Origin of the sequence: Winogradskyella sp., assembly GCF_003712105.1 — a bacterium.
Lineage (GTDB): Bacteria > Bacteroidota > Bacteroidia > Flavobacteriales > Flavobacteriaceae > Winogradskyella.
The window spans coordinates 57,672-115,342 of the sequence record NZ_RHLG01000005.1; the positions used below are offsets into that span (position 1 = coordinate 57,672).

Here is a 57,671-nt window from a genome sequence, read left to right on the forward strand (position 1 = left end):
AAGGTCTTTTTCTCAAAAACAATTTCTTCTTTAACTTCTTTTTGAGTTTTAGCATGTATTGAAGTTTCCGTTTCGGTAGTTGCAAAATCCTCAAGTGCATAACGTTTCTCTCCATCTTCATTTACCTCAGTAACAGAGATTAACTCAATTGGGTCTGTAACTTGCATATCTTTTACGTCGTCCTCTAATTGAAATAGCATTTTTTCTTCACCAGTCTCAGGTTCTTCAATCTTTTCTCCATCAAAATTAGAAAGTGGTAAATCGAAAGTTAATGTGATTTGTTCTTCTTTCTCTTCAATTATGTCTTCTACATTATTTTGAACAGAAGTAATAACAAAATCATCTTCGACGGTAGTATTCGTATCTAAAACCTCGTCATAAATAACATTTATGTCTTTTATGTCTTGAGTCGTTTTAATTAATTCATTTTCAATAGTCGGTGCTTCTTCCTCAAAATCTTCTTCAGTTAACGTATGAATAATTGGAGTTTCAACTTCTTTTTCTAATACAATATCTGGCGTAATTATTGCCGGATCATTTTCTTGGACATGTACTTCTTCTTTATAATCATCATCTTCGAGAGCATGAATTACTTTTTTGACTTCTGTATTAGAAATTTCGTTTTGTTGATCAAGATCAAAACCTGTAGCAATTATGGTTACAGAGATAGACTCTTGTAAAGACTCGTCTTCACCAACACCCATAATTATATTAGCACCATAACCTGCTTCTGTTTGAATATGGTCATTAATTTCTCCTATTTCATCAATAGTAATCTCTTGAGAGCCAGAAACAATTAGTAATAATACATTTTTAGCGCCAGTAATTTTATTATCGTTTAATAGTGGTGAATCTAGAGCTTTCATTATAGCGTCCTGCGCTCTAGCTTGACCTGAAGCTGTTGCAGAACCCATTATTGCTGTACCACTATTGCTTAGTACAGTCTTTGCATCACGCAAGTCAATATTTTGAGTGTAATGGTGTGTTATTACCTCAGCTATTCCTCGCGAAGCCGTAGATAATACCTCATCTGCTTTTGAGAAACCTGCTTTAAATCCTAAATTACCGTATACCTCTCTAAGCTTATTATTATTAATTACAATTAACGAATCTACATGCTCTCGCAATCTTTCAATACCTCGTTGTGCTTGATCATTTCGCATCTTACCTTCAAATTGAAACGGCATAGTAACGATACCTACAGTTAAGATATCTAACTCTCTCGCCATTTTTGCAATTATCGGTGCTGCTCCAGTACCCGTACCGCCACCCATTCCTGCGGTAATAAATACCATCTTGGTATTTGTTTCGAGCATGCGCTTTATATCTTCAAGACTTTCTAGTGCTGCTTGCTCACCAACATCCGGATTTGCTCCTGCTCCTAAACCTTCTGTAAGATTTACACCTAGTTGTATTTTGTTTAGTACACCACTATTTTGTAAGGCTTGCGCATCTGTATTACAAATCACGAAGTCAACACCTTTGATACCTTGTTGAAACATGTGATTTATAGCATTACTTCCACCACCGCCTACGCCAATAACTTTAATGACATTAGATTGGTTTTTTGGTAGATCGAAAGCAATATTACCAAATTCGTTGTTATTGTTCATATTAACTGTATTATGGGGTTTTTTATACTGTTTTGATTAATTAATTATTATTCGGCATTATCAAGAAAATCTTTGACGCGTTCCGTTAGTTTATCTAAAAATGAGCGCCGTTCTTTTGGTTGTTCTTCAATAATTTCGTCTATATTTTCTTGAGAAACTTCTGCATCACTATTTTCTGCTTCAGCTTCAATTATTTTTCGTTCTTGACGTTTTAATCCATCCATTACTAAACCAACTGCAGTTGCAAAAAGTGGACTTGCAATTTCCTCATCGCTACCACCTGCAAGGTGCTCGTTAGGATAGCCAATTCTGGTATCCATACCTGTAATGTACTCAACCAATTGCTTTAAATGCTTTAGTTGACTTCCACCTCCTGTTAGTACAATACCTGCAATTAGTTTTTTCTTCTGCTCTTCATGTCCATAGTTCTTAATCTCCACATAAACTTGTTCGATAATTTCAACTACACGAGCATGAATAATTTTTGACAGGTTTTTTAGGGTAATTTCTTTGGGGTCGCGACCTCTTAATCCAGGAATAGATACTATCTCGTTATCCTTATTTTCTCCTGGCCAAGCAGAGCCAAATTTAATTTTAAGTAACTCGGCTTGTTTTTCAATGATTGAACATCCTTCTTTGATATCTTCTGTAATGACATTTCCACCAAAAGGTATTACCGCCGTATGCCTAATTATGCCATCTTTAAAAACTGCTAAGTCTGTTGTTCCACCACCTATATCAATTAAAGCAACACCTGCTTCTTTTTCCTCTTGACTTAAAACTGCGTTAGCAGAGGCTAATGGCTCTAGTGTAATACCTTCAAGTTCCAAATCAGAGCTTTTTACGCAGCGACCAATATTTCTTATTGATGATACTTGACCAACGACCACATGAAAATTAGCTTCCAATCTTCCGCCATACATCCCAATTGGTTCTTTAATTTCGGCCTGTCCGTCTACTTTAAATTCTTGTGGTAATACATGAATTATTTCTTCACCTGGAAGCATTACCAGTTTGTGAACTTGGTTAATAAGTCTATCAATATCAGCTTCGTCAATAACCAATTCAGAATTTGCTCTCGTGATATAATCACTATGTTGCAGGCTTCTAATATGTTGTCCTGCAATTCCAACGGTGACTTCAGATATTTTTTCTGAAGCAGCCGCTTCTGCCTCTTGAACCGCTTGTTGAATAGACTGGATAGTTTGTGTAATGTTATTTACAACACCGCGATGAACACCCAAACTTTTTGATTTACCAACACCTAAAATTTCAACCTTTCCGTATTCATTTTTACGACCAATCATTGCGACAATTTTGGTCGTTCCTATATCTAATCCTACAGAAATATTATGCTGTTCCATAATCTATTTTTTCGTGCATATCACTTGGCTTTCAAACTTCAAGTTTACACGGCTATATGCATTAATCGTTTTATCTTTATTTGCCTTTTTATAAAAAGCTTTAAAATTATTTACCTTCTTTTCTAAGTTGTCTAATTGTCCTAGCTCAACAATAAATTGGTATTTGCGTAGCCGAAGGCTTATATTTTTATTCTCATCTTGACGAATTTCTATAACATGTTGTTTCAAAAAATCATCTTCGTCAATATACTTTGCAATTTTATATACTTGGTCTAGCTTCGATTTATAAACTGTACCTGTTACAAAAGGTACTCTAGCCGAATAATTCGATGACAATGGCATGTAGGAGCCTTCATCATCAACATAATATGACGCATTTGTATATACCCTTGCAATTGGTCTTTTCTGCTCTATTTCTACTGATAGTCTGCCAATTACAGACATATAAACTTCAGCATTTTTGACCATTGGGTTAGAATTTAGGGCAGTTTCTAACTCATTCAAATCTATAATTTCTTTGTCCTTGTTATTAAGACCATTAGGATTTTGTATTAACAATTTACTAACATTCTCATGAGTTAGGAATAAGTTCTCTGAACCTGAAAACTCCACCATTGGTTCATCTATGATCCTTGTCTTGTTTCTAGCATTTGTAAAGGCATACAAAAAACCTACTAACACCAATAAAACCAACACTTTTATGTAACCGTATTTAACTCGCAATGCTTAATTTCTCTTTAATTTTTTTGACTTCTTCTCCAATATCACCGGCACCAATTGTTAAAACAATCTTTGCAGAACTCTGTTCTATCTTACTGATTAACTGAATCTTATTAGTTAATTCCTTATTTGGATTTTCAATTTTATCTAATAGCCATTTAGAATTCACACCTGGTATTGGTAATTCTCGTGCAGGATATATATCTAATAATAATATCTCATCAAACTTTGATAAGGCCATTGCAAACTCATCCACAAAATCTTGTGTTCTTGAAAATAGATGCGGCTGAAAAACGGCCAATACAGCATCACCAGGATACATTTCTCTTACCGCATGATGGACTGCATTAATTTCTTCAGGATGGTGTGCGTAATCATCTATAAAAACTAAGTTTTCTGTTTTAATATGATAGGTGAATCGCCGCTTTACACCTTTGTAAGACGCCAAAGCTTTCGTAAGTTTTAGTTGACTCAGTCCGTATTCTAAAGACATTGCTAGTGCTATTAATGCATTTGACAAATTATGTCTACCTGGTAAATGAAATTTAAAATCTTTGAGAGTTGTTTTTGGAGTTTGCAGATCAAAAACATACGCACCATTTTCTATCCTGATATTCTTTGCGCAATAATCTGAGTTATCTTCAATTCCATAGGTGATTCCATTAATTGGTAGCCCATTCTTTATAAAAAGCTTCCCTTTGGGCTTTATTTTACTCGTAAAATCCTTGAATGACTTCGTTAATTCTGAAGCATCGCCATAGATATCTAAATGGTCCGCATCCATAGATGTTATGCATGCAAAATCTGGCGATAATGTAAGGAACGACCTATCAAATTCATCAGCTTCAACGACGGTAATTTTTGTACCGTTTTGGATTAGGTTTGAATTATAATTTTCACTTATTCCTCCTAAAAAAGCAGTCATTTCAACCTCACACTCATTAAGCAAATGACCCAGAATACTAGTTGTTGTTGTTTTACCATGAGTCCCAGCTACCGCAAAACAAAAAGTGTTTTCAGTAATATCACCTAGCACTTGTGATCGTTTTTTTACTTTAAAATTATGTTCTAAAAAGTAGTTGAGTTCTGAATGCGATTTTGGAATTGCAGGCGTATATACAATCAGTGTCGAATCTTTGTCCTTAAATATATTAGAAATCAAATTGACATCATCTTCAAAATGGATATCAACATTTAAATCTTGTAAAGCCTTGGTATTATCGGATGGTGTTCTATCATAGCCAGCAACTTTATTTCCATTTGCAACAAAATATCTAGCAAGGGCACTCATGCCTATTCCGCCAATGCCAATGAAATATATATTTCTTTTATCGCTACTCATTATTTTCTAAAAGTTTTTCAACTTCATCTACTATATCTTTAGTTGCATTTACCAATGCCAGTTTTTTTATATTCACTCCTAAAGCTGCTCTTTTCTCATCTGATTTAATAAGTTCAGAACATTGGTTTTCGAAATTAGAATCCAGCTGTGATTCTTCAATTAAAACCGCTGCATCTTTATCTGAAATTGCTTTTGCATTTTTTGTTTGATGGTTTTCTGCAACATTTGGAGATGGAATAAAAATCACAGGCTTTCCTATAACACATAACTCTGAGACCGAACTTGCTCCTGCTCGAGATATAATGATATCCGCAGCTGCATAGGCCAAATCCATTTCATTTAAAAATGAATGTACTTGAATATGACTCTCTGCATCATGAACTTTGTATTGCTCATAATACAACTTACCACATTGCCAAATGACTTGTAAATTATGTTCTTTTAAATAATCAAGTTTGCTTTCTATAAGTTGATTAATTCGTCTTGCCCCTAAACTACCTCCTAAAACTAACAACGTAAGCTTATTACTATCAAGGTTAAACTTCGTTAATGCTGCATTTCGCTTATTTGAAATATCTATCACATCTTTTCTGATAGGGTTACCCGTGAGCTTTAGCTTTTCTTTCGGAAAGAAACGTTCAAGACCTTCGTAAGCGACACAAATACTATCAGCTTTTTTGCTCAACAATTTATTGGTGATTCCTGGATAAGAATTTTGCTCTTGAATTAAAGTAGGTATATTTTTAGAATTTGCAACCTGTAATAGTGGGCCACTTGCAAATCCGCCAGTACCAATAGCTACATTTGGTTGAAATTTTTTTATAATTCGTCTTGATTTGAACAAACTTGAAATTAGTTTAAATGGAAACATTAAATTTTTAAAAGTCAGCTTGCGTTGAATACCTGAAATCCAAAGTCCTTCAATCTTATAACCGGCTTGAGGCACTTTTTCCATTTCCATGCGGTCTTTTGCTCCTACGAATAAAACATTAGACTTTGGAAATCTTAATTTTAATTCATTAGCTATTGCAATAGCAGGATAAATATGCCCACCTGTGCCACCACCTGAAAGAATAAAATTATATGTCGCTGATTCTTTTTTCAATGCCTACATCAAATTGTTTCAGATAAAATATCTAAGGGGTTTTCATCTAAACCATCTTGTTCTTTTGCTTTTATCTCTTCGCGTTTAGCACTTACGCTCAATATTATACCAATTGCCATACAGGTCATCCAAATAGATGTTCCACCACTACTTATAAGCGGTAAAGTCTGGCCTGTTACGGGGAATAATTCTACGGCCACTGCCATATTTATTAATGCCTGAAATACAATTGGCAATCCAACTCCAAGAACCAATAGCTTCCCAAAAATTGTATCAGATTTTTGTGAGACGATTACAATTCTGAATAATAACCATGAGTATAATGCTAATAAAAATAGCCCACCAAATAGACCGTACTCTTCGATGATTATTGCAAATATGAAATCTGATGACGATTGCGGTAATAAATTCTTTTGAACGCTTTTTCCAGGACCAACTGGCTTTTGACCCAATGCAATAGCGATCTTAGCATTCTCTATCTGGTAATCTTCTTCGGTTTCTTCTCCACTTGTAAAACTCTCAATCCTGCTCATCCAGGTATCTATTCGATTCGGCATAACATCAGGAAATGATTTTGCTACCAGAATGAAAAACACAAACGCCATGATTCCGGCTCCGATTATCAAAAGCAAATATCTGATGGGATAACCACCAATGAATGTCAATAACAACACCATTAAAAATATTATAGCTGTTGTTGAAAAATTAGCAGGTAGAATAAGAGCAAGAATTATAAATACAGGCATCCATAATGGTAAAATGGTTTCTTTAAACGACACCTTGCGATCCTTAATTTTAGATAGATAACGTGCTACATACACCATCAGCACAACTGATGCCAAGGTAGATGTCTGAAAGGACATATTTACGATTGGTATTTTTATCCAACGACTTGCATTTGCACCTTCTACAGTTGTGCCTTGCAAAACTGTTACTGCTAATAGAACAATAACTACAGGTATCATTACCATCGATAAACCTCGGAAATATCTATATGGAATTTTATGCACACCGTACATGATTGCAAAACCTAAAAAGAGGTGCATAAAGTGTTTTACAAAATATGCAAAGGTATTGCCTGAACCACCAGTATATGCCAAATTACTAGCAGCAGAATATACAGGCAAAAATGAGAAAATAGCCAACAACATTGCTATTGCCCATATTAACCTGTCGCCTTTGATATTTTTAAAAACTGTTTGCAATGATTCTTATAATTTTCTAACTGCTTCTTTAAACTGACGACCTCTATCTTCGTAATTTTCAAATAAATCAAAGCTTGCACAAGCTGGCGATAACAACACATTATCACCTGCACTTGCTACCTTGTATGCAATCTTTACGGCTTCGCTCATAAATTGAGTTTCGATAATAATGTCTACCATATTACCAAAAGTTTGCATCAATTTTACATTATCAACTCCGAGGCAAATAATAGCTTTCACCTTTTCATTTACAAAAGGGAAAAGTTCTTTGTAGTCATTACCTTTATCTTCTCCACCAACAATCCAAATGGTTGGTGCTTCCATACTTTCTAGTGCAAAATATGTAGCATTGACATTTGTTGCTTTAGAGTCATTAATGTATTGTACTTTATTAATACGTAGTACATTTTCCAAACGATGTTCAACGCCTTGAAAATTTTCTAAACTTTCTCTAATAGTTTGCTTCCTTATTTTAAGTAAATGTGCGGCTGTTGATGCAGCCATTGCATTTTTAACGTTGTGCTTTCCGGCTAATGCTAATTTCTTTATTGGCATAGTTATTTGATTGTTATCTATTGTTATTATTATGTTGTTATCTTCTATATATGCTCCATTTTCAACTTCTTTTGTTAATGAAAATGGGAGTTTTTGAGATGGAATGGAGTGTGATTTCATCCAGCTTTCTATGACTGGATCGTCCGCGTCATAAATGAAATAATCATCACTAGTATGATTGTCTACGATTCTGAATTTTGAAGCGATATAATTTTCAAAATTGTAATCGTATCTATCTAAATGGTCTGGTGTAATATTGGTTAGTATGGCGATTTTTGGTTTAAAATCTTTAATATCATCCAATTGAAAACTGCTAACCTCCAAGACATAGTTTTGATGATTTTTTTCTAAAATTTGCTTTGCGAAACTATCTCCAATATTACCTGCTAAACCCACATCTAAATCTTGTTTTAGTAGGTGATGAGTTAGAGTTGCCGTAGTTGTTTTCCCATTACTACCAGTTATAGCAACTAAAGTTGCATCTGTATAATTCGAAGCAAATTCTATTTCTGAAACCACCTTAATCTGTTTCTCTCGTATTTTTTTTACTAAAGCAACTTTATCAGGTATTCCAGGGCTTTTCATTACAACGTCAGCATTAAGAATTTTAGATTTTGTATGCTTGTTATCTTCCCATTCAATCTCATTATGTATAAGAACGTCCTTGTATTTCTTTTTGATTTCGCCTTTATCAGAGACAAAAACCTCAAAGCCTTTTGCTTTGGCTAATAATGCTGTACCAACTCCACTTTCTCCGCCTCCTAATACAACTAACCGTTTCATTTATCTAATTTTCAATGTCACAATCGCCAAAATGGCTAGCAAGATTCCTATAATCCAGAATCGTGTTACTATTTTGCTCTCGTGATATCCTGATTTTTGATAATGATGATGCAATGGCGACATTTTAAAAATGCGTCTGCCTTCACCATATTTTTTTCTTGTGTATTTGAAATAGCTCACCTGCAATACCACAGATAAATTCTCAGCTAAGAATATTCCGCATAAAATTGGAATTAACCACTCTTTACGCACCGCTATAGCTATAACAGCGATAATACCACCAATAGTTAAGCTTCCAGTATCACCCATAAATACTTGAGCCGGATAGGTATTATACCATAAGAAACCTATGAGTGCTCCGACAAAAGCTGCGATATAAATTGTGATTTCCTCTACTCGAGGTATGTACATGATATTTAAGTAATCTGAGAAAATAATATTACCAGATACCCAAGCAAAGATCCCAAGCGTAAGTACGATTATAGCTGATGTACCAGCTGCTAGACCATCGATACCATCAGTAAGATTTGCTCCATTTGATACTGCTGTGATTATAAATATTGCTGCTAATACAAAAATTATCCAAGCATATTTCTTAAGACCTGGACTTATCCAAGTGATTAAATCTGCGTAATCAAACTCATTATTTTTTACAAAAGGAATTGTAGTCTTAGTGGATTTTTCTTCTACATCAAATAATTTTGAAGGCTCTAAATTTGGATTTTCTGCTAGGAGCTCTTTTTGAACTTCCATAGGCAACTTTTCTTTCATTGTAACATCTTTATGAAAGTAAAGCGTCGTTGCTACAATAATACCTAGACCTACTTGACCGAGAACTTTAAATCTTCCTTTTAAACCTTGCTTATCATTTTTGAATTTTTTGATGTAATCATCAATAAAACCAATGGTTCCCATCCATAGTGTAGTTACAATCAATAAGATGATATACACATTAGCTATTTTAGCTAAAAGCAAAACAGGAATTAGTGTAGCTAGTATAATTATAATACCACCCATAGTTGGTGTACCTGCTTTTTCTGCTTGACCTTCAAGGCCTAAATCTCTTATAGTCTCACCAACTTGTTTACTTTGCAAAAAACGAATGATTCGTTTACCATAAACAATAGAAATTAGTAATGATAAAATCATTGCAACTGCAGCTCTAAAAGTCAAATACCCAAAAAGAGTCGCTCCTGGGAACTGGTATTGCTTTTCTAAATAATCGAATAGGTAGTATAACATAGTTCTACTTTTGCAATTGATTTAATAATTCGGCTACTATTTTATAATCATCAAAATCTGTTCGTTTACCATTAATTTCTTGATATGTTTCGTGACCTTTACCTGCTATTAGAATAATATCATTAGGCTGTGCTAGTTGGCACGCCGTTTTAATAGCTTGTTCTCTATCAATAATGGAAATGACTTTTTTGAAATTTTGCGGCTCTACACCTGCTTCTATGGCGTCGATAATAGATTTTGGGTCTTCACTGCGTGGATTATCGCTTGTGAAAATAACTTTTGTACTGAGCGCCGAAGCAATATGTCCCATTTTAGGGCGTTTAGTAGCATCTCGATCGCCACCACATCCTACTACTGTAATTAATTCTTCATTTTTAGTACGTATAGAGTTGATGGTTTCTAGTACATTTTTTAATGCATCAGGTGTATGTGCATAATCTACTATTGCAGTAATTTTTTCGTCTGAAACAAAATATTCAAACCGACCACTTACACTTTCTAATTCACTGATGTGCCTGAGACTTTCTTCATTATCAAGACCTAACAATTCTGACACAGCATAAATAGCCAAAAGATTATAGGCGTTAAAATTTCCGATAAGTTTTGTCCAAACTTCATTATCGTTAAGCTTTAGTAAAAGACCACCAAACTGATTTTCTAGAATTTGAGCTTTATAATCTGCATATGTTTTTAAAGCATAGGTGTATTTCTTTGCTACAGTATTTTGCAACATTATTAACCCATTTTTATCATCTGTATTTACTAGGGCAAACGCTTTTTTTGATAAGCCATCAAAAAAGGATTTCTTTACATCACGGTATTCGGCAAATGTGTTATGATAATCTAAATGGTCATGTGATAAATTGGTGAAAACGCCGCCGATAAATTGCAAGCCTTCTGTTCTACTTTGATGAATCCCATGCGAACTTACTTCCATAAAGCAAAACTCAACACCTTCATCATTCATTAGTTTTAAGTAATAGTTTATGGTAAGAGAATCTGGAGTAGTATGTGTGGCTTTATGCTCTGTATTATCAACCATAATTTTTACAGTAGACAACAAACCAACCTTGTAACCTGCTTTTTTGAATAATTGATACAACAGAGAACTAACAGTGGTTTTACCATTAGTTCCTGTTGTACCTACCAACTTTAAATTTTCTGAAGGGTTATCGTAGTAATTAGCCGCCATAAAAGCCAATGCCTGATTAGAATTTTCCACCTCAACATAGGTGACATTATCTATCAATTCATCAGGTAAATTTTGACATATAATAGCTTTAGCTCCACTACTAATAGCTTTACTTATGTAGTCATGACCGTCGGACACCTGACCAACTATAGCCACAAAAACATCGTTCGAACTCACTTTCCTAGAGTCAAAAACAATGTTTTCAATATCAATGCTTGTGCTTCCAACCACAGCATTGATATTAACTTTATATAGTATGTCTTTTAAGGGCTTCAAGAGGCTTCTAGTACTACGGTTTGATTTGGTTTTAGCTTTATATTTTTTGAAACGGACTGAGATGTTATCACTCCATTACCATTCAGTTTTATATTGACATCTACCTCCATATTCTCTAAGAATGCCACTGCATCCATAGCAGGCATACCTATTAAATTTGGCATAATGGTTTTGTACTTATTTGAAATAGAATTGAATTTCTCAAAGTCATTTGCGATCAATTCATTGTTGTAATCACCTGTTTGTATTTGATCGATAAGTGGCGTATCGGTATAAATCTTTTGAGCAATACGTTTAAATACTGGACCAGAAACATCAGCACCATAAAAACCAACTTTTGTACTTGGTTTATGAATCACTACTATACAAGAGTATTTAGGATTTTCTGCAGGAAAATAACCAGCAAAAGAAGAGACATATTTAGGATCTTCTTTCCAAGCTTCAATATCGGCATAATCGGTCCTTGCTGTACCTGTTTTACCTGCCATTGAAAAGGTTTCGGAATATAGTTTTTTACCAGTACCACGACTAACAACATTCTTAAGAATATCCTTTATTTGAGAAAGGGTTTCATCTTTGCATAGCTTATTGACTAGCACTTCTTTTTCGAAAACTTCTATATCTCTATCAAACTCTTTTACAGCTTTTAAAAATCTTGGCTTAATCAGTTGTCCATTATTAGCTATAGCATTATAAAAAGCCAAAGTTTGCAAAGGCGTTAACTGCATGTTGTAACCATAAGCCATTGACGGTAATGCATTCTTACTCCAAATCTTATCACCCGGTTTTGGAATAACAGGTTTACCCTCACCAATAATTGAAACACCTAGAGTTTGGTCTAAATGCCAATCGCGTAGCTGCTTCAAAAACTTTTCAGGATTACTCGAATAATTTTCATCGATTATAGTAGCCAAACCAATATTTGATGAGACTTCTAGGGCTTTAGCTGCTGATATTTTTCCGTAACCACCGTGATGCGAATCACTTATCGTACGGCCATAAAAATATTTACGCCCATTCTTTGTGTCGACAATCGTAGAGGTGTCAATAACCTTATCTTCTAAAGCCGCCATCATAGCCATTACCTTAAACGTAGAACCCGGTTCATGACTCTCGCCCACAGCATAGTTTAAGCGCTCGTAGTATTTACCTATCTTATTCCGGCCTAAGTTTGAAATAGCTTTAATCTCACCAGATTTTACATCCATCACTACCACACAACCGTGGTCGGCCTCGTATTTTTCTAATTGTCCTAAAAGCGAATGATGCGCTATATCTTGAATATTAACATCAATTGTTGTATAAATATCATAGCCGTCTTTTGGCTCAACTTCGTTAACATCTCTTATGGGTTTCCACTCGCCTTTACCAATTTTTTGTTTGAGTCGACTTCCTGTTTCTCCTCTTAAATAATCTTTACCAAAAGCACCATCTATACCAACACGAGTTGCATAGCCATTTTCATCGATGCGTTCGTAACCAATAGATCGTTCGGCAATGCCACCCATTGGATGCTCACGTTTTGTTTTTTGGTCGTACACAAATCCTCCGCGGATTGCTCCTAGTTTTAAAAGCGGAAAATTTCTAAAGCGCATATAGTCCGTATAGGACAAATTTCTTGCTAATAAGAGGTATTGGTCTTTGGTTTGACGTGCCTTATTTATTTTTTGCTCAAAGCTTCCAGAAGATTTACCGGTAAATGCTGCTAAAGAATCGCAAAGTGGTTTAATATATTTTTTGAAGTTTTTATCTGAAGATGTTACAGCATCGATAGCCACATCGTATTTAGGAATAGAGGTTGCCAGTAAACTCCCATCAGCTGAATATACATTACCTCTATTTGCCGGTATCTCGAAACGTTTAATAGTACGTTTCTGGGCCATTGCCCTATATTTATCACCTTGAATAAATTGTATAGAACACAACTTAAAAACCACGGCAAGAGCAAAGACAAACATACAGCCTGCTACGAAGTACAATCTGTTTAATATGTTAGTTTCTGTTGTTGCCAAACTTTAATCTCTAGCTTTAACTTTTATTTTTTTTGGAGGAGTTGTTGAAATCTCCAATCCTTTTTCTTCTACCTTTTTCACAATTGTCGATTCCATTTTTAATCGCATAAGTTTTGATCTTCCGTCTACAAAAGCTGACCGTAACTCCTTTACCTCATTGCTTAACTCGGAAATTTCATATACTTTTTCATCAGCACTATGCGCACTCGCAATCATTATCACGGCTAGTCCTGAAATAAAAAGAATGACCCGCCAATTTTTGAACGAATCATCACTGATTAGAAACGTACCTCTTAATATGCTGTAAATGCTCTTTTTCAAATTTTCTCTGCTATTCTAAGCTTTGCACTTCTTGCTCTATTATTAACACTTATTTCGTCTTGTGATGGAACAATTAAACCTCCTACTTTTTTAAGCGGTACTTCAAAATTGCCAAACATATCTCGCTCTGGTTCGCCCTCAAAAAGACCATTTCTAATGAATCGTTTTACCAATCTATCTTCAAGCGAGTGATAAGAGATAAAGCTTAATCGGCCACCCGATTTCAATAATTCTGGTGTTTGCTCTAAGAGTTCTTTTAACACCTCTATTTCCTGATTAACTTCAATACGAATGGCTTGATAAATCTGTGCTAATACCTTATTCTCTTTTCTATGATTTAGAAACTTTTTTAACACTGATTTTAATTGATTACTCGTCTTTATTTTTTCTTGATCTCTGGCCTCCACTATTACTCTTGCCATCGCTGGTGCCTGTCTCAACTCTCCATAATCATAAAATACACGTCTTAACTCTTGCTCTTCATAATCATTGATGACCTCATATGCAGATAGCTCACCATCTTGGTTCATTCGCATATCTAATTCTGAATCAAAACGCGTCGAAAACCCACGTTCAGCGACATCAAACTGATGAGACGACACACCAAAATCTGCAAGAATTCCATCTACTTGTTTTACTCCATAAAACTTCAGAAATCGTTTTATATATCTAAAGTTTTCATTGATTAGAGTAAATCGCTCGTCATCAATTGTATTTGCTAAAGCATCAGCATCTTGATCAAATGCATACAGTTTCCCCTTATCATTAAGTCTGCTTAAAATCTCTTGGCTATGTCCACCACCACCAAAAGTGACATCAACATAAACCCCATCAGGATTTATAGCTAAACCATCTACCGTTTCTTTGAGTAATACTGCATTATGATAACTCATTACTTCCATCGTCTTGACCCATTACCTCTTCAGCCAAATCCGCAAAATCTAAGGCTGCATCATCAATTGCTTTTTCGTATTTATCCTTATCCCATATCTCTACTATATTTACCGCAGAAGCCAAAACAGTTTCTTTAGTAATACCAGAAAATGACAATAAGTTTTTAGGAATTAGTAAACGACCAGTACTATCTACTTCGACTACTTTTACACCTGCAGTAAACCGACGGATAAAAGCATCATTCTTTTTATTAAAGCGGTTAAGTTTATTCACTTTTTGCATTAATTTCTCCCATTCTGGCATTGGGTATAATTCTAAACAAGGTTGAAAAACAGCACGTTTTAGCACGAAACCATTTTGCATAACAGGAGCCAACTGCTTCTTTAAAACAGTTGGCAACATTAGCCTTCCTTTAGCATCAGCTTTTACTTCGTATGTTCCTATTAATGCGTTCAATCTATTGGGTCAAAAAAGGTTGTAATTCTATTACGAAATCAAATATATTGAAAAAATACCCACATTTTACCACATTTTACCACTTTTGTTGATAAGTTTTACATTTATCGACAAAAAACCAATATCGCCAGATGTTTAGAAGCAGAGAAAAAACAAATGAATTAGGGAATTATATTGACCTTGAATTGATAAGTATTTAACTATATTTCTTAGATAAAAACTTAAATGCTGAAAAGAAAAAATGAATTTTAGTTTTACCTATGGAATCATTGCGTTAGTACATCATTTTTTTTATTTAGATTTATGAATTTTCAAATAAAAAAATTGATGTACTTTTGTTTAACTATACTAAGTAATTAATGACACACCTTTTAAAAGAAGAAAAGGACTTTAGATATATAGAAGTAGGTGAAGGCACTCCAATAATTGTGCTTCATGGACTAATGGGTGGCTTAAGTAATTTTGATGCTGTTACTGATTTTTTTAGTAGTAACGGCTACAAGGTTCTCATTCCTGAGTTACCAATCTACACCATGTCTCTTTTAAAAACTAACGTTAAGAGTTTTGCTAATTATCTTAAAGATTTTATCGATTTTAAAGGATTTGATGACGTCATATTATTGGGCAACTCTCTAGGTGGCCATATAGGGTTATACCACACAAAATTATATCCCGAAAAAGTAAAAGCGCTTATTATTACAGGTAGCTCTGGTCTGTATGAAAGTGCCATGGGTAGTGGTTATACCAAGCGCAGTGATTATGAAGTGATAAAGAAAAAAGCGCAAGAGGTATTTTATAATCCAGAGGTAGCCACTAAAGAAATCGTTGATGAAGTTTACGAAACGGTTAATGATAGAAATAAGCTGGTTAAAACACTTGCTATAGCCAAAAGTGCCATACGTCATAACATGGCAAAAGACTTGCCAAAAATGCACACACCTACTTGTATCATTTGGGGTAAAAATGATACCGTAACACCTCCAGAAGTTGCTGATGAGTTTCATGAATTACTGCCTGATGCCAACTTATTTTGGATTGACAAATGTGGGCATGCAGCTATGATGGAGCACCCTCAAGAATTTAATGTCATTTTAAACGATTGGTTAGTGACTCGAGGTTTCTAAAAATAACTATTTATATTTTAATTTTTAAGACTGATTTATTTCTAATAATACTATGAAAATAAAATCTGCCGAATTTGTAATGAGTAATTCTGACGTTGCCAAATGTCCCAACCAAGCAATACCAGAATATGCATTTATTGGTAGAAGTAATGTAGGCAAATCGTCTTTAATTAACATGCTAACAGGACGTAAAAGCCTTGCTAAAACTTCTGGTAGACCAGGAAAAACTCAGCTTATTAATCACTTTATAATTAATAAAAATTGGTATTTGGTAGACTTACCTGGTTACGGTTATGCTCGTGTATCGAAAAGCTCAAAAAAGACCTTTCAAAAGTTCATTACCAATTATTTTGAGCAACGTAAACAATTAGTCTCCGCATTTGTTTTGGTAGATATTAGACACAAACCTCAACCCATAGATTTAGAGTTTATGCAGTATTTAGGTATGAAGCAAATTCCGTTTTCAATCATCTTTACAAAAGCGGATAAACTTAAACCTAAAGCTATTGAAAATCATGTCAACGCCTATTGTGATGACTTACTTCAATTTTGGGAAGAATTACCACAATATTTTGTAACCTCCTCAAGTAAAAAAATAGGTAAAGATGCAGTTTTAGAGTTTATTGATGCTACTAATACTGAGATAGAGCAATTAAGGCAAGACGTTTAACTCTTCACATCTAGAGCATCACGCAGGGCATTGCCGATTAGCATAAATGCCATGACTAAAACCATTATGCAAATCCCAGGAATAATCGCCAAATAAGGTTTCCCGAGGATAATGTAATTGTAATGATCTTTTATCATTGCACCCCAACTTGCCATTGGTGGTTGTGCTCCAATACCTAAGAAACTCAATCCGCTTTCTATTAAAATAGCCGCAGCAAAATTCGCAGCAGATATCACAATTAAAGGTGCCATTATATTAGGAAGAATGTGCTTAGTTATAATTCTAAAATCGGTAAATCCTAAGGCTCTTGCTGCTGTAACATATTGCAGTTGTTTGGCGCTAATAATTTGACCTCTAACCACTCTAGCCACCTCAACCCACATCGTTAAACCAACGGCAATAAATACTTGCCAAAATCCTTTACCTAATGCTAATGTTATTGCTATAACTAGCAGAAGTGTTGGTATTGACCATGTGATGTTAATAATCCACATAATAAAAGCATCAACTTTTCCACCATAATAACCTGCGATACTTCCCATAAAAAGACCAACAAGAAGAGAAATAAACACAGCAACAAAACCAATAAAAAAGGATATTCTTGCACCCACTAAAATTCTGCTTAAGTAATCCCTGCCATACTTGTCGGTTCCAAAAACAAATGTGCGTTCGGCAATATAAGGCTCATAATTATTATTCGGAAAGACACTTAGTTCTATTGTTTTTTGTTGGCCAATTAATCCTTCGCCAGCATATTCTGTATAATGAAGCAAATTATTTTCTACGCTATAGTTTGTAATAGGGATTTCGGTTTTGGTATTCGTTTTTCCAAAGAAAAGTCTGGATATAAAAGAAGATTCGTCTTTTTCAACTGACGGTAATTCTAAAATTTCAACCTTAAAACCTGGTGCTTTAGAATGAATAGGCAAATGCATTTGATTAGCATTCTTTGAACTATCAGGAACCAATACATATGCAAAAATTGAGATTAAACCAATAACCACAATAACCCAAAAACTAATAACGCCCCAAAGATTCGTTTTGAATTTTTGGAGCGCTAAGCTAGTTAATGAACTATTTGTTTTGGACATATAACTTTTTTTAATCTAAAAGAAAAAGACCTTTCGACTGCACTTCGACTTCGCTCAGCGACCACGCTCAAGGTGACACAAAACTACTTTAGTTCTTAATTTGAGCTACATTATTTTTTATAGCATATGATAGCTTTAAATCTTGAAGTACATTTAACGCTTCTTCAATATAAACATCTTTACTTAAGCTTTTATGCCAACGCTTTCTCTTCTCTTTAAGAACAGAATCTTTAGCTACTAAATCTAGCTCATATGGTAATGAGTTAAATGTTAAGTTAGATGTATACTCAGAGATTTTATCAAATCGTTTAGCTTGCATTTCATTAAACTCAAGCTGCTCTTTATAGTCGTTATAGTTAAGTGAAAATGTTTCGTTATCACGTATTTCATTGATCCACTTTGCATTCTCATCAATAAGTTTTAATTGCTCGTTAGCGGCAATACGTTCTTGGCTGTTCTTAATGGCGCCATCATAATCATAATAGTTTTCCCATAGATTATATGTTGCAGAATCTATTTTATCCCATGATAATGGATTGTCCTGAGTACGCTCACCAATGCCAATATACTTGTAACGGTCTGGAACAACAATATCACTATTTACACCTTTAAGTTGTACAGATCCACCATTAATACGATAGTATTTATCTGTTGTAAACTTAATTGCACCTAAGTCACCATTTGAATTGTTTCTAACCATGCGGTTAAGGTCTACCACGTTTTGGACAGTTCCTTTACCAAAAGTTTGTTCACTACCAATCACTACTCCTCTTTTATAGTCTTGCATCGCTGCCGCCAATATCTCAGAAGCAGAAGCAGACAGTTCATTAACCATTATTACTAATGGTCCATCCCAAACAACAGATTCATCTTCGTCACTAAGTACACGTTTATCTCCTGTTGTACTTTTTACTTGTACTATTGGCCCATCTTTAATAAAAAGACCTGTCAAATCAACCACTGCTCCTAGCGAGCCACCACGGTTGTCTCTTAAGTCTATAATAACGCCTTCGATATTTTCTTTTTTAAGTCGCTCAATTTCTCTTTTTACATCAATAGCACAACTTACACGGTTGTCTCTATCAAAATTATCGTAAAAACTTGGTAAGTTAATTAAGCCATACTTTTTGCCATCTTTGATCACTGTAGAGGATTTAGCATAAGTTTCTTCAAGAACAACTTTATCTCTTACTATTGAAATATCCTCTAATGTGCCATCTACTTTTTTGACTGTTAAGGTTACTGTTGTTCCTTTTGGACCTTTAATGTATTTAACAGCATCTTCAAGTCGCATGCCTACTATGTTAACACCTTCTTCCTCACCTTCTTGAGTTACTTTTAATATTTGGTCTCCAGTTTCTAACTTGTTTTGACGCCAGGCTGGGCCACCGCTAATAAGTTCGCTAATAGAAATGACATCTAATCTACGCTGCAAACGGGCTCCAATACCATCATATTTTCCGGACATATCTAAGTCAAATCTGTCTTTATCTACAGGCGTAAAGTAAAATGTATGTGGGTCAAATTCTCTTACAATTGCATTCATGTATACGCCAAACCAATCATTGCGTTGACGCTCTTCCATGTAAGTGTATAATTCAGTCAAGGATTTTAAAGTAGTTTCTCTAGCTTCAGCCTCTAATTCTTGCTTAGACTTCAACTCTACTGTATCATCTTCCTCAGCCATTAATTGATTATTCTCTATAGCTTCGTCATAATTTGCTATTGTAGAAAACTTTAATTGTTTTCTCCAACGTTCTTTCATCTCACGCTTATTCTTTACATAATCGAGAGATTCATAATTAGAATTGAATGTTTCATCTTTATCAAAATCAAATGGTTTGGAAAGAACCTTAGCATAAACGTCCTTTGATTCATCAATTCTTTGAATTAAACGTTGATGTGTTAAATTAAAGAACGACAAATCATACCCTTTTAACTGATCGTCTATTTTATCTTTATAGGCTTCAAACTCTTTGATGTCTGACTCCAGAAAATAGCGTTTAAAAGGGTCTAGTTGATTTATGTATTCTTCAAACACTCTTGCAGAAAAATCATCATTAATGTCCTGTGGGGCATAATGTCCATTATCTAATAGGTAAGTTATAAGACGTATTAATAATTTATCTTTGTCATTATCACTTCCATCTATTTTATTGGTAAAACTACATGATGCAAAAGCAATTAATAGTGCCAGTAATAAAAATTTGTATTTCCCTTTCATATGTCTTCTTTATTTTACCGTAGTTTCGATGAGACTCAACTTACAGTATTTACAATGAATAATAACTTTATAATTGACTAAAATAGACGAAAAAATCGTGCCATAAAACCAAAGTGCTACTAATTTTTTGTTAAACCAAAGTTATACAACAATTACAGGCTATTTTAGTATTTTAGCAAAAGACTAAATTTTGCCTTACATGCCTAGAAAACCTTTAATTCTTGTTACCAATGATGATGGCATAACTGCACCTGGAATACGTACATTAATTAATGTTATGACAACTATCGGAGATGTGGTGGTGGTTGCTCCAGATAGCCCTCAAAGTGGTATGGGTCATGCTATAACCATTGACTCTACATTATACGTTGAAAAAGTAGTTATAGATGACGGACCACAACAAGAATATAGTTGTTCAGGAACTCCTGCCGATTGTGTAAAATTAGCTATAAGAGAAGTTTTAGACCGTAAACCAGACCTTTGTGTTTCTGGTATTAATCACGGATCTAATTCCTCAATAAATGTGATTTATTCTGGCACGATGAGCGCTGCTCTAGAAGCGGGAATAGAGCAAATCCCAGCGATAGGCTTTTCATTATTAGATTATAGTTGGGGTGCAGATTTTGAGCATTGTAAATCAGTGGTAAAAACGATTACAAAAAATGTTTTAAATCATGGTTTACCTAAAGATGTGATTCTTAACGTCAATATCCCTAAAAATCAAAACGCTATCAATGGTATTAAAATTTGCAGGCAAGCACGAGCAAATTGGGAAGAAAAATTTGACAAACGTACCAATCCAATGGGAAAAGATTATTACTGGCTTACAGGAGAATTCGTAATTATGGACCATGGTGAAGATACCGACGAATGGGCATTAAAAAACAACTATGTCTCTGTTGTTCCTGTTCAGTTTGATCTCACTGCACATCATGCTATTCAACATTTAAATTCTTGGAAATTTGAATCATAGAAAAGACATTATTTTAGGATTTATTATTGGTATTATATCGGTTTTAATTGGGATTTTTATATTCGATTTATGCATTGGTTTATATAAGGGCAGCTCATTTACAAGAATCATAGACCGATCATTCAGTACTATTTTATTAGAAAAACGTGCTAGTATTGGCGCATTGATTAACCTTCCATTGTTTTATTTGTTTTTAAACAAGAAGATGGACAATTATGCAAAAGGTGTTCTTTTAGCTACTATACTTGTCGGCATAATATTTGTAATAAATAAATTATAACTACTATTATGGTAATTTTAAGATGAAATATTATAATAGATATATTTACCTTAAACAAAGTCATTTCAAAATTTAAATAGGTGAAATACTATATTATATCTGGCGAAGCATCTGGAGATTTACATGGCTCTAATCTTATGAAAGCTTTATATAAAGAAGATAAAGCTGCGGACATAAGATTTTGGGGTGGTGATTTAATGAAAGCAGTTGGCGGCACATTAGTCACTCACTATAAAGAGCGTTCTTTTATGGGCTTTGCAGAAGTGGTTATGAACCTTAAAACCGTATTGGGTTTTATAAAATTCTGTAAAACAGATATTCAAAATTTTAAACCTGATGTGATTGTATGTATAGACAATTCTGGTTTTAATTTAAGAATTGCAAAATGGGCTAAGCAACAAGGCTTTAAAACGCATTATTATATTTCACCTCAAGTATGGGCATCAAGAGCCAATCGTGTAAAAAAGATTAAACGCGATGTTGATATTATGTATACCATTTTGCCGTTTGAAAAAGCATTTTACAAAACATATGGTTATGATGTTGAGTTTGTAGGACATCCCTTGATTGATGCTGTTTCCGACAGAAATTTAATTGACGAAACTGATTTTAGAACCACCCATAATCTTAGTAAAAAACCCATAATAGCACTTCTACCTGGAAGCAGAAAACAAGAGATTAAAAAAATGCTTGATGTCATGCTTAGCGTTGCTGATAGTTTTACCGATTACCAGTTTGTGATTGCTGGTGCACCAAGCCAGGATTATGAATTTTACAAATCTATTATTGGTGATAAAGCGATTGCGTTTGTAAATAACAAAACTTATGATTTACTAAGCATCTCTCATGCTGCTTTAGTGACATCTGGTACAGCAACTTTAGAAACCGCTTTATTTAAAGTACCTCAGGTAGTTTGTTACAAAGCCAATGCTATTTCTTACCAAATTGCCAAACGTATTATAACCCTCAAATTCATCTCGCTAGTTAATCTTATCATGGACCGTGAGGTTGTGACAGAGTTAATTCAGAATGAGTTGAACACTCATCGTTTAAAACAGGAATTAACTAAAATACTTAGTCCAGAAAAGCGTGAACAGTTATTTTTAGATTATTACGAATTAGAACAAAAACTTGGCGGTAAAGGCGCTAGCGAAAAAACTGCTAAACTAATTTATGAAGCCATAAAAAACTAAATGAAAAAAGTATACCTACTACTATTAATTATAGCAACCTTGAGCAGTTGCGGGTCTTCAAAAAATGCATCTAAACGCTCAAAGCCCAAGTCTAATAAAACAGCTGTTTCAAAACCACCTGTTTCTAACCAAGCTGCTTCTATAATAGATTATGCTAAAACCTTTAGAGGCGTAAAGTATAAATACGGCGGCATTAGTAAAAAAGGTATGGACTGCTCTGGATTAATATATACCTCTTTTGGTAAATACGATATTTCTATGCCGAGAACAACTTCAGAGTTATCGAAAACAGGCGATTGGATTGATATTAAAAAGGTTATACCAGGAGATTTGGTATTTTTCGCAACTCGGAAAAACAGCCGAAAAGTAAACCATGTTGGTATAGTTACGGATGTTTTAGGTGATGAGATTTATTTTATTCATGCCTCAACAAGTCGCGGCGTCATGATATCTAAAGTCTCAGAACGCTATTGGTATTTGGCCTATGTACAGGCTAGAAGATATCTATAATTACTTATTTCAGTTCTAGTTTTTTAAGTGATATATAATTGAAGTGATTTGATAATGAAGCTGTTTAATTTCACAATTGTAAAACTTACAATATGCTTAATTGCTGGTATAATTGCTAGTTACTTTATTGATATTTCTCGTGAAATTTTATTCTTATTAGTAGGAGTTATAAGCCTATTTCTAATCTTGAGTTATAGCCACTCAAAACGAAGAAAGAAATCGCTATATACGTTCGGGATTTTAACTTATGCTATTTTTATCTTGATAGGAATTTTGTCATCACATATCTATGATGAAACCAATAGAACTTCGCATTACATTAACTCCAACTTTAACACTTTAGATTATCAAAGTTTTAGTTTTACAATAGCAAAAAGGCTAAAACCTGACAAGTACAACAACAAATATATAGTAGAGATACAAGACCTTAACGACCATTCTACTAGTGGAAAATTACTAATGAATCTTAAGCTAGACTCATTGAATTCTATGCTACAAATTGGTGATAGTTACTATGTAATCTCAAAGCTTTCAGAAGTTATAAAACCTAAAAACCCGTTTCAGTTTAACTATAATGCGTATTTAAAACAGCGTAATATTCATCATCAATTCTTTGCCAATCATACTGAGCTTCTTAAACTTTCAAATACCAATACAAACATTTCTAGTTATGCAGACCAAATAAGAACCTTGGTCAATACCAAACTAAAACAAAATGGTTTTAAAACTGAAACCTTGTCTATTATAAATGCGCTTATATTAGGACAACGTCAAGACATTAGTGTTGAAACTTATAATAATTATGTAAATGCTGGCTCAATACATATACTGGCGGTATCTGGTTTACATGTAGGAATAATTTTTATTCTACTTGTATTTATCCTTAAACCGTTACATCGCATTAAACATGGTAAGCATATTTATAAGCCAATACTAATACTTCTCTTTCTGTGGGGTTTTGCTTTTGTAGCTGGGTTATCGCCATCGGTTACACGAGCTGTAACCATGTTCTCTATTATTACTACTGCTCAGTTTCTTAAACGCCCAACTAACATTATAAATACGCTAAGTATTTCTGCATTTATTCTGCTATTATTTAAACCAATTTATCTTTTTGATGTTGGTTTTCAGATGAGCTATTTGGCAGTTTTTGCTATTGTTATCATTCAACCAAGATTAGTTAAACTTTGGGATCCTAAAAACTTAGTTGCTAATAAATTATGGGAAATTGCAACTGTAACTATCGCCGCACAAATAGGTGTTGCTCCGATAAGTTTGTTTTATTTTCATCAATTCCCAGGATTATTTTTTATTTCAAACCTAGTAATCATCCCTTTTTTAGGAGCTATTCTTGGTTTTGGAATATTAATTATTGTTTTAGCTTTATTCAATATTCTTCCTAGTTTTCTTGGGAAAAGCTACGAATTTTTAATTGATAGCCTAAATAATTTTGTGGCTTGGGTAGCACAGTTTGAGAGTTTTTTATTTAGAGATATTTCATTTTCAATATTACAAGTTTTAAGCAGTTATCTAGTAATTATTGCAGGCTTATGGTACTGGAATCATAAATCAGCTAAATCGCTGCAATTAGTTTTAATGAGTGTATTGGTATTTTCATTATCATTAGTTTATGATAAATACACCTCAAGTAGTAATGAATTTGTTGTATTCAATAAGAGTAGAGCTACTATTTTAGGTGAAAAGACAAACAACCATTTTAATGTTTATCATAATTTAGATTCTCTATCTCTAAAAAAAGACAAGGCTATTATAAACTATTCTGTAGGCAACTTTATTGAATCTAAACAATCAAAAAGTCTAAATTCAGTGTATTCGTTTAATGATAAAATCATTTTAGTTATTGATAGTTTGGGTATATATCAATCCAAACTGAAACAGCCCGATTATATTCTATTGAAAGATTCTCCAAAATTAAACATGGACAGGCTTATAGACTCTTTACAACCAAAACAAATTATTGCAGATGCTAGTAATTACAAATCTTATGTAAATCGTTGGAAGCTGACTTGTGAAGAAAAAAATATCCCTTTCCATAGTACTTATGAAAAGGGAGCTTTTATTATTAAAGATTGACCTTATTTGCTTTGTTTGAAGGTCGGCTTAAAATTTTTATAGTAGTCATTAAAGGCTTCTTGCGTTGTCATCTTTTTATAAGCATCGCTAGAAAACAACTTTAAATACAACTCCAATTGATTTGGTGACTGATAGCCAGTAATAGGTGTAATTAATTGTAACTCTTCATCAAAAAAGGCAATAGTTGGATACGCTCTAATTCTTAAAAAGCGCGTAAACTCATGAGGAGAGTTTCTTCTGTTTGCTTTAGATGCGTCATACCCTGGATTTGTAAAGCTTGTTTCTTTATACGTTACCGGTTTATTACCTTCAGCATTGAATTTTACGGCATAAAAATTTTCATTAATATATGCCGCTACATCGGCATTTTGAAATGTATTTCGGTCTAGTAATTTACATGGACCACACCAATTGGTATATACGTCCATGATTATCTTTTTAGGGTTTTTCTTCTGAAGTGCAACAGCCTCTTCAAACGACACCCAATTAATTTCTTGCGCTGTTAGGCTTACTGTAAACAACACTATAAAACCTGCTAAAATTATCTTCTTCATCATATGCTCTTAGTTGCAATTATTGGACCAAACTTACGAAATAAAAACACCTCATAAAGAGGTGTTTAACATATCGTTTTGATTTATTATTTAATACCGTGCATCATTCTAATTAATGTCTTATTCAATAATATCATTATAACTCCTGCGCCAACAGGGATAGCCGTAAATATTAAAAAGAAGGTAGTCATTCCATATTCTTCAACAATTGGGTCTATATAACTTCCTGTCCAACCTGCTGTTAGATTCGCTATGAAGTTCGCCACAAACCAAATTCCAAACATCATACCAACCAATTTTAATGGGGCTAATTTGCTTACATAAGATAAACCAACTGGTGATACACATAATTCTCCTAGGGTATGGAATAAATATGCTAGAATTAGGAAAATCATACTCACTGATGCTGTTTTTGCTCCCAATGGAATACCCATAGAACCATAAGCTAAAATTCCGAAACCTAGCCCTAATAATATCAAGCCTATCGCAAATTTTATAGGACCTGTTGGATTGTATTTGCTCTCCCAAATTTTTGAAAATAGTGGTGCAAAAGCAATAATAAAAAATGAGTTTAGTATTCCGAACCATGATGCTTTAACCTCAGCAACTTCAGCACTAAATTCTCTGTATAGCATCCATATAACTATACCCCAAATAATCACAAAACTTGTCCCCAACAAAGTATTAGACAGTGCATACTTACTAAACGTTTGTTTAAAAAGTAAAAGCAATACCCACGTTATTATTAACATTGGAACAACGGTAAGTAGAGTATTGAATACTTTGAAGGTCAATGCACCGTCTCCTGTTAGAATTCTATCTGTATAATCGGCAGCAAAAATTGTCATTGAACCACCTGCTTGCTCAAATGCCCACCAGAAGAAAATCGTAAAGAATGAAAATACTCCTATAACTTTTAACCTATCAGCAGTAATTTTAGATTTAGAAGCTTGGCTTACTACGTCTTCAATATCATCTTCTACTTTATCTATTGAATCCTCTATAATATCATCTAAATCTCCAGATTTTTTAGGAGATAAGCCAATGTTTCCAAATATTTTCTGAGCAAAGTAAAATTGTAACATTCCAAAGAACATGAAAATTCCGGCCAGACCAAAGCCATAATGCCAACCAACAGATTCACCTATGTATCCGCATAATAGAATTCCTAAGAAAGCTCCAGCGTTGATTCCCATATAAAAAATGGTGTATCCAGCATCTTTCTCTTTACCTTGAGATTTATATAATTGCCCAACAATTGACGAAATATTTGGTTTAAATAATCCATTTCCAATAATCAAAAGACCTAGACCTGCATAAAAGAATGCATCAGCAGTAACTTCTAATGCCATAGACGCGTGACCTAAAGTCATTAATAAAGCACCTACAACAACAGCATTTCTATAGCCCATTACTTTATCAGCTATAAAACCTCCAATTATCGGGGTAATGTATACCAATCCTGTATACCATCCGTAAAGTAGAAGTGCTTCAGAACGTTCCCAGCCCCAGCCGCCTTCTCCTATGATTGCCGCTGTTAAAAATAAAACTAGTAATGCACGCATTCCATAGTATGAAAAGCGCTCCCACATTTCAGTGAAAAATAACACAAATAGTCCTGATGGGTGACCTAAGACTGTCCTTTGATTAGTTTCTGAACCTCCAAATTTAAATTCCATATATTAATTCTATTAGTTAGTATTTAGTTTTGTTATCCTTTTATTTTAGACTTTTCTTCATCTTTTTCTTCTTTGGCATTTTCACGTTTATCACCTAGGGTTTCATGAATAAATTTCGTCATTTTATTGTACAGGTGCAACCTTGTATTCCCACCGTAAATACCGTGATTTTTGTCGGGATACACCATCCATTCAAATTGCTTATTAGCTTGCACCAAAGCTTCAACCATACGCATGGTATTTTGCAAATGTACATTATCATCACCAGAGCCATGAATTAACAGAAAATCGCCTTTTAATTTATCTACATGATTTATAGGCGAATTTTCGTCATAACCACTTGGGTTTTCTTGAGGCGTTGTCATGTAACGCTCCGTATAAATTGTATCGTAAAAGCGCCAGCTAGTAACAGGTGCAACAGCAATGGCCATTTTAAACACATCATTACCTTTAAACAAGGCATTGCTACTCATAAAACCACCATAACTCCAACCCCAAATTCCAATTCGTTCTTCATCTATATATGGTAATTTCCCTAATTCCTTAGCAGCAGCAATTTGGTCTTCTACTTCATATTTTCCTAATTCATTTTGTGTCACTTTTTTAAATGCTGCTCCTTTGTAACCTGTGCCTCTACCATCTACACAAACCACAATGTATCCTTCTTGTGCTAAGTGTTGGTACCAGTAATCATTTGCGCCATTCCAACGATTAGCAACAGACTGCGAACCCGGACCCGAATATTGATACATAAATAACGGATACTCCTTATTGGCATCAAAATCTGCAGGCTTTATCATCCACATATTTAAATCATTACCATTAATATTTATTGTACTGAATTCCTTTTTTGAAGTCTTATATTCGGCAACTTTATTAGCTAGTTTATCATTATCCTTTATACTTTTTACCAAATTACCATTTCGCGCACTATTTAACGTGTACTCGTATGGTGATGTGGCACTAGAATGTGTGTTAATGAAAAAAGAGAAATCCGAACTAAATGAAGCATTATTAGTACCATCACGCTTTGTTAAACGCTTTTTGTTTGTACCATTTAATTTTACAGAATACACATCTCTATTTATTGAGCTATTCTCTACTGATTGGTAAAAAATAGTTCCTGAATCTTCATCGAAACCATAATAGTTGGTGACTTCCCAGTCACCATTTGTAACTTGGTTAATTAACTTACCATCTTTAGAATAGTGATAAATATGGTTGTAGCCATCTTTTTCACTCGTCCAAATAAAGCTGTTATCCTTTAAGAACGTTAAGTTGAAAGTCACATCAATGTAAGCTTTATCAGTTTCTGCTAAAACTAATTTTGATGTATTGCTTTTTGCGTTTATCATCCATAAGTCCAGTTCGTTCTGATGGCGATTCATATACTGAGCGCTTAATACATCTCCATTGTTAGTCCATTCAATTCTTGGGATATAGAAATCTTTATATGCTTTATCTACTTTAATTTCTGATAATTTATCTGTTGTTAAATCAAATAAATGAAGTGTTACATTAGAGTTAGCCTCGCCAGCTTTAGGGTATTTAAAAACCTGTTGTGTTTGGTAAAGTCCTGTACCAAATACATCCATTGAAAACTCTGGCACTTTGGTTTCGTCAAATCTTATGAAGGCTATTTTATTGCTGTCAGCATTCCAATCAAATGCTCTTACAAAACTAAATTCTTCCTCATACACCCAATCCGTAATTCCGTTTATAATGCTATTCTTCTCACCATCAAACGTTAATTGCTTTGTTTTTCCTGAAGCCAAATCCTTCACATAAAGGTTGTTTTCAAAACCATAAGCTACCTTTGTAGCATCTGGTGAAAATGTTGGTTCTTGCACTAAATTTTCAGAAAGCTTTTCGATTGATTTAGTAGCCATATCATACACATAATATTCACCAAGAGTAGAACGTCTAAAAACAGGTTTTGACTTGGTCATAACTAGAATTTTAGACTCGTCGTCACTAAACTCATAACCTATAAAATAATCTAATTCTGCTAAGTCTCTTGAATCTAAAGCGGTACTCACTTTATTTAGTGTTTCGTAATCAAACACATCTATAGTGTGTGCTTTGTTTTTTCTATCGTGATTTAGAACAGAAAACTTATTGCCTTCTTTCATAGAATACAAAGACTGCATGCCTTCAGTTCTAAAGGTGCCGTTCCAAATATCTTTTAAACTAATTTCTTTATTTTGAGCTGTTACTGTGGCTGTGATTAAAAAGCCAATAAGGGTAAGTACGTGTGTGAGTTTCATTAACTATTTCTTATTTAATAAAGCAATGCCAAGTTTACTAAAAATTATGCAAAAAACCCGAATTATTAACAGTAAATCAGCAATATTGAGGATCATATCACACATATTGTACCATTCCTAGTATCTTTGCAATTAATTAAAAAAATAATCATGCAGAACAGTATTTCTGGATTTTCAAAATTATCTAAAACCGAAAAGATTGATTGGTTGATACAATCTTACTTTTATAATGATGAATGTGCTAAATCTATCCTAACTCAATATTGGAATTCAGACAAAAAGCTCCAAAAACTGCATGATGAGTTTATAGAAAACACCATAACAAACTTTTATTTACCTCTTGGTGTTGCACCAAACTTTTTAATTAATGACCATTTGTATACAATACCAATGGCAATAGAAGAAAGTTCGGTGATTGCAGCCGCTAGTAAAGCCGCAAAGTTTTGGTTAAATCGTGGTGGTTTTAAAGCCGAAGTTATTTCTACAGTAAAAATAGGTCAAGTACATTTTACTTATACAGGTGACAAAAATGTGCTACATAGTTTTTTTAACGCTATAAAAAGTAAACTCATCGCTGATGCGTCTGACATTACAAAAAATATGGAACGTCGTGGTGGTGGCATACTTGATATAGAACTTAGAGATAAAACTGGTGATTTAGAAAACTACTATCAACTGCATGCAACTTTTGAGACTTTGGATGCCATGGGTGCCAACTTTATAAACTCATGCTTAGAGCAATTTGCTAACACCTTTAAAATCGAAGCACAAAACCACGATGTTGATGGTATAGATGTAATTATGAGCATCTTATCTAACTATGTTCCTGAATGCTTGGTTAAAGCTGAAGTAAGATGCAAGATCGAAGATTTAAAAGATAAGGATATACCAGAACCATACATTTTTGCTAAAAAATTTAAACAGGCAATAACCATTGCTGAAATTGAACCTCATCGCGCAGTAACTCATAACAAAGGTGTTATGAATGGTATTGATGCCGTGGTTTTAGCAACAGGTAATGATTTTAGAGCAGTCGAGGCTGGTGTGCATGCTTATGCTTCTAAAGAAGGTAACTATTCAAGCTTAACGCATTGCAGTATTGACAATGACGAATTTTGTTTTTGGATAGAAATTCCTTTAGCACTAGGTACAGTTGGTGGACTTACAAGTTTACATCCATTAGTGAAATTTGCTTTACAATTATTACAAAACCCAAAAGCAAGAGATTTAATGAAAATTGTAGCAGTAGCTGGTTTAGCACAAAACTTTGCCGCTGTAAAATCACTAACTACTACTGGAATTCAGCAAGGACATATGAAAATGCATTTAATGAATATTTTGAATCAGTTCGACGCTGATGAAACTGAAAAATCAGAACTCATAGAGTACTTTAAAACAACTACCGTTACTCATAGCGCAGTTGTAGAAGCCATTACTAAATTGAGAAGCAAATAATGCCAAAAGGTTATGTTTATATATTGGAATGTGCTGATGGCAGTTACTACACTGGTAGCACAACAGATATTGAAAAACGATTAACTGAACACCAAGAAGGTAAAGCTGCTAACCATACTAAAAAAAGATTACCTGTTAAGTTGGTATATCTCGAGGAGCACCAGCGAATAGATGATACTTTTTATAGAGAAAAGCAAATACAAGGTTGGAGCCGAGCAAAAAAAGAAGCTTTGATTGAAGCAAATTTTGATGATTTACCTAAACTTTCTGAGTGTAAAAATGAAAGTCATTCAAAATATATGACTTCGACTCCGCTCAGTCACCAAGTTAGTACTAACCAAATAAATAAAAGAGGCTTGGTAGCTGAGCGGAGTCGAAGCTACAGAAGTAACGGCAAGCTTCTTATTACTGGTGAATATTTAGTCCTTGATGGGGCAAAAGCTTTAGCACTACCGACAACATTTGGACAAGAACTTATGGTTAACCCTAATGATTCTGGAAGCATATCATGGCAGAGTTTTGATGAAAACCATGACGTTTGGTTCCAAGATAAATTTGATTTCAAAAAAGTGCTGCACACCGAATATATATCTGATAGTGATGTATCAAATCGTTTGATTCAAATTTTTAAAAGTATTCATAGCTTAAATCCAACGTTTTTTAATTCGCAGAATGGCTTTGATATAATTACACGTCAAGACTTTAATAGGAAATGGGGATTGGGCACATCTTCAACTCTAATTAATAATATGGCCAATTGGTCTAATATTAATGCATATGAACTACTTAAACTTACTTTTGGCGGCAGTGGTTATGATATTGCTTGTGCTCAAAATAACACACCTATAGTCTATAATCTAGCAGATAATAAACCAATGGTTTCAAGTTGTAATTTCGACCCCATTTTTAAAGATTGCATCTACTTTGTATATCTCAATCAAAAACAGAATAGTAGAGATGCTATATCTAACTACAGAACCTTTAAAGGTGACCTCGAAACTTATATTAAAAAAGTAAATACAATAACAAATGCTATTATTGAAAGTAATAGCTTGGAAGTGTTTAACACCTTAATAAAAAAACATGAAGCCTTAATTTCGAGTCTAATTAAACAAGATACTGTAAAGGATAGATTGTTTAATGATTTTGATGGTGAAGTGAAAAGCTTAGGCGCTTGGGGTGGTGATTTTGTTTTAGTAACTTCTAAAGGCAACCCAGAAGATTATTTTAAATCGAAAGGATATAGTACCATTTTAAAATATTCTGAGATTATTAAAGCATAAAAAAGGCTTCACAAATGCGAAGCCTTTTCTTTAATTTTATTTTGAATAGTTACTAATATACTGTTTTAGCTCTATTGTCTTCAATATCTGCAGCATTTTCTAAAGCAGAATATACTCGATTCTGTATAGTGCTTTTTCGCGCACTATTTAAACGTGATAAGATACCAGCATAATTGTCTTGCATTGTAACTTCATTAATTTTTGTTACTTCGATTACATAGACACCTTTTTCACCATCAATAGGTTTAGAAACAGAACCTTCTTCTAAACCAAAAGCTGTACCAACTACTTTAGGCTCAATTCCTGCGCCAGATAACGTTGTGTTTTTAAGTGTTACACTAGTCGCTGTTTTAACTGTTTGACCTTGATTATTTGCAATATCATTTAATGAAGAAGCTGTGATCATCTCACGAATCATTGCTGCCTTCTTCTCTTTACGTACTTCTATCAATACAGGTGTTGTAGCATCTTCAACCGACATTAATCCTTCTTCATTAACGTCTACTAATTTTACAACTACAAAACCTACTCCTGTTACATTGAAACTTTTATAATCACCAACATTTGTTTCTGCATTATATGCCCAACGCACAATTTGTCTTTGACTACCTAAACTCGGAATATTCTCATCCAATTCTTTAAACGTTACTGGTCTGACTGTTAAACCTCTTTCTTCAGCTAGTTCATTAAAATCTCCCGACTCAGCTGCAATTTCGAATTTTTGCTTTGCATTAAATACGTCATCAATCGTTTTTTCTGATGCTTCAATCTTACGAGCAATAGTAGCAAGCTTAACTGTATTACTAAATGATGTTTGATCTAATATTTCAATAATGTGATATCCAAAACTAGTTTCAACAACATCGATATCACCTTTCTTATTATCAAAAGAAAACGCTCTAAACTCTGGAGCAAAGCTCTGGTTGTATGCAAACTCTATAACACCTTCGGCCTCATTACTTACTTTATCAGAAGATAGGTCTAATAAATCTTTAAACTTAGAACGGTTGTTCTTTACAACTGCGTAAATACTATCTGCTGTTGCTTTTGCTTGCTCAGGCGTTCGTGTTTCATCTGGAGCTACTCTGGTAGCGCCTACATAAGGAATTAAGATATGGCGCACCTTCACAGAATCTGCTTTAGAAGCTTTATCTAAAACTCTAGAATATTTGTAATACTCACCATCTTTGTAAGGGCCATAGTAAGATCCGATAGCAGTAACAGACAAACTATCTTTAGCTGAACCCAACTCTGATGGTCTTAGATAAGCGTCAGCATACTTTATGTCCGAATTATTATTTACAAATCCTTCGATGTTTTTTGTATTATCAAAACCATAGATTGTGTCTGTACCTTTTGTGACATCATTAAACTCTAACCGATCACTTTTAAGAGAAAGTAACTCCGCCTTAAGTGCATCTTCATCTTCTTTAGATGCATCTTCACGGAATTCCACAAACAAAATCTCTCTAGTTTCATCAACCTCATATTGAGCTCTATTCTTTTCCATGTAAGCTTTGATATCAGACTTAGTTACTTCAACTAAACTGTCTGCTATAGAGGTATACGGTATCTGAACATATTTTAAATTAACAGAAGCGTTATCGGCTAAGTATTCAGCTTCGGCTTCTGTTATCGTAGAATTCACACCAGCCGTAACTAGGTTGTAATATTGTTGCGTTAAAGCACCGTTAGCCAATGATTGCTCATTGTTTGTCCATTGTGCATAGTTAATTGTAAAATTACTCAACGGTGCACCTTGCGGTTGTATATCTTTAAGATTTGCAATAAATGATCTAAGTTTATTTACATCAAAAATACTGTCTTGATTTTGAAACTCTGGATATGTACCAAAACTTCGCTCTAAAAGCTCAAGCATTTTGTCTTCCTCAACAGTTAAACCAAGCTTTTCGAACTCAGTATTCATAACAATACGATTTAACTCTTGATTGTAAATATTGTTCTTAATTTGAGTTTCGGAAGTGTTAGGACCAACACGTTGTTGCATGTTTTGAACCTGAAACATAAATGGTTCTCTTTTAATATCCTCGCCATTAATCGTTGCTATAATATCTTGAGACCCTCCAGAAAATCCATCCGAATTTCTAAAAACATCACCAATCACAAAGGCAAATAATGCCATTGCAATAACTAAAATTAGGACTAGAGAACGTTGTCTGATTTTATTTAAAACTGCCATTTTATGGTATTTCGTTTGTTAAATTTAAGTGTGCGAAAATAGCATTTTCTAGTAAATAATAAAAGGAAGAACTCTCATTTTTTAAAGGATGAGAGGCCAACTATTCTTCAGGCATAATTTTAAGTTGCACACTATCTATTTTTGCAGAAGATGCTTCGGTTATCTGAAACTTAAAATTTTCGATTTTTATCGTATCATTTAACACCGGAATATCTTCGGTAAAATGAACAATTAATCCTCCTAATGTCTCATAAGCTTCACTTTCAGGAAGGTTTAGTTTGTAGGTTTCATTAATATAATCGACCTCTAAACGTGCGGAGAAGTTAAACGTATCCTCTGTAATTTGCTCTTCGGTCAGTGCAACACTATCGTGCTCATCTTCAATTTCTCCAAAAAGTTCTTCAATAATGTCTTCTACCGTCATCATTCCAGAAGTACCACCATATTCATCAATAACTACAGCTATGCTTTTTCGTTTTTTATTAAGAAGATTCAACACGTCCTTAACCAAAATAGTTTCAGGAACAAACACAACTGGTATTAAAATAGACTTGATGGTCTTGGGTTTTTTAAACAATTCGAAAGAATGTACATATCCCAAAATATCATCAATAGAATTTTTGTAAACTAAAATTTTGGTATAACCTGTATCTACAAATGCTTGTGTTAAATTTTCTATAGAATCGAAGATATCTATTGCCATGATTTCGGTGCGAGGCACCATAACTTCCCTAGCCTTTACTTCTGTAAACTCAAGTGCATTTTGAAAAATTTGAATCTCACTATCTACCTCTTCATCTTCTTCAACAGATTCCATTTGTTCAGTAATAAAATTGCCTAATTCTACTTTAGTTAATGCTAGCTCTACGGCATCACCTTCTGTCTTAAAAAACGTTTTTAAAACAAAATCTGAAATACGAATTACAAACTCAGAAATTGGACTAAATATGAGATAAAAAATATAAGCAGGGAGCGCAAATAGTTTTAACAATACATTGGAGTAAATCTGAAAAAACACCTTTGGCAAAAACTCAGCAGTTAGTAAAATAATGGCAGTCGATATGACCGTTTGTGTCAATAATTGAAACTCTACCAGCAAGTAATTAAGAAATGATATATCCGAAGGTAAAAATCCTTGAAACCACTTTACTAATACATCACCCATTTTAAAACCATAAATAACTAATGCAATATTATTGCCTATTAGCATTGTAGTAATAAACTTTGATGGTTTTACAGTTAGTCTTTCTAAGAGTTTTCCTAAAAAATCACCTTGTTTTTTCTCTAACTCAATATGAATTTTATTAGAAGACACATAGGCAATCTCCATACCTGAGAAGAATGCAGACAGTAAAAGTGATACAATAATAATTATGGCATCTGTAGACATCAATTATTGTTTTCGTCTGTCCTCGAACTTTTTTCTAAATCGCTTTCTAAAGAAAAACATAAACACAGCTAATGACGCAAATAATAACGACATGTATGAGCGGTTTCTATCTGTTGACCAATTAGAAATGGCATCCCAAGCAAATAGGATCGCAAAAATTATGTAAGCGTATTGAAATATTTTTAGTGCTTTAATCATAACTCAATGTTTTTAATAATGTGACTTCGGCTCCGCTCAGTCACCAATTAAAGATAGTTAATTATCTAGTTCCATAATGCCACCAGACTCGAGCATTTCGTAATCCACAAAATTTCTATCAGAATCAAATCCTCGGCCAGAAACATCTGTACCCTCTGAGCGAAGTCTAAAATTTTCATTAGTAAAGACCCATTCACTCTTTTGGTCATAATACATTTGGGGTGTGAACAAAGAGTCATTTTTATGAGTTGCCAAAATTACATTACCACGCAAATCAATTAAATCGGTATCATTATAGATAATTGCATAATCCGAAAATATTTGACTTGCATTGCCTTCATCATCATATATAATCAGTTCGATACCTTCTGGAAACTCTGAAAAACCAAAATCTCTATTAGAATAGTCTATCATTTTAGAGCTTAGCAGATTTGCTCTAAGCATAAACGAATCAGTGTACTTTAAATTAATGGTGTCAGCAATACCAATAGGAACATTTTGGAGCACACCAACCTGTTGTACATCTTTAAAGTTGTTTTTACATGCAAAAAACATAGTCACAGCTAATGCTGTGACTATGTTTAAAATTATATGTAAGTATTTACGTCTCACTTTATCATTATGGCACTGTTACCGAAGCTCCAATCCAACATCCAATTCTAATAGACTGTCCTGAATTGCCTGCAGTAAATATCATGCTTTTGTCTGGCGCTTTTGCTTCGTAACTTGCAGCAGTTTGTGCAGCAGCTTTCTTTAATCGACTATCTACTCTACCAGCTTTACGAGCTTCAGCTGCGGCTAACCAATATACAGCTCTTTTGTTAAATACGCTGTCACCACAGTTGTTGGCACTCTTATTATACATTGCCGCAATTCTTAAGTGAGGTGCACCGTTTGAAGGATTCAACTTTAATGCTTGTCGGTATAATTGTCTTGCTTTACCATAAGCACCTTTCTTTCTGTTTTTCTCAGCTCTACCATAAACAAACTTCCATTTTTTAAGTGGGTCTGTCTCTAAGCTTTCAGCTTGAGCATAGTATTCTTCAGCCTTAGAAATATCTCCTTTTTTCTCATTAAGAATACCTAAATAATAAGCTGTACTTGCATCAGGCTCAATCGTGTTTTTCTGAGCTACTAACTTTTCAAACATTGGATCATCAGTACATTCTTTCTGCCCCATTTTGTTCATTGCACGCTGTAACCATTGAGCATCATTTTTATTAGCATCAAAATTCTTTTGATAAAGCGGGATTAAATTTTCACAAGTCGCATGGATACTTACTTCAGCATCAAGACTACCAGAAATTTTATCAAAAGCATTTAAAGTTTGCTCATAAAAACGTTTGTAACTCTTTTCCTTAGAGGTCAATGCACCTCCAGTTTCTTCTTTTTGAATAAGTTTATTTAATTCTTTAGATGCCTTACCAACTTCCGTTTCTATTTTATCATTAACATCATCGTACTTATCAAATAAAGCTTGTGTATCGCTAGTTCCTTTTGCACTACTCTCATAAGCTTTAACCTTAAGTTTGAAATAGGTTAATAAGGCTTGAGGGTCTTTAAAATTCTTTAAATCTTGAGTATAACCTTTATCAAAAAGGTTGTATAAATTAGCATCAGATAAACCTAACTCTTTTCTGTATTTGTAGGATAACTTAGCCACATCTGAATACATTTTTCCTTTCGGTTCTTTTGATGAAAAATGCTCATTGTATTCTTCGTACAAGGTTAAAAGGTCTTTAATGTGCCCAACTTTCTCATCTCCAGAAGTAGTTTTTATTTTGTGCAATAATACATCTTGTCCTCCACCACTCTTTGTACTTTTAGCGTACAAAGCTCTGTTAAAACCTGGACATTTTTTTCTTACCAACATCCATGGCTCATAAGCAGCATCATAATTTTTATTCTTAGCATAAGAACTAAAAATAGATAGATTATTCAAACACTCTTCATCTTGTTGCGCGTTTACTACACTAAACCCAACAAAAAGAGTAAATAGTAATAATGTAATCTTCGTCTTCATCGTTTAAATTTTTGTTAGTTATATTTTCGTTTTTGAAACCATCTATCGCTCAAAGATAGACTTACGTTTACATTAAAGAAATTTTCTTGTATCAAATTACTGTTTTTTGTACCCCTTTGACCAAACTCAAATCCTAAGTTAATTTCGGAAAATGTGCCAGTTGCAGGACCTACTGGTAAACCTAAACCAAAAGATATGCCAAACTCGTTAATTGATTCGTCATTAACAACTAGACCTGTGTTCTCAAAACGCGCTCCAGCTCTATAAGTCACTCTCTTAAAGTAACTTGACAATGATTTATAGTTTGGTAAATAAAAACCTCCAATTGCAAAAGATGTAGCATCTTCATAGGATGAGTTTGTGGTACTAAAGATTGGATTATCGAACACACTAGTATTCTGTGAAACAAATTCTGCTCCAGCAAACCATTTTGATGGTTCTCCTATTCCTAATCCAAAAGATAAGCGATTCGGCAAGGTTAAATCTGTTTCTTCCAAGCCACTATTCGCTAAATTTACGTCTATAGTATTTTGCACAAATTCATCACCAAAAGCGTTTACAATAACTGTAGATACTGAACGATCGTTTTTAGAGGTTAAGTCGCTTTCTGGCGAAAAGGTTGCCGTAGCAGACATCTCTAATTTATCTGTAATCTTTCTCTTGTAAGCCGCTCCAAAATTGAAATTTAATCCACTTAAGTCAGACCGATTATCTTCTCTTGATGCAAACTGTATGAGATTACCATTAGTATCGTACAAAAACTGAATAGCACTATTTTGAGTATTACCAAAGTTATAATTAGCATCAACTCCTACCGTAAAACCATCTGAAACTAAATAACCCAAACTTAAAAATACTTTATTAAGTCCACCTTCGCCTTCATATCTAAAATCTACACGGTTATTTTGAGTGGCGTCAATATCTTGAAGCTTGTAACCCACAGAAGTAAAAGGTAATAATCCAAACCCTGCTCCAAATCGTCCTAATGGTATGGATACTGCCAAATAATCGAAAGTTGAACTATTTGCATTTTCAGATTCTGTGGTACTATTAAGTTCCAGACTACTAAATGAACCTGCTACGGAAAATTTAACCGGTCGACTCTCGCCATCATAAGGCGTGGATGTCAAATTTTTACCAGCATAAGATGCGGGATTCCTAAGGTTTATATGTAGGCTATCGATATAAGAGCCAATACCACCCATGCCTCTATTTTCGACAGTTCCTCTAAACTTAAGACTACCAATTCCGTAAAAAGAATAAGGAGAAGCAGTGCCTTGCTGTCCATAGCTCAAACTGCCAACAATTGTAATGATTACTACAACAAATCTTTTAATCATTATTATGAATTAAATTCTAGAATATAATTTAAACCCTCAAGCAAAAAATCCGAGTTGGCAAATATGCTATTTTTTAATTGTTCTGACAACAATTTGGCGTCGCCACCTGTTAAAATAACTGTTAAATCTGAATATTTCTCGGTATAAGTGTCAATAACACCATCAATTTCTTTAATAACACCAAAAACTACGCCAGAATGAATAGAGGTTTCAGTTGTATTGCCAGTAATTATTTTAGGGGTTTCGGTTTCTAATAACGGAAGATTGGCCGTTAAATTATTTAATGACTTATATCGCAGTCTAATTCCTGGAGAGATAGCACCACCAATATATTTGTTTTCATGAGTAATAAAATCATAGGTGATACATGTACCAGCGTCTATAATAAGGACATTATTATTCGAGTAATTTAAAATAGATGCACTTACTAATGCTAGGCGATCCACTCCTAAAGTTTTCGGGGTTTTGTAAGTGTTTTTAAAAGGAACTTTTGTGTCGGAATTTAAAACTAAAAGATTTAAGTCTTTTACAATAGCATTTACTTCATCTTTCTTGAGTCTACCAACAGAAGATACAATGCATGATAAAAGTCTAGGAAATTTCTTTTTTATCGATTTAAATCGCTTCTTAAATTCTTCAAGTGTAAAGCTTTCTTTATGAATAAGCGTATTATGTTCAAATACAGCAAATTTCACAAAGGTGTTTCCGACATCAATAATTAGGTTCATCGTCTAATACTAAACCGCAAATTTATAAAATCAAATTTTGTAAATTTCTTTTTGGTAATACTAAAAATGAATATATATTTGCATCCGCTTAATTAAGCAACTGGTGCCTTAGCTCAGTTGGTAGAGCAAAGGACTGAAAATCCTTGTGTCCCTGGTTCGATTCCTGGAGGCACCACCGTGAAAAGCCCGATTCTTTTTTTGAATCGGGTTTTTTGGTTTAAAATACACTAAAATTTATGTAAGCTTTAGCTTTTACATCAGACTAAAGTAGTATCTTGTTTTTTCTAAAAAAAAATTATGTCTAAAACCTATTACGATCCAGCTGACTTAAGAAAATTTGGAAAAATTACAGAATGGAGTGAAGAACTTGGAACTAAGTTTTTTGACTACTACGGTAAGGTATTTGAAGAAGGCGCACTAACTGCACGCGAGAAATCACTTATTGCATTAGCAGTAGCACACACAGAACAATGCCCTTATTGTATTGATGCTTATACCAAAGATGGACTCCAACGCGGTGTTACCAAAGAAGAGATGATGGAAGCTATACATGTCGGTGCTGCTATAAAGAGTGGTGCAACTTTGGTGCATGGTGTTCAAATGATGAACAAAGTAAATAAGTTAGACGGATAATTATTATATATGACGAAGCTTAAGACTAAATCTCTTAAAAGACGAGAAAGTGAATTGGCCAATGCTAGACGCCAAGTAGAGATTTTATCAAATGGTATTTTTCAAAATGGAGAATTACCAACATTCAAAAATAAAATAGCCGAAACCAATCAGTTTCCACTAAAAGCCAAAAAATTAGAAATTCTCCAAATTAATGTCGGTTACATGTGTAATCAAGTTTGTGAGCATTGCCATGTAGATGCTGGTCCTGATCGTAAAGAAATCATGACTACGGAAACCATGCAACAATGTTTGGAAGTTATTAAAAAGACAGGAGCACATACCTTGGACTTAACTGGTGGTGCACCAGAGATGAACCCTAACTTTAGGTGGTTTGTTGAAGAAGCTTCAAAAGCTGGTATCAAAGATTTTATAGTTAGATCTAACCTTACTATAATTCGTGCAAACAAAAAGTATTACGATTTACCAGAGTTTTTCAAAAAGCATAATGTGCATGTTGTATCTTCTATGCCACATTGGACACGTGGCAAAACAGACAAGCAACGAGGTGATGGTGTTTTTGATATGTCTATTAAAGCACTTCAAGAATTAAACGCCATTGGTTATGGTATGCCAAATAGTGACTTAAAGTTAGATTTAGTTTACAATCCTTCCGGAGCATTTTTACCTGGTGATCAAGCCTCAATGGAAAAAGACTTTAAAAAGGCTCTAATGGAAGATTTTGGGATTCAATTCCATAATCTTTTTGCAATTACTAATTTGCCTATTTCAAGATTTCTAGATTATCTTATTGCTTCAGAAAACTATGAAGATTATATGTATGCCTTAGTGGAAGCCTATAATCCTTCAGCTGTTGCCAATGTAATGTGTACAAATACACTCTCAGTAAGTTGGGATGGCTACTTGTACGATTGCGATTTTAATCAGATGCTAAAATTACCTGTAAATAGTAAATCGAAACATATCTCTGAGTACAACGAAGAACTGCTCGAAGGCAGAAACATTGTTATTTCTCAGCATTGTTATGGTTGTACAGCTGGCGCAGGAAGTAGTTGCCAAGGCACAGTAGCTTAGTAGTTGAATTGCCCTTTATGAAATTTAATTACTCACTTATAATAAAGACTTTCATTTTTATGAGTCTTTTTAATCTTAGCTATTCACAAAACTCGCTTTCTGAGTTATTAAAGGAATATAATACCGAGTCTATTCCATATATTTTGGCAGAGGATTTATCTCAATTAAAAGATAACGTGATTCTTTTAGATACAAGAGAAACTTATGAATACCAAACCAGTCATATTAAAAATTCTATTTGTGTTGGTTATGACAATTTTGATATCACACGCGTCGAAAAGAAAATCAAAGACAAAAACCAACTCATTGTAGTCTATTGTTCATTAGGCATTAGATCTGAAGATATAGCAGAACAACTTAAAGCTTCTGGTTACACCAATGTTAAAAATCTCTATGGTGGTATTTTTGAATGGAAAAACAAATCTTTAAATACATATAATAGTAAAGAATTACTCACGGATAGTGTTCATACATTTGAAGAAGAATGGAGTAAATGGCTAAAAAAAGGAATTAAAATCTTCCCAAAACCTAAAGAATGAGTGATAAGGCGCTAATTATATTCACAAGAAATCCTGAATTAGGAAAATGCAAAACCAGACTAGCAAAGTCTATTGGTGATGAGGAAGCATTAAAGATTTATAAACACTTATTGTCTCACACTGCTGAAATTGCTAAAAAAGTAAATACTGAACGTTTTGTGTTTTATTCTGAAAATATTCTGGATAATGATTTATGGGATAACAATTCTTTCAATAAAAGACTTCAAAACGGAAAGGATTTAGGTGAGCGAATGCAAAATGCTTTTGAAACTCTGTTTTCCGAAGGATTTAAAAAACTAATTATTGTTGGAAGTGACTTACTAGATTTAAGTGAAACTATCATAGAAAATGCTTTTAAAAAACTAGATACTAATGACGCCGTTATCGGCCCAGCTGAAGATGGCGGCTACTATCTTTTGGGCATGAATGTGTTAAACAAAAAAGTATTTGAAAGCAAAAAATGGGGTAGCGAAACTGTTTTTGAGGAGACAAAAAAGGATTTTTATGGTCAATCGTTGTATGTTTTAGAAACTTTAAACGACATAGACTATTTAGAAGACTTAAAGCCCTATAAAAATTTCAATTATTTGTTTTAAACAACATAATCTTTAAATTCTGAAATGAATTTAGACGGATTAAAATCTGGAGTATACATGATGACAATTGCATCGGGCACTAAACAGACTATAAAACGATTAATTATGGAATAATTATTATTTAATAATTGTTCTTCAACGTAGTTATGGATATTTTTGACCTTTAACTACGATGTTTATTATGATAAAATATATTTTAGAAAGTACCGAATATTTACAAAAAAAAGGTTTTGATGCACCCGAGGTTGGTATTATTTTAGGCACAGGCTTAGGTCAGCTGATCAATGAAGTTGACATCATCGCCGAAGCCAGTTACAATCATATTCCTAACTTTCCTACTGCTACTGTTGAGTTTCACAAAGGCAAATTAATCTATGGAAATCTAGGAGGTAAAAAAGTGGTAGTCATGCAAGGGCGTTTTCACGTTTATGAAGGTTATACACTTCAAGATGTGACGTTTCCAGTAAGAATCATGGAAAAATTAGGAATTAAAACCTTGTTAGTTTCTAATGCTGCTGGTGCTATCAATTTAGATTTCAAAAAAGGAGAATTAATGTTAATTGATGACCACATTAATTTACAAGGAAGTTCTCCGCTAGCTTTTAAAGGTGTTTCTGAACTGGGTGAACGATTTACTGACATGAGTGAGCCTTACGATTCTGAATTAAATTCTAAATTTGAAAGCATAGCACAACAAAATAATATTCAATTACATAAAGGTGTTTATACAAGTGTGGTTGGCCCACAACTCGAAACACGTGCTGAATACCGAATGCTAAAAATTATAGGTTCTGATGCCGTTGGTATGAGTACTGTACCTGAAATTATTGTAGCAAATCATTTAGGTTTAAAAGTGGCAGCAGTGTCAGTTTTAACGGATGAATGCGACCCAAATAATCTAAAGCCTGTAGATATTGCAGATATTATTGCAATGGCGGCAAAAGCAGAGCCTAATATGATAACCTTATTTAAAGAACTAATTAAAACACTATAACATGAGTAGCTATTTAGAAACCACTCACGATGTATATAAAGAAGCAGCATTAACACCAGATGTTGGTCTTTGCTGTACCACAAATCCTATTTGGGAATTACCAGGATTAAAAATTCCAAAAATAATGCAAGAGATGAACTATGGCTGTGGTAGTACGGTTCATGCAAGAGATTTAACCAATAATCCAAAAATGCTTTATGTTGGTGTTGGCGGTGGTATGGAACTACTACAATTTGCATATTTCAATAGAGAAAAAGGTGGTGTTGTCGGTGTGGATGTTGTAGATGAAATGTTAGAAGCCTCTCGAAAAAACTTCGTTGAAGCTGAAGAATTAAATCCTTGGTTTAGATCAGAGTTTGTAGATCTAAAAAAAGGTGATGCTTTAAATCTTCCTGTTGAAGATAATACTATAGATGTTGCGGCTCAAAATTGCTTATTTAATATCTTCAAAGAAGAAGATCTTAAGAGAGCCATTTCTGAAATGTATCGTGTATTAAAACCTCACGGTCGTTTGGTAATGAGCGACCCAACATGTGAGCAGCAAATGAATGAGACACTAAGAAATGACGAACGCCTTCGTGCATTATGCTTAAGCGGCAGTCTGCCAATTAATGAGTACGTTAAGATGTTAACTGATGCTGGATTTGGAACTATTGAAATTAGAGCAAGAAAGCCTTATAGAATTCTTGACCCTAAAAATTATCCAACGGAAGAGCTAATATATATAGAGTCTATCGAGGTTGCAGCAATTAAAGACCCAATGCCAGATGATGGTCCTTGTGTCTTTACTGGAAAAGCTGCTATTTATTTTGGAGAAGAAGACTTTTTTGATGATAAGAAAGGTCATATTCTGCTAAAGAATCAGCCAATTGCAATATGTGATAAAACTGCAGGTGATTTAGCTGGTTTAGGAAGAGATGATATTTTCATTAGCGAATCTACCTATCATTATGATGGTGGTGGATGTTGCTAGAAAATAGGTATAAATTAAGTCATAAAAAAAGCCTTCAGAATTAAAATCTGAAGGCTTTTTTAACTAATAAATCAACTAACCTAACTAAGCAAAAACCTTAGTTAATCTCTTTTTACTTTGAACCAATTGTCCTTTAAACATGTCTAGTGCATTGAACACTAAATCTTGTTGGTTCGCCATTAATTTTAATCCACCTTTTAAAGCTTTTTCAGTAACTTTTTGCCACTGACCAGCTACATGTATTGTTCCTAATACTACTTCTTCAGTAGTGTTTAAAGCAAATTCGTTTGTTTTTGAAGCTACTTTCTTAGTTGTATCTAAAGCTTCGTTTACAGTTGCTACTACTGTTTTTTTGTTTACTTTCTTGCTCATAATACTTTATATTAAACTATTAATAATTTATTTTTTTAAAGCTTCTTTAGCTTGTGATTTCCAACCAGATAAGTCGTACATCTTTGGGTTTACACCAGCTTCAGTTAATACTGCTCTTAAATCTTTAAGCGTAACTTTTGCTAACTGTGCGTAAGCAGTAATACCTACTTTGTTCAAAGTCTCTTCTAATTTAGGACCAATACCTTTTATTACTTTAAGATTATTTTTAACATCAGTCTTAGCAATTACTACTTTCTCTACTACTTTTTTAGCAGTTGATTTTTTTGCAGGAGCTTTCTTAGTAGCTTTTTTCTTTGGCTTTTCTTCTAAACCAATTAAATCTTCCACTTTATCCTTAACATCTTCTACCTTTTCCTTTACATCTTCAACGATATCTTCTGTATAATCCTCAACTTTTTCTTTTACGTCTTCGATAGTTTCAGAGATTTGCTTTTTAAGCTTGTTGGTCATTTTTTCTGCTTTCTTAACAAACTTATTGCTAGCAACTTCTTTTTCAATCTTATCTTTAAGAGCTTCAGCTTTTTCTACTACAGGATGACTAGAAATCATTTGTTTCGCTTGCTCAACCATTTTTGGGTCGTAACCTACTAAATCCTTAAGACGCTCAGTACTACTTTCTACTTGCTCTTTTAAAGTCTCAGCCGTCTCAACAACCATATTCATTTGTTGCTTAGTTAAAGGTTCTGCTTTTTTAATTAACTTCTTAGTTAATTTTTGCCACTTTTCACCAGCTTTTACTGTTGTTTCAATAGCTTGAAAAGAAGCATCAATCAAATCATTATTGATTTTCTTAACAATACCTTTCGCTTTGTTAAGTTTGTTTTCTTTTTTGCTTTTTTTAGCTGTCATAACTTAATATCTTTATTGTGTTGTTTTTAATTTCTGGTGCAAACGTATAACTCTCAAGTTACAGATGAGTTACAAACTCAATGATCGAGTTTTCCATGAGTAATTCATTCTTAACTCTTGACTTATTTTCACTAAATACTATGTTCTGATTTCTCAGAAACTAGCTTTACGCTGCTTTTTTATTAAAGCGTTTAGAAACTTTCTTATAGGTTTTTACTGCTTTTTCTTTAGTGTCTTCTAAAGCATCGAACATTACATCATGTTGTTTTGCAGAAAACTTAAATCCTTTCTTTAATAATTTATCTGTTAAGGATTGTAATTTTTCAACTGTTTCAAAACCTTTATCAAATACTTTTTCGGTAGTAGTTAAAGCCACTGTATTTACTAATGATACTGTATCAATAGCATTTTCTAAAGTAAAGTATTTGTTGTCCTTGTTTTTCTTATTCTTTGCCATAATAATTAGGTTTTATAAATATTATGGTGCAAACATATATACGAAGAGTTACAAATGAGTTACAGGAAAGTTTTAAATGAAAAAGTTAGAAGTTATTAAGTAAACAAATCATTGAGATTGTCTTTTTCTACTTGAATAATAAACTGAATTAAAAGGTCTTTGTGTTCTTCAGAAAGATCATTTAATACTTTATCACCTTTAATAATCATTTCCAGACCAATTTCTAAGCCACTAATTTCTTGTTCGGAGAATAGTTTTGGATTCTTTCGCATACGCTCTATAAGATATCCGATAACATCTTGAATTTTTTGAACTAACACCTCATCGTACATAATCATAAATAAGGACTCTGTACTTTCTATAAATTGCTCGATATCTTTTAGAGATAAGGTTTGTATAAGTGCATTTATTTTTGAAACACTATAAGGTGGTTCCATTTTTTGCGCTATAGCTGCTTTAACTAATGTGGCTTCAAACTGGGTTGCTGATCTATACGATTTTAAAGCCTTTAAACCAGCCATCATTATTTTTGGCAGATGACGACCATGCTTAAAAATAAGCTTCACTGATTCTCTTAAAAGACCTAATAAACGTTCAGGACGCCGGATGTTTTCGTCAAGAGTTTGAAATGCGCCATTGAGCTCTTCCCGGTTATCAATATCTGGGTAGATGTAGTTTAAAAAGAAGTATTTTATGTCTTCTACAATAGGCTCATCAATACTCTCTGGTAATTTATATCTCTTTTTAAGATTTTGAAACTGATATCGCTGGTCGATGACTTGTCGGTATCCAACAATGATTTCGTTTAAGATGTCTTCTTTTGATAGGTTCATATCAAATTCTAACCTATTTCTTCAATAGTTTGAAGCAATTGTCTAGTTTCTGGAAGTGGTGAAATACCATATTCTTCATCAAGTATGGTTTCACATTTTTTATAAGTTTTAATCGCTTGTGGTCGGTTACCTTTATTAATATAAGCTTGCATCTGAATGCGGTAAGCATCTTCCCAGGTGGCATCAATAGCCAATGCATTTTGAGCTAAGCGAATACTCTCAATAGGCTTATCTTCTAATAAAATCTCAGCTAAAGTGATGTACGCACCTAGAATTAATACCTGAATTTTTTCGCGTTCTTCAGAGGACCAATCTTCATAAATTCTATTTGGTAAATACACGCCATTATACAAGTCTATAGCTGCCTTGTATGCTTCTTGAGCTACAGCATTATTAGCACCATAATTTTCGTTACCGATAACAATATATTGTTCTAATGCTTCAGTATCAATCCAAACCGTTTCTAAATTGAGTTGATAACTAACACCTTGTCTAATAATATATTTTGGTTCGGTTCGTGAAGCTCTATCTGGCTCTAGAACTTTATTAATGCCATGCATTGCTACTTTGAAATCATTATCATTCCAATCATCCCAAAGCTGATCCATTATCTGCTCTTTATGCAACGCATTCCTATGGCGATTAGACACTAAATATTGAAGTAATTGGGTCGTTTTATCACGGCTCCAAGCTTTAGATTCTATTTTGTTTTGATGACGCCAAACTGCAAATTGCCCCAAGGTATGAATCCTAATTTTGGCTTCTTCCTGAAATTTTTTGAGATTTTTTAGGCTATCATTCAAAGCTGGCATGACCTACTTCTTTTTAAGTTTGTCTACTTTAGCAGATAATGCTTTTATGTCTTTAGACAAGGCATTGATTGCACTTTGAATATCATGAAAATCTGCTCTTGAAGCATTACGCCAATGGTCAATTTGTACTTTTTGACTTATCTCTTCGCTGATATTAGAAATCTGGTCTTGGATTTGGTCCTGAATATTTGAGATTTGCTTTTTTGGATCTTTAATGGTTTCCATGATCATTTTAGGCCCAACTTCTTTCATGGTCTTCCACATCGAGAAACTCTTCTTCAAAATGCCTTCCCGTCGTTCTTCAGATTCACCTTCTGTTGCCTCGTTAGTGAGTTCTGCTAGCTTCTGCTGCATAAAGATTAAAGCATCATTAAAGTCGGAAAAATTTGCATCGCTCCCGCCTTGCACATGAGATATTTTTCCACGCCATTGTACTTTAGGCTCACCATCTTCTTCAAAAATACGCTGGTTAAATCTAACCATGAACGACGCAGTCTGGTCTTGTTTTTTTGCCATATTAATTTGTTTTATGGTGTCTAATTTTTATCCGGGTTCTTTTTCTGAACCCACTTCTAATTTAAGAAGGCCTCTAAAAGCATCATTAACGGTATTGCCTTCATAGAGCACTTTATAAACTTCTTCCGAGATTGGCATATCTACATTGTAGTCCTTAGCCAATTCCATAACTACTTTTGCAGATTTTACACCTTCAGCAACTTCATTCATATCTGCAATAATATCATCTAATTTTCGACCTTGTCCTAACTGAAAGCCAACACGGTAATTTCTACTTTTGGAGCTCGAACAAGTTGCGACTAAGTCTCCCATTCCTGCTAGCCCCGAGAATGTGCGACGTTTGCCTCCCATTTCTACCCCAAGTCGTGTTAATTCAGATAAGCCTCTAGTAATTACAGCCGCTCTTGTATTGTCTCCTGCACCAGCGCCATCTCCCATTCCTGAAGCAATTGCCATAATATTTTTTAATGCTCCACCTAATTCACAACCAATAACATCACTATTGGTATACACTCTAAATAATCCTGAGCTAAAAACTGTTTGTAAACGTTTAGATAAGGTGTCATCTACCATTGCAATTACTGTTGCAGCTGCTTTCCCAAAATGGATTTCCTTTGCCAAGTTTGGTCCAGTAAGTACGCCTGCAGGATGGCCTGGCATTTCTTCTTCTATAATTTGAGTCATACGTTTTTTTGACCCAATTTCGAGTCCTTTCGCCAAACTTACAATTGGCACCCAAGGTCTGATATAAGGTTTTGCATCGTTTAAAACAGCTCTAAAGCTCTGAGCAGGAACTCCCATAACAATAACATCTGCATTTTCTACGGTGTCTTTAATAGAGGTTGAAGCCCTTAATGACTTTGTTAGTTTTGCATTTGGCAGGTATTTTTCGTTGGTATGGTGTGTGTTAATCTCATCAACAGTTTTTGGGTTTCGTGCCCACATAATTGTTTCTGTATTCTTCGCAGTTAGTGAAGCTACTGTTGTGCCCCAAGAACCGCCACCTAATAATCCAACTTTAAGTTTCATACATTCTAATTTTTTAATTATCTCTTGATAAATTAAATAAAAAATTGAGAACGTATGCAAACGCTACGCTCTCACATTAAAAATTTAAGTCATTTCATTAAAAAAATGTCTAAAATTTGTTAATGTTTGTTTCATATTTTATGTTTTATTCTGAGTCTAATTCTTTTTGGAACATATCTCTAACATTTTCAATATAAGAATCGATATGTTTTGCTTTCCATTCTGAAGTATCAACTGGATCTAAAACTGAAACTTCAATATGTGTAGGTTTAAATACAGAACTTCCTTTTGGCATTGCCATATAGGCGTTCTTTATCACAATTGGGACAATTGGCACACCAGCTTTCATGGCTAAATGAAATGCTCCTTTTTTAAATTTTCCGAGTGTTTTACTTCCGCTTCGTGTACCTTCTGGAGCAATTGCAACAGATGTTCCGCCTTTTAAGACTTCTGCCGCTTTGGCTAGCGATTTGATGGCTTTCTCTTTATTAGATCGATCTATGAAAATAGCACCTAATGCTTTAAACACTGGTCCGATTGGGCTGTATTCTAACTCTTTCTTTGCAACTCCAGTAATATCATGACGCAATAATTTTAAAATTATAAAAAAGTCCGCAGAACTCTGATGATTGAAACAGAATACTGCTGGTCTATGATTTTCTAGATTATGCTTTCCTTTTATTGAAATATCAAGCCCAGCCAATCTAGTTCCTAAATCACCGATACTAGCAAAAGTAGTGTTAGCAGCTTCTTGCTTGGACATAGTCATTACACCTTTAGCTACTCCTTTTAGGAATGATGGATATATACTTGCTGCCGCTAAACCTGTTCTAAAGCCATTAACTACAGGACGTTCTTTAGCGTCTTTAAAACGTAAAATCGGCCAGCCACTTTCGAAGGCTACTTGCGATAAACGATCATCTGGATTTGTAGCATAAGGATTACCTACAATATCGAGTAATGGATAGTCATCAAAACTATCTGTGTAGAAGTAGCTTTTTGCTAAGTCTATATTATTTTCTTTTGCAAATTTGCGTCCTGCATTAGCTTTTCCTTCGCCCCAACACATCTCAGTAATCTTGCCCGTAAACTTGCCTTTTATCACTTCCATTTCTGTACAATAAATATCTTCGACACCCAACTCTTTAGCTATAGGTTTTATTTGATAAATGGTTGCAGCAGAAATAATAACCACTCTATGTCCTTTTTCAATATGAGATTTAATTAATTCTCGAGATTCTGGATATATAGTATGCGCTAGATGTTTTTTATAAACGGCTTTCCCAAGTTCCGTAAACTCTTTTTCTTTAATGCCTTTTACACCAATGGCAGATAACCGTGTAAGTATTTCGAAATCTCGATTTCCTATTGCATAAAGTAATATTGTGGCAAATTGCGATAATAATTCTGTAGCCGTTGTTTTACCACTTAGTACCCGAGATTGAACAAATTTTTTGGCAGAGAAGTCGTCGATTAATGTACGATCTAAATCGAAAAACGCTGCAATATGCGAACCGTCTTCTTCGTTATTATGAACTGTTGAGAAGCGTTCTATATCTGTACCTGGTACAACGTCTTTTTTCTTGGCCTTTTTGTGCTTCTCTAGACCTTTAGTATTGGCTTTTATTTCTAACTGTTGTAATACATATAATCGGTCAGTTAAGTCATCTAAAAGGTGTATCCAATTTTCTAAACGTCGATTATCGATCTTTTTATTGATTGGTATAAATCTGTTGTTTTTTGCCAAACGCAAAGCACTCATCAAAAAGGGTTTAGATACACTATCTAATCGTGTAATTCTAGATTGCCAGTGTAATTCTTTCCCTTTAAACAAGCAAAGTTCTATAAATTCTTTATCGTTAAACTCGTCTTCCAAGTCCCAACTTCTTAATGTATGACAAACTACTTTGTTAGCTTCTAAATGAATTAAAAGCATGCCTTTAGAAACAAATAACTCTTGCTTTTTCAATAAGGCATCAATATCACCTTCAGGGTCAGAAATAATAGCTCTCCAATTTGGGTCGAATAATTCTAATTCCGCTTCAATCTCAGCACTGAATTGTGGTTTATTAGAGTAGAAAAATTCAAACTTAAATATATTACGCATATGCATAATTTCTTCCCAGAAATGAATAATTCTGTCCGAAGATTTGTCCTTCATAATTTTTACCAAAGCCATTTCTATAAATGCGCGATGGTATAAATGTCCTGAAGACATATTTGCATAATACGTTGCAGATAAATATTCGTTAGCTGCAAGGCTGTACTGTGTTTTTCTTCCTGCTTTACTTTTGGTAATAATGTGCGAGCTCAATAATAAATTCAGAGCTTTCTGAACTGTAATAGATACATCATTTCCGCGATCTAATAATACATCGTCTTTGCGTTGTTCGATATAGTTCATTAGCTTAATGATATTGAACTCTATCTCGCGCTTGGTCATTGCGAAATTGTTAAGTAACACATTACATACCAGAGATACTGTGGTTACAGGTGTGATGCGATTAGCTTTATGAATCAGCTCAAAAGCAAATCGTGGTAGTGTATTTTTATCGGCGTAACTGTCTTCTTCAATATCAGGTATAATAGCATTTTTATGAGCGCTGGCATCAACTGGTTCGCCGAATCTTATGGCAGCTCTTCCGTAATCATGCCCTAATTTTTGCATATAGCCGAAAAAAGCTTTTAAGGTTTCACCTTTTTTCTCAGTACTTCTACGACCTTCTTCTGTCATTTCTTTAACATCAGGAATAAGGTCATATACAATAGAAACCGGCACATACTTAATATCTCGAGTGCTATCGCGCTCGCCTTCCATGATATACTTTAGAATACCCATTTGTGGGTAGACAATTTTACCTGTTCGTGATCGTGTTCCTTCTATATTCCATGTTAAATGATCGCCTTGTTCAATAAGGTGCGATATGTAACTACGTAGGCATAATTTGTAAACCGCATCATCTTTAAAGCTACGTCTTAGAAAAATAAGTCCTGAATTTTTTCCTAGTTGCTTTATGCCCGGCATGGCCAAATTAATTCCGCCAAAAAAGAATGGGATTGGCATACCATATTGTACTAATGTGTTTATTAGCACAACCGTATCAAGATACGTTTTATGGGTTAAAATAAATGCAACTGAATTATGACGCATTAACTTAGTCAACCACTTTATTTGCTCAACATCTACATCTATGTTATCCTCATAAGCCTTAGACATCATATAGTCAAAACCTCTTAAAGTTAACATATTAGCAACAGGACTCTGCTCTGTATGCAGTTCTTGCAAACAGGTTTCAGCTTCTTTTACAACCGCTTCGAAATCCTGTTTTTTGGATTTGGCGATTGCTTTAAGTTGCTCTTGAAATTTTGGTTGACTAATTATTTCTTGCATACTGATGCTTATGTCTTTAGCATTAATCCTTTAATAATATCACTCTTTTTTTGTTGCCAGAACTTCGGGAAAAAGAAACTTTCTATTTGCGTAACTAAACCGTTTGGCGCTTCGCCTTGCGTATTTTCAATTAAAGTATTGGCAACAGTTACTAAAACAGAAGCATTTGCACCTAATCCGCAATGACTGCCAAAGACCTCAACATTTTTTATATCACTTCTATATGTTTCAGCTTCGAGGCAATTTTTCCATGGCACCAAGCCATCTGTTCTTGTGTAAATACAAGTTATTGGAACATTTGGTATTTCTTCTAGTTCTTCTAAAATCTGATTATTTCGCTCTTTTAGACTTTTTCCTCTAAAGAATTCTAAGGTCTTTACCAAAGGCGTTTTCATATTCTTCACACCCCAAACTGGAGACCCAATTGTAATTAATTGCTCTACTTTATCTGGGTATCTATTGGCGATAATTTTGGCAAAAATACCGCCACCACTCCAACCAACAAGGCTTACTTTTTCTTGATGTTTCTCATAGATTTCATCTAATTTTTCGACAAGTTTAGGAATGTATTTAGAGTTGATTGTATTAACACCCAATTCCCACTTATAGGTTTTAAACCCAACAGATTTTAAGTATTTGCGAACAAATCTGGTTGAATAATCATTACCAAGATAAGGTGGCATCAACAATACGGGTTTGTTTTTTCCTTTTTTCTGCTTAGGAATAATATGATAGATGCCAAACATTGTTGACCACTCAATAACCGAACGTGTCTCTAAGAGCACATTGTACATTGGTGGCGCATCTATATTTTTGTTTATGGTTTGTATTTCCTTTTTAAAATGTTTTAAAAACGCAGACGTAGACTTATCACTAGGAACACCTTTTACTCTAACTCTATTGATTTTTTTAAGCATTAAAACCAAGGTTACATAATCCCTATCAGGACCAAAATCTCGGCAAATTCTTAAACATTCTTCAGATAATTGATTTAAAGTCTTCTTGTCGAATTCATCATTTTTTATAGACTTGATAATAACCTTTTCAAAAGGATGATTTTCAAACAAACCTAGTATCAGTGCTTTTGCTTCTTCTAATGTTTTTCCTTTAAGAATAGCTAGTTTAATAGCTAACCTTGTAAATGCTCTATATAAACTTTTACTCTTTTCCACGTTAATTTATAGCTTCAACTTTGGCATTTAACCAATTAATAAAATCTTTCTCAACTTCTATTTTATTTACCTCATTAAGCATTTCATGACGTCCTTTATACATCTTCAAGGTAAGGTCTTTAATTCCTGCTCTCTTATATTGTTTAGCAACTTTTCTAACCCCTTTTCCCATTTCACCAACAGGGTCACTTTCGCCGGCAAACATGTAAATAGGAATACCTTTAGGTGTAGTTTTAAAAGCTTCTCTTTCGTTTACTTTTTTATTACCACTTATGATATCAATAAACACTTTGGTCGAAAAATCTTCAATACGCAGTGGGTCTTTATCAAATAAATCAACTTCATTTTCATCAGAGCTTATCCAATCAACCTTAGTTCTATTAGGTTTAAACTTCTTGCTAAATTCATTAAAAAACATGGCTTTAAGCACATCGTTACTAGGCTTACCACCTTTAAAGAATTTGACCACATTTGCACCAATAAGACCTACGGTTCCCATAAATTTTATAAAACTCGCCGTACCTGATAGCACTAATAACTTTACATCATCACCATACTTAGTAACATAATCTCTCGAAAAAAACGAACCCATACTATGACCAAATAGAATGAGCTTTTCATTAGGATGTTCTTTTTTGATTAAATCCGCAAATTCCTTCATGTCTTCAACGGCATCATCAAAATAATTAGCACCATCGTAAACACCCAACTCCTCTACTGAAGTTACCGATTTACCATGAATACGATGATCATTGGCATAAACCTCATATCCCTGCTTTTGAAGAATTTCAGCAATATTCTTGTAACGACCAGCATGCTCGCCCATACCATGTGAAATTTGCACAATGCCTTTGGGCTGTTTATTTGGCGATTTCCAATGGTAGTAGAAAATCTCTAGATTATCTCTAGTGGTATAAGTCTTAGTATCGTAATTCATTATTGATTTAAAAATTGTAGGATAAGATGCTCGAGCTTATGTATTCCAGTTTTTGTGCCAGAAAATTTAATTCTACCCTGAATCTTAAGCTCTTTAAAAAGTAATTTTCCTTTGTAAAGCGCAAATAAATTGTCATCATCTATAGAAACTGCAGCTGATGGTTTTGCAGATTTTTGTTTTCTTAATTCTGGTTTTGCTTTAGTTGTGTCCAATTTCCAAAAAGCTTCTTGATTATTAGAAGTAACATTAAACTCGAATACATCTTTGGCAGAATTAAAAGCATCTGAATTAGATTTTATAAACTTTCTGAGTGCATCAAAAAATACTGAACTTTTTAAAGTTGCATTGGTAGCCTCTGTAGTTTTGCTCTTTGGTTTGTTTTTAATTAATTCTTCAAGCTCATTTGCTGATTCACGGATATATCGGGAAAAAACATCGGCATCAGGCATTGTTTTAGCATCAGAGGTAGTTGTAATTGTGACTTGACCATTATAACTAAATGCAGCAATAATTAAACCGAAGCCATCTAAAACTGGTGTGAGACCAAATACCGTAACTACTTTATGTGTTTTAAGATATAGTTCTCCAGATGGACCAGGAACATTGGTAATAGTGACATTAAATGGCGGTCGATGTAAATCTTTAATATTGTATTTATTATATGCTTTAGCAGCTAAATTTGCTAAACCAAACGGCACTGAATCTGCCATCTTAGATAAGGTTTTAGCACCAATGGTTTTATGTCTCGTTTTTCCTCTATCCGTTTGATCGTTAATAAATTCGAGACGCTTTAATGGGTCTTCAATATGAGTTCCTATTTGAATAAGCATATTAGAAATCTGATTATTCATTTCTTGCTTTTCACTTTTATCTCTTATAGAAATAGGAACATTTGCTACTAAAGATTGCGCTGGTAATTTATTTCTACCTACCAAATAACGTCGAATTGCGCCTGCACAAATGGCAATAATTAAATCGTTTATTGTTACACCTGTTGCTTTGCGTAATGCATAAATTCTTTTAAAATCTAAAATTGCGGTTCCCCAAGTGCGCTTAGCTGAAACATTATTATTAAAAATGGTTTTTGGCACAAAACGTTTACCACTTTTTACTCTTTTTTTCTTTATGAATTTATTAGTAGCCCCGCTTTTCATAAAAGCATAAGCTGTTTCGCTGATATTCTTAGGGATTTTAAGCGGGTCTTTTAAAAACTTCTTAGAACTTTTTAATAACAGGCTCAATTCATCTGGAAGTGGTTCCGGATCATATGGTTTGGGTACCTCATGTACTTTATCTTCTGCTGACTTATTCTTATCGAACAATAAGCCCATAACGCCCACACCAGAGCTACCATCAATCATGACATGATGCGTTTTGACTACTAGTGCAACAGAACCTTTTGGCAACTGGTCTATTTCATTGACTCCTTCTATAAAATGAATAGACCATAATGGTCGGCGAAGATCTAATGGTCTGCTAAAGATTGAGGCTGTAACATCGCGAAGTGTTTTCCAATTGGATGGATCCGGAAGTTTAATTCGAGTAATATGCAAGTCGATATCAAAATTGGGATCGTCCACCCAATAAGGATAATCCAGATTAAGTGGCACATTGAGAAGTCGTTGCCTAAATTTTGGCATTAGATGCATTTTTGAAGCCAAATGTGCTTTAAAATCTTCGAATTTAAGCGAGCCTTCAATAATCGTTAAAGAGCCAATATGCATGGGACTCGAAGCAGATTCGGCGTATAAAAATGTAGCATCCTGTCCAGACACTTGTTTTAAAGTATCTTCAGTTGCATCATCTAGTAAATTTTTTATTCGATTTTTATCCAGCATAGTCAAAGGGGTATCCTTTGCAATATAATTGTTTTTACAACAATTTTCAGCATTAATTATTACTAAACTCTTAATTAAAACTACCCATATTTAGAATTTGATATTTGCATTACAATTGATTCCATAAAATCTAACCACTTTAAGCTTTAAGATATTATTATCTTTGATGAACGCATGGAAAAGTATATTGACATTATTAAAAATTCGTACTTAGGGTATTGGAACTATCTTAAAAACGAATTGATTAACATTAATCATTGGGATAATTATTTTTATGGA

At 33.9% G+C, this 57,671-nt stretch carries 52 protein-coding genes and 1 tRNA gene (2 of these 53 cut by a window edge); 17 read left to right on the forward strand and 36 right to left on the reverse strand.

All coding sequences use genetic code 11. The features are described 5' to 3' along the window. The 13 genes in view from ftsZ to mraZ are tightly spaced (at most 57 nt apart) and all read right to left on the reverse strand, a layout consistent with a single transcriptional unit that may run on beyond the window. Window positions 1-1,613, reverse strand: the 5' portion of a protein-coding gene (gene ftsZ / locus ED556_RS11655; protein WP_296323906.1) for a cell division protein FtsZ. The gene continues 307 nt to the left of window position 1, outside the view; the window shows 1,613 of its 1,920 coding nt (coding positions 1-1,613); the start codon lies at window positions 1,611-1,613; the stop codon falls past the left edge of the window. A 47-nt stretch (window positions 1,614-1,660) separates the two neighbouring features. Continuing rightward, window positions 1,661-2,977 (reverse strand): cell division protein FtsA, encoded by a 1,317-nt coding sequence (ftsA, locus tag ED556_RS11660; protein WP_296323908.1) that lies wholly within the window; start codon window positions 2,975-2,977, stop codon window positions 1,661-1,663. Window positions 2,978-2,980: 3 nt separating this feature from the next. Continuing rightward, on the reverse strand, window positions 2,981-3,700 hold the full coding sequence (locus ED556_RS11665) for a cell division protein FtsQ/DivIB (protein WP_296323911.1): 720 nt from the start codon (window positions 3,698-3,700) through the stop codon (window positions 2,981-2,983). Further along, a complete protein-coding gene (gene murC / locus ED556_RS11670; protein ID WP_296323915.1) occupies window positions 3,690-5,039 on the reverse strand; it encodes a UDP-N-acetylmuramate--L-alanine ligase in 1,350 nt (449 codons plus the stop codon). Before murC ends, ED556_RS11665 begins: the two co-directional genes overlap by 11 nt. Next, window positions 5,032-6,144 (reverse strand): undecaprenyldiphospho-muramoylpentapeptide beta-N-acetylglucosaminyltransferase, encoded by a 1,113-nt coding sequence (gene murG / locus ED556_RS11675; protein WP_296323918.1) that lies wholly within the window; start codon window positions 6,142-6,144, stop codon window positions 5,032-5,034. The genes murC and murG overlap by 8 nt, the downstream gene beginning before the upstream one ends. An 8-nt stretch (window positions 6,145-6,152) precedes the next feature. Beyond that, window positions 6,153-7,349, reverse strand: a complete 1,197-nt coding sequence (locus tag ED556_RS11680) for an FtsW/RodA/SpoVE family cell cycle protein (RefSeq protein WP_296323920.1) — start codon at window positions 7,347-7,349, stop codon at window positions 6,153-6,155. A 6-nt stretch (window positions 7,350-7,355) separates the two neighbouring features. After that, window positions 7,356-8,687, reverse strand: coding sequence for a UDP-N-acetylmuramoyl-L-alanine--D-glutamate ligase (gene murD, locus ED556_RS11685; protein ID WP_296323921.1), 1,332 nt, complete (start codon window positions 8,685-8,687; stop codon window positions 7,356-7,358). Next, window positions 8,688-9,929 carry a phospho-N-acetylmuramoyl-pentapeptide-transferase gene (gene mraY / locus ED556_RS11690; protein WP_296323923.1) on the reverse strand — a complete coding sequence of 414 codons (1,242 nt, stop codon included), beginning with the start codon at window positions 9,927-9,929 and terminating at the stop codon, window positions 8,688-8,690. It lies immediately after the preceding gene. A gap of 4 nt (window positions 9,930-9,933) precedes the next feature. Next, entirely contained in the window at window positions 9,934-11,397 is a 1,464-nt protein-coding gene (locus tag ED556_RS11695) for a UDP-N-acetylmuramoyl-L-alanyl-D-glutamate--2,6-diaminopimelate ligase (protein ID WP_296323924.1), read from the reverse strand. Continuing rightward, window positions 11,394-13,355, reverse strand: coding sequence for a penicillin-binding protein (locus ED556_RS11700; RefSeq protein WP_296324548.1), 1,962 nt, complete (start codon window positions 13,353-13,355; stop codon window positions 11,394-11,396). The genes ED556_RS11695 and ED556_RS11700 overlap by 4 nt, the downstream gene beginning before the upstream one ends. Window positions 13,356-13,412: 57 nt before the next feature. After that, on the reverse strand, window positions 13,413-13,730 hold the full coding sequence (locus ED556_RS11705) for an FtsL-like putative cell division protein (RefSeq protein ID WP_296323928.1): 318 nt from the start codon (window positions 13,728-13,730) through the stop codon (window positions 13,413-13,415). Then, on the reverse strand, window positions 13,727-14,623 hold the full coding sequence (gene rsmH, locus ED556_RS11710) for a 16S rRNA (cytosine(1402)-N(4))-methyltransferase RsmH (RefSeq protein ID WP_296323931.1): 897 nt from the start codon (window positions 14,621-14,623) through the stop codon (window positions 13,727-13,729). Before rsmH ends, ED556_RS11705 begins: the two co-directional genes overlap by 4 nt. After that, on the reverse strand, window positions 14,610-15,080 hold the full coding sequence (mraZ, locus tag ED556_RS11715) for a division/cell wall cluster transcriptional repressor MraZ (protein ID WP_296323934.1): 471 nt from the start codon (window positions 15,078-15,080) through the stop codon (window positions 14,610-14,612). The genes rsmH and mraZ overlap by 14 nt, the downstream gene beginning before the upstream one ends. 359 nt (window positions 15,081-15,439) lie before the next feature. Between mraZ and ED556_RS11720 the strand changes: the two genes are divergently transcribed. Both ED556_RS11720 and yihA read left to right on the forward strand, forming a co-directional pair. Next, window positions 15,440-16,204, forward strand: a complete 765-nt coding sequence (locus ED556_RS11720) for an alpha/beta hydrolase (protein ID WP_296323938.1) — start codon at window positions 15,440-15,442, stop codon at window positions 16,202-16,204. A 52-nt stretch (window positions 16,205-16,256) separates the two neighbouring features. Beyond that, a complete protein-coding gene (gene yihA / locus ED556_RS11725; protein ID WP_296323941.1) occupies window positions 16,257-16,874 on the forward strand; it encodes a ribosome biogenesis GTP-binding protein YihA/YsxC in 618 nt (205 codons plus the stop codon). On the opposite strand, the gene ED556_RS11730 is transcribed toward yihA, so the two are convergent. Further along, a complete protein-coding gene (locus ED556_RS11730) occupies window positions 16,871-17,965 on the reverse strand; it encodes an ABC transporter permease (protein ID WP_296323945.1) in 1,095 nt (364 codons plus the stop codon). The two genes, yihA and ED556_RS11730, sit on opposite strands and share 4 nt — an antisense overlap. A gap of 88 nt (window positions 17,966-18,053) precedes the next feature. Beyond that, on the reverse strand, window positions 18,054-20,189 hold the full coding sequence (locus ED556_RS11735; RefSeq protein WP_296323947.1) for a carboxy terminal-processing peptidase: 2,136 nt from the start codon (window positions 20,187-20,189) through the stop codon (window positions 18,054-18,056). Window positions 20,190-20,388: 199 nt separating this feature from the next. Between ED556_RS11735 and surE the strand changes: the two genes are divergently transcribed. From surE to ED556_RS11760, 5 genes are all read left to right on the forward strand, one after another. Then, window positions 20,389-21,162, forward strand: coding sequence for a 5'/3'-nucleotidase SurE (gene surE, locus ED556_RS11740; protein WP_296323951.1), 774 nt, complete (start codon window positions 20,389-20,391; stop codon window positions 21,160-21,162). Next, window positions 21,152-21,442: a hypothetical protein gene (locus ED556_RS11745; protein WP_296323953.1), complete on the forward strand. Its 291-nt coding sequence runs from the start codon at window positions 21,152-21,154 to the stop codon at window positions 21,440-21,442. Before surE ends, ED556_RS11745 begins: the two co-directional genes overlap by 11 nt. 80 nt (window positions 21,443-21,522) lie before the next feature. Next, on the forward strand, window positions 21,523-22,635 hold the full coding sequence (gene lpxB / locus ED556_RS11750) for a lipid-A-disaccharide synthase (RefSeq protein ID WP_296323955.1): 1,113 nt from the start codon (window positions 21,523-21,525) through the stop codon (window positions 22,633-22,635). Further along, window positions 22,636-23,145, forward strand: coding sequence for an NlpC/P60 family protein (locus ED556_RS11755; protein ID WP_296323958.1), 510 nt, complete (start codon window positions 22,636-22,638; stop codon window positions 23,143-23,145). It begins immediately after the preceding gene. 54 nt (window positions 23,146-23,199) lie between these two features. Next, window positions 23,200-25,239 (forward strand): ComEC/Rec2 family competence protein, encoded by a 2,040-nt coding sequence (locus ED556_RS11760; protein ID WP_296323961.1) that lies wholly within the window; start codon window positions 23,200-23,202, stop codon window positions 25,237-25,239. A gap of 2 nt (window positions 25,240-25,241) precedes the next feature. Here the strand turns inward: ED556_RS11760 and ED556_RS11765 are convergent, their stop codons facing one another. The 3 genes from ED556_RS11765 to ED556_RS11775 all read right to left on the reverse strand — a co-directional run bounded on the left by ED556_RS11765 (window position 25,242) and on the right by ED556_RS11775 (window position 29,739). Next, the gene (locus tag ED556_RS11765) at window positions 25,242-25,796 is read right to left on the reverse strand and encodes a thioredoxin fold domain-containing protein (protein WP_296323964.1); all 555 of its coding nucleotides are present in this window, start codon (window positions 25,794-25,796) and stop codon (window positions 25,242-25,244) included. Between the two features lie 83 nt (window positions 25,797-25,879). Next, window positions 25,880-27,472, reverse strand: a complete 1,593-nt coding sequence (locus tag ED556_RS11770) for a peptide MFS transporter (protein ID WP_296323967.1) — start codon at window positions 27,470-27,472, stop codon at window positions 25,880-25,882. Window positions 27,473-27,504: 32 nt separating this feature from the next. Further along, window positions 27,505-29,739: a S9 family peptidase gene (locus ED556_RS11775; RefSeq protein WP_296323970.1), complete on the reverse strand. Its 2,235-nt coding sequence runs from the start codon at window positions 29,737-29,739 to the stop codon at window positions 27,505-27,507. Window positions 29,740-29,889: 150 nt separating this feature from the next. Here ED556_RS11775 and ED556_RS11780 point away from each other — a divergent pair, with 150 nt between their 5' ends. Together ED556_RS11780 and ED556_RS11790 are read left to right on the forward strand one after the other, a co-directional pair. Then, window positions 29,890-31,194, forward strand: coding sequence for a hydroxymethylglutaryl-CoA reductase, degradative (locus ED556_RS11780; protein ID WP_296323973.1), 1,305 nt, complete (start codon window positions 29,890-29,892; stop codon window positions 31,192-31,194). Then, the gene (locus ED556_RS11790; protein ID WP_366663751.1) at window positions 31,194-32,477 is read left to right on the forward strand and encodes a GYDIA family GHMP kinase; all 1,284 of its coding nucleotides are present in this window, start codon (window positions 31,194-31,196) and stop codon (window positions 32,475-32,477) included. Before ED556_RS11780 ends, ED556_RS11790 begins: the two co-directional genes overlap by 1 nt. A 52-nt stretch (window positions 32,478-32,529) precedes the next feature. Here the strand turns inward: ED556_RS11790 and ED556_RS11795 are convergent, their stop codons facing one another. The 7 genes from ED556_RS11795 to ED556_RS11825 all read right to left on the reverse strand — a co-directional run bounded on the left by ED556_RS11795 (window position 32,530) and on the right by ED556_RS11825 (window position 40,356). Continuing rightward, on the reverse strand, window positions 32,530-34,677 hold the full coding sequence (locus tag ED556_RS11795) for a SurA N-terminal domain-containing protein (RefSeq protein WP_296323976.1): 2,148 nt from the start codon (window positions 34,675-34,677) through the stop codon (window positions 32,530-32,532). A gap of 100 nt (window positions 34,678-34,777) precedes the next feature. Further along, window positions 34,778-36,067 carry a hemolysin family protein gene (locus tag ED556_RS11800; RefSeq protein WP_296323978.1) on the reverse strand — a complete coding sequence of 430 codons (1,290 nt, stop codon included), beginning with the start codon at window positions 36,065-36,067 and terminating at the stop codon, window positions 34,778-34,780. Between the two features lie 3 nt (window positions 36,068-36,070). Then, window positions 36,071-36,265 (reverse strand): hypothetical protein, encoded by a 195-nt coding sequence (locus ED556_RS11805; protein WP_366663752.1) that lies wholly within the window; start codon window positions 36,263-36,265, stop codon window positions 36,071-36,073. Between the two features lie 57 nt (window positions 36,266-36,322). Further along, a complete protein-coding gene (gene lptC, locus ED556_RS11810; protein ID WP_296323981.1) occupies window positions 36,323-36,877 on the reverse strand; it encodes an LPS export ABC transporter periplasmic protein LptC in 555 nt (184 codons plus the stop codon). Window positions 36,878-36,884: 7 nt separating this feature from the next. Next, window positions 36,885-38,288: a hypothetical protein gene (locus tag ED556_RS11815; RefSeq protein WP_296323985.1), complete on the reverse strand. Its 1,404-nt coding sequence runs from the start codon at window positions 38,286-38,288 to the stop codon at window positions 36,885-36,887. Window positions 38,289-38,302: 14 nt separating this feature from the next. Beyond that, complete coding sequence (locus ED556_RS11820) at window positions 38,303-39,628, reverse strand: hypothetical protein (protein ID WP_296323988.1); 1,326 nt, start codon at window positions 39,626-39,628, stop codon at window positions 38,303-38,305. Between the two features lie 2 nt (window positions 39,629-39,630). Then, window positions 39,631-40,356 carry a type III pantothenate kinase gene (locus tag ED556_RS11825; protein ID WP_296323991.1) on the reverse strand — a complete coding sequence of 242 codons (726 nt, stop codon included), beginning with the start codon at window positions 40,354-40,356 and terminating at the stop codon, window positions 39,631-39,633. Between the two features lie 102 nt (window positions 40,357-40,458). Here ED556_RS11825 and ED556_RS11830 point away from each other — a divergent pair. The 7 genes from ED556_RS11830 to arsM all read left to right on the forward strand — a co-directional run bounded on the left by ED556_RS11830 (window position 40,459) and on the right by arsM (window position 45,165). Continuing rightward, window positions 40,459-40,531: transfer RNA gene (locus ED556_RS11830), tRNA-Phe, on the forward strand. A 122-nt stretch (window positions 40,532-40,653) separates the two neighbouring features. After that, window positions 40,654-40,989: an arsenosugar biosynthesis-associated peroxidase-like protein gene (locus ED556_RS11835; protein WP_296323994.1), complete on the forward strand. Its 336-nt coding sequence runs from the start codon at window positions 40,654-40,656 to the stop codon at window positions 40,987-40,989. 9 nt (window positions 40,990-40,998) lie between these two features. Then, window positions 40,999-42,063: an arsenosugar biosynthesis radical SAM (seleno)protein ArsS gene (arsS, locus tag ED556_RS11840; RefSeq protein ID WP_296323996.1), complete on the forward strand. Its 1,065-nt coding sequence runs from the start codon at window positions 40,999-41,001 to the stop codon at window positions 42,061-42,063. Between the two features lie 59 nt (window positions 42,064-42,122). Further along, the gene (locus ED556_RS11845; RefSeq protein WP_296323999.1) at window positions 42,123-42,602 is read left to right on the forward strand and encodes a rhodanese-like domain-containing protein; all 480 of its coding nucleotides are present in this window, start codon (window positions 42,123-42,125) and stop codon (window positions 42,600-42,602) included. Further along, complete coding sequence (locus ED556_RS11850; protein WP_296324004.1) at window positions 42,599-43,198, forward strand: TIGR04282 family arsenosugar biosynthesis glycosyltransferase; 600 nt, start codon at window positions 42,599-42,601, stop codon at window positions 43,196-43,198. Before ED556_RS11845 ends, ED556_RS11850 begins: the two co-directional genes overlap by 4 nt. Window positions 43,199-43,379: 181 nt before the next feature. After that, window positions 43,380-44,192, forward strand: a complete 813-nt coding sequence (locus tag ED556_RS11855; RefSeq protein ID WP_296324006.1) for a purine-nucleoside phosphorylase — start codon at window positions 43,380-43,382, stop codon at window positions 44,190-44,192. Between the two features lies 1 nt (window position 44,193). Continuing rightward, window positions 44,194-45,165 carry an arsenosugar biosynthesis arsenite methyltransferase ArsM gene (arsM, locus tag ED556_RS11860; RefSeq protein ID WP_296324009.1) on the forward strand — a complete coding sequence of 324 codons (972 nt, stop codon included), beginning with the start codon at window positions 44,194-44,196 and terminating at the stop codon, window positions 45,163-45,165. Window positions 45,166-45,249: 84 nt separating this feature from the next. On the opposite strand, the gene ED556_RS11865 is transcribed toward arsM, so the two are convergent. From ED556_RS11865 to ED556_RS11915, 11 genes are all read right to left on the reverse strand, one after another. Further along, window positions 45,250-45,537, reverse strand: coding sequence for a hypothetical protein (locus ED556_RS11865; RefSeq protein ID WP_296324012.1), 288 nt, complete (start codon window positions 45,535-45,537; stop codon window positions 45,250-45,252). A gap of 27 nt (window positions 45,538-45,564) precedes the next feature. After that, entirely contained in the window at window positions 45,565-46,407 is an 843-nt protein-coding gene (locus ED556_RS11870; protein ID WP_296324016.1) for a hypothetical protein, read from the reverse strand. Window positions 46,408-46,573: 166 nt separating this feature from the next. After that, window positions 46,574-46,864, reverse strand: a complete 291-nt coding sequence (locus tag ED556_RS11875; protein WP_296324019.1) for a hypothetical protein — start codon at window positions 46,862-46,864, stop codon at window positions 46,574-46,576. A gap of 95 nt (window positions 46,865-46,959) precedes the next feature. Beyond that, on the reverse strand, window positions 46,960-47,697 hold the full coding sequence (locus ED556_RS11880; RefSeq protein WP_296324022.1) for a hypothetical protein: 738 nt from the start codon (window positions 47,695-47,697) through the stop codon (window positions 46,960-46,962). Between the two features lie 8 nt (window positions 47,698-47,705). Next, window positions 47,706-48,509, reverse strand: a complete 804-nt coding sequence (locus tag ED556_RS11885; protein WP_296324024.1) for a BTAD domain-containing putative transcriptional regulator — start codon at window positions 48,507-48,509, stop codon at window positions 47,706-47,708. 3 nt (window positions 48,510-48,512) lie between these two features. After that, entirely contained in the window at window positions 48,513-49,025 is a 513-nt protein-coding gene (locus ED556_RS11890) for a hypothetical protein (protein ID WP_296324027.1), read from the reverse strand. Between the two features lie 27 nt (window positions 49,026-49,052). Continuing rightward, window positions 49,053-50,054, reverse strand: a complete 1,002-nt coding sequence (locus ED556_RS11895; protein ID WP_296324029.1) for an NAD(P)H-dependent glycerol-3-phosphate dehydrogenase — start codon at window positions 50,052-50,054, stop codon at window positions 49,053-49,055. A 145-nt stretch (window positions 50,055-50,199) separates the two neighbouring features. Next, complete coding sequence (locus ED556_RS11900; RefSeq protein ID WP_296324032.1) at window positions 50,200-53,445, reverse strand: HAD-IB family hydrolase; 3,246 nt, start codon at window positions 53,443-53,445, stop codon at window positions 50,200-50,202. A gap of 8 nt (window positions 53,446-53,453) precedes the next feature. After that, window positions 53,454-54,617 (reverse strand): alpha/beta hydrolase, encoded by a 1,164-nt coding sequence (locus ED556_RS11905; protein WP_296324035.1) that lies wholly within the window; start codon window positions 54,615-54,617, stop codon window positions 53,454-53,456. A 1-nt stretch (window position 54,618) separates the two neighbouring features. Beyond that, window positions 54,619-55,554 (reverse strand): alpha/beta hydrolase, encoded by a 936-nt coding sequence (locus ED556_RS11910; protein ID WP_296324038.1) that lies wholly within the window; start codon window positions 55,552-55,554, stop codon window positions 54,619-54,621. Continuing rightward, window positions 55,554-57,392 (reverse strand): wax ester/triacylglycerol synthase family O-acyltransferase, encoded by a 1,839-nt coding sequence (locus ED556_RS11915; protein ID WP_296324041.1) that lies wholly within the window; start codon window positions 57,390-57,392, stop codon window positions 55,554-55,556. The genes ED556_RS11910 and ED556_RS11915 overlap by 1 nt, the downstream gene beginning before the upstream one ends. A 174-nt stretch (window positions 57,393-57,566) precedes the next feature. Here ED556_RS11915 and ED556_RS11920 point away from each other — a divergent pair, with 174 nt between their 5' ends. Continuing rightward, window positions 57,567-57,671, forward strand: partial view of a sterol desaturase family protein gene (locus ED556_RS11920; protein ID WP_296324046.1) — the start only. It continues 780 nt past the right edge of the window; only the first 105 of its 885 coding nucleotides appear in the window; the start codon lies at window positions 57,567-57,569; the stop codon falls past the right edge of the window.

Coding starts and splice junctions, on each gene's coding strand:
- ED556_RS11875 (WP_296324019.1), bottom strand. CDS start 46,864: ATGGCAAAGAATAAGAAAAACAAGGACAACAAATACTTTACTTTAGAA.
- yihA (WP_296323941.1), top strand. CDS start 16,257: ATGAAAATAAAATCTGCCGAATTTGTAATGAGTAATTCTGACGTTGCC.
- ED556_RS11760 (WP_296323961.1), top strand. CDS start 23,200: ATGAAGCTGTTTAATTTCACAATTGTAAAACTTACAATATGCTTAATT.
- ED556_RS11855 (WP_296324006.1), top strand. CDS start 43,380: ATGATAAAATATATTTTAGAAAGTACCGAATATTTACAAAAAAAAGGT.
- ED556_RS11770 (WP_296323967.1), bottom strand. CDS start 27,472: ATGGAATTTAAATTTGGAGGTTCAGAAACTAATCAAAGGACAGTCTTA.
- ED556_RS11895 (WP_296324029.1), bottom strand. CDS start 50,054: ATGAAACTTAAAGTTGGATTATTAGGTGGCGGTTCTTGGGGCACAACA.
- arsS (WP_296323996.1), top strand. CDS start 40,999: ATGACGAAGCTTAAGACTAAATCTCTTAAAAGACGAGAAAGTGAATTG.
- ED556_RS11805 (WP_366663752.1), bottom strand. CDS start 36,265: ATGATTAAAGCACTAAAAATATTTCAATACGCTTACATAATTTTTGCG.
- ftsA (WP_296323908.1), bottom strand. CDS start 2,977: ATGGAACAGCATAATATTTCTGTAGGATTAGATATAGGAACGACCAAA.
- ED556_RS11900 (WP_296324032.1), bottom strand. CDS start 53,445: ATGCAAGAAATAATTAGTCAACCAAAATTTCAAGAGCAACTTAAAGCA.
- rsmH (WP_296323931.1), bottom strand. CDS start 14,623: ATGAGTTATCATAATGCAGTATTACTCAAAGAAACGGTAGATGGTTTA.
- ED556_RS11885 (WP_296324024.1), bottom strand. CDS start 48,509: ATGCCAGCTTTGAATGATAGCCTAAAAAATCTCAAAAAATTTCAGGAA.
- ED556_RS11890 (WP_296324027.1), bottom strand. CDS start 49,025: ATGGCAAAAAAACAAGACCAGACTGCGTCGTTCATGGTTAGATTTAAC.
- mraY (WP_296323923.1), bottom strand. CDS start 9,929: ATGTTATACTACCTATTCGATTATTTAGAAAAGCAATACCAGTTCCCA.
- ED556_RS11820 (WP_296323988.1), bottom strand. CDS start 39,628: ATGATTAAAAGATTTGTTGTAGTAATCATTACAATTGTTGGCAGTTTG.
- ED556_RS11765 (WP_296323964.1), bottom strand. CDS start 25,796: ATGATGAAGAAGATAATTTTAGCAGGTTTTATAGTGTTGTTTACAGTA.
- surE (WP_296323951.1), top strand. CDS start 20,389: ATGCCTAGAAAACCTTTAATTCTTGTTACCAATGATGATGGCATAACT.
- ED556_RS11845 (WP_296323999.1), top strand. CDS start 42,123: ATGAGTCTTTTTAATCTTAGCTATTCACAAAACTCGCTTTCTGAGTTA.
- ED556_RS11735 (WP_296323947.1), bottom strand. CDS start 20,189: ATGAAAGGGAAATACAAATTTTTATTACTGGCACTATTAATTGCTTTT.
- ED556_RS11700 (WP_296324548.1), bottom strand. CDS start 13,355: ATGTTTGTCTTTGCTCTTGCCGTGGTTTTTAAGTTGTGTTCTATACAA.
- ED556_RS11790 (WP_366663751.1), top strand. CDS start 31,194: ATGCCAAAAGGTTATGTTTATATATTGGAATGTGCTGATGGCAGTTAC.
- ED556_RS11775 (WP_296323970.1), bottom strand. CDS start 29,739: ATGAAACTCACACACGTACTTACCCTTATTGGCTTTTTAATCACAGCC.
- ED556_RS11795 (WP_296323976.1), bottom strand. CDS start 34,677: ATGGCAGTTTTAAATAAAATCAGACAACGTTCTCTAGTCCTAATTTTA.
- murC (WP_296323915.1), bottom strand. CDS start 5,039: ATGAGTAGCGATAAAAGAAATATATATTTCATTGGCATTGGCGGAATA.
- murD (WP_296323921.1), bottom strand. CDS start 8,687: ATGAAACGGTTAGTTGTATTAGGAGGCGGAGAAAGTGGAGTTGGTACA.
- ED556_RS11880 (WP_296324022.1), bottom strand. CDS start 47,697: ATGAACCTATCAAAAGAAGACATCTTAAACGAAATCATTGTTGGATAC.
- ED556_RS11730 (WP_296323945.1), bottom strand. CDS start 17,965: ATGTCCAAAACAAATAGTTCATTAACTAGCTTAGCGCTCCAAAAATTC.
- ED556_RS11825 (WP_296323991.1), bottom strand. CDS start 40,356: ATGAACCTAATTATTGATGTCGGAAACACCTTTGTGAAATTTGCTGTA.
- ED556_RS11800 (WP_296323978.1), bottom strand. CDS start 36,067: ATGTCTACAGATGCCATAATTATTATTGTATCACTTTTACTGTCTGCA.
- ED556_RS11870 (WP_296324016.1), bottom strand. CDS start 46,407: ATGACAGCTAAAAAAAGCAAAAAAGAAAACAAACTTAACAAAGCGAAA.
- ED556_RS11915 (WP_296324041.1), bottom strand. CDS start 57,392: ATGCTGGATAAAAATCGAATAAAAAATTTACTAGATGATGCAACTGAA.
- ED556_RS11755 (WP_296323958.1), top strand. CDS start 22,636: ATGAAAAAAGTATACCTACTACTATTAATTATAGCAACCTTGAGCAGT.
- arsM (WP_296324009.1), top strand. CDS start 44,194: ATGAGTAGCTATTTAGAAACCACTCACGATGTATATAAAGAAGCAGCA.
- ED556_RS11865 (WP_296324012.1), bottom strand. CDS start 45,537: ATGAGCAAGAAAGTAAACAAAAAAACAGTAGTAGCAACTGTAAACGAA.
- ED556_RS11780 (WP_296323973.1), top strand. CDS start 29,890: ATGCAGAACAGTATTTCTGGATTTTCAAAATTATCTAAAACCGAAAAG.
- ED556_RS11910 (WP_296324038.1), bottom strand. CDS start 55,554: ATGAATTACGATACTAAGACTTATACCACTAGAGATAATCTAGAGATT.
- ED556_RS11850 (WP_296324004.1), top strand. CDS start 42,599: ATGAGTGATAAGGCGCTAATTATATTCACAAGAAATCCTGAATTAGGA.
- ED556_RS11720 (WP_296323938.1), top strand. CDS start 15,440: ATGACACACCTTTTAAAAGAAGAAAAGGACTTTAGATATATAGAAGTA.
- ED556_RS11815 (WP_296323985.1), bottom strand. CDS start 38,288: ATGAAGACGAAGATTACATTATTACTATTTACTCTTTTTGTTGGGTTT.
- ED556_RS11835 (WP_296323994.1), top strand. CDS start 40,654: ATGTCTAAAACCTATTACGATCCAGCTGACTTAAGAAAATTTGGAAAA.